The organism is Gimesia aquarii, from assembly GCF_007748175.1.
In the GTDB taxonomy this organism is placed as follows: domain Bacteria; phylum Planctomycetota; class Planctomycetia; order Planctomycetales; family Planctomycetaceae; genus Gimesia; species Gimesia aquarii_A.
This window is the reverse complement of sequence record NZ_CP037422.1, coordinates 3,208,377-3,266,047: the sequence shown is the minus strand read 5'-3', so window position 1 is coordinate 3,266,047 and position 57,671 is coordinate 3,208,377. Positions and strand designations below refer to the sequence as shown.

43 protein-coding genes (2 of these 43 cut by a window edge) are annotated in these 57,671 nt (G+C 44.7%); 13 read left to right on the top strand and 30 right to left on the bottom strand.

The window, feature by feature from the left end; genetic code table 11:
• The 15 genes from V202x_RS12480 to tsaE all read right to left on the bottom strand — a co-directional run.
• Window positions 1-425: the start of a glutamine amidotransferase gene (locus V202x_RS12480; protein WP_145175069.1), read on the bottom strand. The gene continues 1,915 nt to the left of window position 1, outside the view; 425 of the gene's 2,340 nt are visible here — the first part of the coding sequence; the start codon lies at window positions 423-425; its stop codon lies beyond the left edge, outside the window.
• Window positions 422-4,144 (bottom strand): hypothetical protein, encoded by a 3,723-nt coding sequence (locus tag V202x_RS12475; RefSeq protein ID WP_145175066.1) that lies wholly within the window; start codon window positions 4,142-4,144, stop codon window positions 422-424. The genes V202x_RS12480 and V202x_RS12475 overlap by 4 nt, the downstream gene beginning before the upstream one ends.
• The gene (locus V202x_RS12470; RefSeq protein WP_145175063.1) at window positions 4,051-6,153 is read right to left on the bottom strand and encodes a BatA domain-containing protein; all 2,103 of its coding nucleotides are present in this window, start codon (window positions 6,151-6,153) and stop codon (window positions 4,051-4,053) included. The genes V202x_RS12475 and V202x_RS12470 overlap by 94 nt, the downstream gene beginning before the upstream one ends.
• Before the next feature lie 22 nt (window positions 6,154-6,175).
• A complete protein-coding gene (locus tag V202x_RS12465) occupies window positions 6,176-7,105 on the bottom strand; it encodes a DUF58 domain-containing protein (RefSeq protein WP_232098960.1) in 930 nt (309 codons plus the stop codon).
• Window positions 7,106-7,116: 11 nt separating this feature from the next.
• Window positions 7,117-8,142 carry an AAA family ATPase gene (locus V202x_RS12460; RefSeq protein ID WP_197993362.1) on the bottom strand — a complete coding sequence of 342 codons (1,026 nt, stop codon included), beginning with the start codon at window positions 8,140-8,142 and terminating at the stop codon, window positions 7,117-7,119.
• A gap of 42 nt (window positions 8,143-8,184) precedes the next feature.
• Window positions 8,185-8,991 carry a DUF4159 domain-containing protein gene (locus tag V202x_RS12455; RefSeq protein WP_145175056.1) on the bottom strand — a complete coding sequence of 269 codons (807 nt, stop codon included), beginning with the start codon at window positions 8,989-8,991 and terminating at the stop codon, window positions 8,185-8,187.
• A gap of 54 nt (window positions 8,992-9,045) precedes the next feature.
• On the bottom strand, window positions 9,046-11,655 hold the full coding sequence (locus tag V202x_RS12450; protein WP_145175053.1) for a peptidase MA family metallohydrolase: 2,610 nt from the start codon (window positions 11,653-11,655) through the stop codon (window positions 9,046-9,048).
• 372 nt (window positions 11,656-12,027) lie between these two features.
• Window positions 12,028-12,999: a DUF1559 domain-containing protein gene (locus V202x_RS12445; RefSeq protein ID WP_145175050.1), complete on the bottom strand. Its 972-nt coding sequence runs from the start codon at window positions 12,997-12,999 to the stop codon at window positions 12,028-12,030.
• A 321-nt stretch (window positions 13,000-13,320) separates the two neighbouring features.
• On the bottom strand, window positions 13,321-15,474 hold the full coding sequence (locus V202x_RS12440) for a prenyltransferase/squalene oxidase repeat-containing protein (RefSeq protein ID WP_145175047.1): 2,154 nt from the start codon (window positions 15,472-15,474) through the stop codon (window positions 13,321-13,323).
• Window positions 15,475-15,670: 196 nt separating this feature from the next.
• On the bottom strand, window positions 15,671-16,729 hold the full coding sequence (gene bioB, locus V202x_RS12435; protein ID WP_145175044.1) for a biotin synthase BioB: 1,059 nt from the start codon (window positions 16,727-16,729) through the stop codon (window positions 15,671-15,673).
• Window positions 16,730-16,955: 226 nt separating this feature from the next.
• The gene (locus tag V202x_RS12430; RefSeq protein ID WP_145175041.1) at window positions 16,956-17,552 is read right to left on the bottom strand and encodes a hypothetical protein; all 597 of its coding nucleotides are present in this window, start codon (window positions 17,550-17,552) and stop codon (window positions 16,956-16,958) included.
• A 133-nt stretch (window positions 17,553-17,685) separates the two neighbouring features.
• A complete protein-coding gene (gene dnaE / locus V202x_RS12425) occupies window positions 17,686-21,201 on the bottom strand; it encodes a DNA polymerase III subunit alpha (RefSeq protein ID WP_145175038.1) in 3,516 nt (1,171 codons plus the stop codon).
• A 276-nt stretch (window positions 21,202-21,477) separates the two neighbouring features.
• Window positions 21,478-21,768: a hypothetical protein gene (locus V202x_RS12420; RefSeq protein ID WP_145175035.1), complete on the bottom strand. Its 291-nt coding sequence runs from the start codon at window positions 21,766-21,768 to the stop codon at window positions 21,478-21,480.
• 113 nt (window positions 21,769-21,881) lie between these two features.
• Entirely contained in the window at window positions 21,882-22,886 is a 1,005-nt protein-coding gene (locus tag V202x_RS12415; protein WP_145175032.1) for an NAD-dependent epimerase/dehydratase family protein, read from the bottom strand.
• A gap of 29 nt (window positions 22,887-22,915) precedes the next feature.
• Window positions 22,916-23,410 (bottom strand): tRNA (adenosine(37)-N6)-threonylcarbamoyltransferase complex ATPase subunit type 1 TsaE, encoded by a 495-nt coding sequence (gene tsaE, locus V202x_RS12410; RefSeq protein WP_145175028.1) that lies wholly within the window; start codon window positions 23,408-23,410, stop codon window positions 22,916-22,918.
• Window positions 23,411-23,621: 211 nt separating this feature from the next.
• On the opposite strand from tsaE, the gene V202x_RS12405 reads away from it, so the two are divergent.
• From V202x_RS12405 to uvrB, 4 genes are all read left to right on the top strand, one after another.
• On the top strand, window positions 23,622-24,818 hold the full coding sequence (locus tag V202x_RS12405; RefSeq protein WP_145175025.1) for an MFS transporter: 1,197 nt from the start codon (window positions 23,622-23,624) through the stop codon (window positions 24,816-24,818).
• Window positions 24,819-25,775: 957 nt separating this feature from the next.
• Window positions 25,776-26,540, top strand: coding sequence for a gamma-glutamyl-gamma-aminobutyrate hydrolase family protein (locus tag V202x_RS12400; protein WP_232098959.1), 765 nt, complete (start codon window positions 25,776-25,778; stop codon window positions 26,538-26,540).
• A 257-nt stretch (window positions 26,541-26,797) separates the two neighbouring features.
• Entirely contained in the window at window positions 26,798-27,655 is an 858-nt protein-coding gene (locus V202x_RS12395; RefSeq protein ID WP_145175022.1) for a segregation and condensation protein A, read from the top strand.
• A gap of 214 nt (window positions 27,656-27,869) precedes the next feature.
• Window positions 27,870-29,915: an excinuclease ABC subunit UvrB gene (uvrB, locus tag V202x_RS12390; protein WP_145175019.1), complete on the top strand. Its 2,046-nt coding sequence runs from the start codon at window positions 27,870-27,872 to the stop codon at window positions 29,913-29,915.
• A 13-nt stretch (window positions 29,916-29,928) separates the two neighbouring features.
• Here the strand turns inward: uvrB and uvrA are convergent, their stop codons facing one another.
• From uvrA to V202x_RS12360, 6 genes are all read right to left on the bottom strand, one after another.
• A complete protein-coding gene (uvrA, locus tag V202x_RS12385) occupies window positions 29,929-32,547 on the bottom strand; it encodes an excinuclease ABC subunit UvrA (RefSeq protein WP_145175016.1) in 2,619 nt (872 codons plus the stop codon).
• Between the two features lie 99 nt (window positions 32,548-32,646).
• Window positions 32,647-33,198, bottom strand: a complete 552-nt coding sequence (gene rimI, locus V202x_RS12380) for a ribosomal protein S18-alanine N-acetyltransferase (RefSeq protein ID WP_144986241.1) — start codon at window positions 33,196-33,198, stop codon at window positions 32,647-32,649.
• A gap of 335 nt (window positions 33,199-33,533) precedes the next feature.
• On the bottom strand, window positions 33,534-33,851 hold the full coding sequence (locus V202x_RS12375; protein ID WP_145175014.1) for a hypothetical protein: 318 nt from the start codon (window positions 33,849-33,851) through the stop codon (window positions 33,534-33,536).
• Window positions 33,852-34,031: 180 nt separating this feature from the next.
• Window positions 34,032-35,360, bottom strand: a complete 1,329-nt coding sequence (locus tag V202x_RS12370; protein ID WP_197993361.1) for a PhoPQ-activated pathogenicity-related family protein — start codon at window positions 35,358-35,360, stop codon at window positions 34,032-34,034.
• 109 nt (window positions 35,361-35,469) lie between these two features.
• The gene (locus V202x_RS12365) at window positions 35,470-35,907 is read right to left on the bottom strand and encodes a hypothetical protein (protein WP_145175008.1); all 438 of its coding nucleotides are present in this window, start codon (window positions 35,905-35,907) and stop codon (window positions 35,470-35,472) included.
• 111 nt (window positions 35,908-36,018) lie between these two features.
• A complete protein-coding gene (locus V202x_RS12360; RefSeq protein ID WP_145175005.1) occupies window positions 36,019-37,026 on the bottom strand; it encodes a DUF1559 domain-containing protein in 1,008 nt (335 codons plus the stop codon).
• An 838-nt stretch (window positions 37,027-37,864) separates the two neighbouring features.
• Between V202x_RS12360 and V202x_RS12355 the strand changes: the two genes are divergently transcribed.
• The 6 genes from V202x_RS12355 to V202x_RS12330 all read left to right on the top strand — a co-directional run bounded on the left by V202x_RS12355 (window position 37,865) and on the right by V202x_RS12330 (window position 47,210).
• The gene (locus tag V202x_RS12355; RefSeq protein WP_197993360.1) at window positions 37,865-39,283 is read left to right on the top strand and encodes a UDP-N-acetylmuramoyl-L-alanyl-D-glutamate--2,6-diaminopimelate ligase; all 1,419 of its coding nucleotides are present in this window, start codon (window positions 37,865-37,867) and stop codon (window positions 39,281-39,283) included.
• A gap of 54 nt (window positions 39,284-39,337) precedes the next feature.
• Window positions 39,338-40,738 carry a UDP-N-acetylmuramoyl-tripeptide--D-alanyl-D-alanine ligase gene (gene murF / locus V202x_RS12350; RefSeq protein WP_145174999.1) on the top strand — a complete coding sequence of 467 codons (1,401 nt, stop codon included), beginning with the start codon at window positions 39,338-39,340 and terminating at the stop codon, window positions 40,736-40,738.
• 294 nt (window positions 40,739-41,032) lie between these two features.
• Window positions 41,033-42,139 (top strand): phospho-N-acetylmuramoyl-pentapeptide-transferase, encoded by a 1,107-nt coding sequence (gene mraY / locus V202x_RS12345; protein WP_145174996.1) that lies wholly within the window; start codon window positions 41,033-41,035, stop codon window positions 42,137-42,139.
• A gap of 213 nt (window positions 42,140-42,352) precedes the next feature.
• Window positions 42,353-43,909, top strand: a complete 1,557-nt coding sequence (locus V202x_RS12340) for an FtsW/RodA/SpoVE family cell cycle protein (protein ID WP_145174993.1) — start codon at window positions 42,353-42,355, stop codon at window positions 43,907-43,909.
• 89 nt (window positions 43,910-43,998) lie between these two features.
• Window positions 43,999-45,150: an undecaprenyldiphospho-muramoylpentapeptide beta-N-acetylglucosaminyltransferase gene (gene murG, locus V202x_RS12335; protein WP_145174989.1), complete on the top strand. Its 1,152-nt coding sequence runs from the start codon at window positions 43,999-44,001 to the stop codon at window positions 45,148-45,150.
• A 263-nt stretch (window positions 45,151-45,413) separates the two neighbouring features.
• Entirely contained in the window at window positions 45,414-47,210 is a 1,797-nt protein-coding gene (locus V202x_RS12330; protein WP_145174986.1) for an aspartate kinase, read from the top strand.
• A gap of 24 nt (window positions 47,211-47,234) precedes the next feature.
• On the opposite strand, the gene V202x_RS12325 is transcribed toward V202x_RS12330, so the two are convergent.
• From V202x_RS12325 to V202x_RS12305, 5 genes are all read right to left on the bottom strand, one after another.
• On the bottom strand, window positions 47,235-47,618 hold the full coding sequence (locus V202x_RS12325) for a hypothetical protein (protein WP_144986230.1): 384 nt from the start codon (window positions 47,616-47,618) through the stop codon (window positions 47,235-47,237).
• Window positions 47,619-47,635: 17 nt separating this feature from the next.
• Window positions 47,636-48,022: a DUF4440 domain-containing protein gene (locus V202x_RS12320; RefSeq protein WP_145174983.1), complete on the bottom strand. Its 387-nt coding sequence runs from the start codon at window positions 48,020-48,022 to the stop codon at window positions 47,636-47,638.
• A 33-nt stretch (window positions 48,023-48,055) separates the two neighbouring features.
• Window positions 48,056-48,625, bottom strand: coding sequence for an FHA domain-containing protein (locus V202x_RS12315; RefSeq protein ID WP_145174980.1), 570 nt, complete (start codon window positions 48,623-48,625; stop codon window positions 48,056-48,058).
• A gap of 98 nt (window positions 48,626-48,723) precedes the next feature.
• Window positions 48,724-50,007 (bottom strand): ATP-dependent Clp protease ATP-binding subunit ClpX, encoded by a 1,284-nt coding sequence (gene clpX, locus V202x_RS12310; protein ID WP_145174977.1) that lies wholly within the window; start codon window positions 50,005-50,007, stop codon window positions 48,724-48,726.
• 218 nt (window positions 50,008-50,225) lie between these two features.
• Window positions 50,226-50,546 carry a hypothetical protein gene (locus tag V202x_RS12305; protein ID WP_145174974.1) on the bottom strand — a complete coding sequence of 107 codons (321 nt, stop codon included), beginning with the start codon at window positions 50,544-50,546 and terminating at the stop codon, window positions 50,226-50,228.
• A gap of 663 nt (window positions 50,547-51,209) precedes the next feature.
• Here V202x_RS12305 and V202x_RS12300 point away from each other — a divergent pair.
• From V202x_RS12300 to V202x_RS12290, 3 genes are all read left to right on the top strand, one after another.
• Entirely contained in the window at window positions 51,210-51,695 is a 486-nt protein-coding gene (locus tag V202x_RS12300; protein ID WP_144986225.1) for a hypothetical protein, read from the top strand.
• A gap of 49 nt (window positions 51,696-51,744) precedes the next feature.
• A complete protein-coding gene (locus tag V202x_RS12295; protein WP_145174971.1) occupies window positions 51,745-52,392 on the top strand; it encodes a bifunctional 4-hydroxy-2-oxoglutarate aldolase/2-dehydro-3-deoxy-phosphogluconate aldolase in 648 nt (215 codons plus the stop codon).
• A gap of 421 nt (window positions 52,393-52,813) precedes the next feature.
• Window positions 52,814-54,442 carry a hypothetical protein gene (locus V202x_RS12290; protein WP_145174968.1) on the top strand — a complete coding sequence of 543 codons (1,629 nt, stop codon included), beginning with the start codon at window positions 52,814-52,816 and terminating at the stop codon, window positions 54,440-54,442.
• A gap of 39 nt (window positions 54,443-54,481) precedes the next feature.
• Here the strand turns inward: V202x_RS12290 and V202x_RS12285 are convergent, their stop codons facing one another.
• The 4 genes from V202x_RS12285 to V202x_RS12270 form a co-directional block, all read right to left on the bottom strand.
• Entirely contained in the window at window positions 54,482-54,811 is a 330-nt protein-coding gene (locus V202x_RS12285; RefSeq protein ID WP_197993359.1) for a twin-arginine translocase TatA/TatE family subunit, read from the bottom strand.
• A gap of 127 nt (window positions 54,812-54,938) precedes the next feature.
• Window positions 54,939-55,145, bottom strand: coding sequence for a twin-arginine translocase TatA/TatE family subunit (locus tag V202x_RS12280; protein WP_144986222.1), 207 nt, complete (start codon window positions 55,143-55,145; stop codon window positions 54,939-54,941).
• A gap of 434 nt (window positions 55,146-55,579) precedes the next feature.
• Entirely contained in the window at window positions 55,580-56,632 is a 1,053-nt protein-coding gene (locus tag V202x_RS12275; protein ID WP_145174966.1) for a hypothetical protein, read from the bottom strand.
• A 125-nt stretch (window positions 56,633-56,757) separates the two neighbouring features.
• Window positions 56,758-57,671, bottom strand: the 3' end of a protein-coding gene (locus V202x_RS12270; RefSeq protein ID WP_145174963.1) for a PQQ-binding-like beta-propeller repeat protein. The gene runs 2,107 nt beyond the window's last position; the window shows 914 of its 3,021 coding nt (coding positions 2,108-3,021); the start codon falls outside the window, past its right edge — the gene reads right to left on this strand; it ends in the stop codon at window positions 56,758-56,760.

The following is a 57,671-nucleotide window of genomic DNA, read 5'->3' as shown; positions in this document are numbered from 1 at the left end:
GCTTTTGTATGTGCATTGACTGAATATTTTCGAACGGAAAAATTCTGTTCTAGATTGATGAGCCATTCTGGGAGATTATTCTTTTCTGCCGGCTGTGATGAAGTGAGTAATTGTTTGACTTGCTCCAGGCGTGGCTGCTTCGTTTTCGGATCTTTGATTTGCAGACTTTGACTATTGTCGACTACTACGGCAAACAAATTGGTACCGGGTTGGACATGTGTGCCACTCCAGAGTGGTTCGGTCAAGGCAATTGAAAGAATTACGATACCGAAGACTTTCAAGCATATCGCAGCACTCGCCAGAGAGCGTTTTAACGTGAGAGATCGATACGCAAAAATCACGAGAATCAGTCCAGCGATAATCGTGACGACTGCAATTGTAGTCCAATGAGGTGCAGCGAATTGTAATTGGGCCAAACAATTCATTTTCCACTCCCTAATTCTTCATAATAGCGACGGACCAGATCGGAGTATTTTTCCGGTACCGGGTCACCGTCGATTGGTGCCAACGTTGTTTGCGCGCCTCGTTTAATGATTTCGTTGGACAATATTTTTTGAAGTTCAGCCAGCGGTTCCAGGATTTGCGCATTAACCAGGTCTCCCTTCGGTACTTTAGAGTGTCGTTTAAATTCCGCACGCATACTTTGTGCACGTTCTCGAATCTGAGCCACTTTACTGCGGAGATCGGGATCGCCTACCATTTCCTCCACATCCCGCATACGGTCAGACCACTTTCGAAATTGATTACCTGTAATTGGCCCGGTTGTTTGACCTCCAGGACCTCCCTGACTGCCACCCGAGCCACTTTTGGATTTTCCCTTAGCGCTTTTCAGTGTTTTCGGACCTGTCTTTGATGTTGATGATTGTGAAACTCCCGGTTTTGGTCCAGAACCCTGCCCTTTTCCCTTTTGTGCAGAAGCGAGTTGCACAGGAGATTTACCCTGACCGGAAGGCGAGCCAGCCTGCTTTTGCTGTCCCGGCTTTGAGGAAGTTGATTGCTTATCTGTACGAGTTTTTGGGCTACCGGAGGGTGTGGCTTTTGGTGAAGAAGCGGTGCGCTGCTTTTGTGAATTCGGGTTACCAGCCAGCTTTTGTTCGTTCTTCATTTCTGATGAGAGTGCTTTTATTGCCTCTCGCGCCCGTTTAAGAGATTCCAGGTCATTTCCTAAAACGCTTTCAACAGCAACTTCGATTCCCTGTTTCATTGCCTCAATTCCCTCTGCGGCACGTTGTTCCGCCTGCTGTGCACGTTCAGAGGCACCCTCTTTCAGAAAGTTGGCTGCATTTTTTAAGGAATCTGCAGGACGATAAGGTCTGGTTTTCCGAATCGCATCATAAAGATGTTTCGAAAGTAAAGGCTCTGATTTTTCTGATTCCTGAACGATTTTCTTCATTTGCTCGACAAGATTTTTCAGGTCGGATTCCTGTTCGTGTAATTTGTCGGCCATTGCTTGCTGCCCTTTATTTTTGCGCAATGAACGTTTTTTTTCAGGTTGCGTTGATTGCTGTTGTTTGTTGAGTGCCTGGCTGATTTCTTTTTGCTTCTGATTAAGCTGTTCTGCCTGCTTATTCAGGGAACGCATTGCATCTGCAAATTGGTTGGCTGTTTTTTTGCGGAATTCATTTTTGAGTTGATCCAATCGCTGTTGTGCTCTGGTGCCTGAATTGAGTGCGCGGGAGACCTGTCCTTTTTTGAGTGCTTCTGAGCTTTGCTGTAAGTGAGAACGCGTTTGTTCAAGTTCGCGTCTCGATTTTGCGGAAGAGGCTTTTTTCGACTGATCCATTTTTTGGGCCACTTCGTCGGTATTACGGAGCAATTCCCGTTGACGTTCTCTAAGCCGCTTGAGTTGCCGTTCGATTTCTTCTCGTTCCTGGTCATTTTTTGCGAGCCGCTTTTTATCAGATAACGCTTTCAATTGTTCATTCAGGTCTTTTTGACGTTGTGCCAGTTCTCTGAGTCGATTGAGAATTTGTAATGCTTCGCGATCAGGTTGTGCTGCTTGAGCTTGAGACGCCTGATTTTCTGTTTCGTAACGTTGTTTCTTGTTGGTCAACTCAAGTTGTTGCATTTGCTGTTGAGAGCGACTGCTGCCTCCTCCTTTACTGCCTCCACCATTCTTGTTTTTTGAGACACGATGTTCTCTTGCTCTCAGTTTCAACAATAATTGGTAACTTGACTGTTCTGTATTGAGGGCAGCCGTGAGTTGTTCAACATTGCGAGATTGATTGACTGAATCGAGAATCGAGACGGTTTCCTGCATTTTATGGACGACAGAATCGATGATTACTTTTGACTTGTGCGATTTGACCTTTGAAGCCAGTTTTAAAACACTGGTAACTAATGCCTGTTGAGCTTCATGAACCGTTGATACATCTTTGTTGAATTGATCAGAGACTGTGGATTTGATTTCCCGTCGAATAATTTTCCAGGTCGCATTGATGATTTGTTTTTGTTGTTCCGCCAGTTTTTCTACCTGCTTTGCATTCCCTCCAGACTTTTTTGATTGTGATGAGCTACTCGCAGACCGCCCTTCTCTGAAGATTTCCTCAAAGTGGCGAACTTCCATGAAGTACATATCACTGAGTACTTTGCGCGTGTTGCCATCAGGGGCAATATCTTCTGCAAAGAGGTAATACGAAATTAAAGTGTCCGGCTGGACCTGGAGGCGTTCCAGAGAGAGCAGATGTTCTGCGACAAATTCTAAAACAGGCTTTGTTGTTTCACGTAGCGAGAGAGTCTGCGCTGTTTGTCCGGGAATTGTATAGACGAGACCCACTTGTTGCAGACCAAAATCATCACTGACACTACCTTGCACTAACGCTTCTTCCAGTGGAGAGACACGCGTATCACGGGCTGGGAATGTGACCTTGATTTCGGGAGGCAGGTTGGGAACGACCACCAGATCAATATAAGGCGGCGTTCGATTTTCGCGTGAATGAGAATCGATCAAACGCAGATTCCAGGACTGGTTATTCTCTGCGATGATTCTGATTCGGGCTGACATGCCATCTGAGCTGACTTTCAGCGGAAGCGGTTGCTGATTTTCTGATTCGAGTAACGCGGTTTGCACTGGTTTGTTAAAACGAGCCTGTAACTCAATTGACGAACCGACGATCGCACTCATTTGTAACGCGTCTTCCATTTTTTGCGTGGGTCGTCCTGTATAGTCAGGAGCGTTAATCACCGTATCCAGTTGAAGCAGTTCAGGCAGAACAAAGACTTTGACCTGATAGGTTTCTGATTCCCAGGAATCTGCCTGGACGATATAGGAAAGATCATGGGCAATCTTAGGTAATCGGACCGCAAATATAGGATCGTCCAGATGCTTGTCTAATGGGATGGTTTGGGGTTCATCGGAAGCTGAGGTAATTCGCAAGGTTGCTGTTTCAGGAGTTTCTCCTGTAAAACGGGCGGTGATCAACAAAGGATGATTTTTTTCAAGCTCTATCGTTCCCGGTTTGATTTCGACCAGATACTGTTTGCTATCTGAGGTAGTAGCGAGTGGGATTTCTTTTGGTAGTGGTGCTGCTTTCAGGTAGGACCAGCAACTGAGACAACCAACAAACCAGGCTGTGAAACAGACTACATGAGCGGTACTTTGCAGAAATAACTTGCGGTTGGAGATGGTTTGCCTCCAATCGTGTTGTGTTCCGTGTTCAATGACTTGTTGAACCAGGCGGTTTTGTAGAAATGTTGGATGAATTTCATTCGTTGCGTTTTCCAATTCCAACGTAGCCAGCAGACTGGTATCCAAATCCGGATAAGTTCGTTCTATTAATGTTGCAACTTTATGTCTGTTGGCGGGCGAAAGGAGTTTGTGAACCCGAGAGAAAAGTGTTCCTATCGCAGCTAAAAACGGAATCCCAAGCAGTACAGCCAATAAAAAGAGTTGATCTTGCTGCGAGGAAATCGGTTTGAGAAAAAGACATGCGAGTATCGTCAGGCCGCCGGCAGCCAGCCAAATCAGTGTCAGTCGTTTCAATTTTCGACTGGCCTCATAACGAAACACGACTTGATTAAGTTGTTGTATGAGATCGGGAAGGCCCATATTTACGCCTTTCGTGTCGCTGAAGTAGGACTGGCGATCCATTTCGCCAGCAGGGTTTCCAGACAAAGCATTGCGAGAGCGACAATGATCAGCCAACGCCAGATTTTTTGTTTTTGTTCCAGTTCTTGAATGAGTACCTGACGTCGAACATCGAAAGACTTTGACTCTGCTTCGGTGGTTTCACCAGGTTTAAGGAGCTTGACTCCCAATGCTTCCAGCTTTTCCACTGCTAGTGGGGCGGTTTTGCTTTCGTCAATTGCCAGATTGACTGCAAACGTTTGTGCTGGCATGTTTTCTTCTTCGACCATAACCTCATAGAGACCCGGTTGAATGTTTTCTTCAAGGTCGGCTTTGCCGATAGCTAACTTAATGGGGGATGAGTTGAGGTTAGCGATTTTTGTGAGTTGTTTGATGTTCGGCAATTTGATTTTTTCGTCGACTGTGAATTGTGAAGGAACTTCGATCAACCTTGCATTTTGAGCCAGAATCACGTTCATCATCGGTACAAATTTGGTAGAAAGTGCGAACTGACTTTCCTGGGGAGTCCAACCAAATGTCATGACGATCAACTGCCCTTCTCCACTTGGAATATTCAGAATCGCAGGATGCACATGATCGAAGCGCGCGAGAACCTGATGTGGGACGCTGTCTGGCAAGCTCAGTCGTTGATACTTCCAGAACTTCAGTTTTGTAAAGTCTGAGAATTCAGGAGCCTGAAACATTTGAAAGGTCGGATGATCAAAGTTGATGTTCGTGAGTAGTGCGTAGCCATTTACTTCAGCGGGAGCAACGGTCAATTTTCTGGCTATTTTTTGTGGGAAAGGGAGTAATGATTTTAAGGTTTGACTGGCTCTCTCATTATGTAAAGAACAGAGCACGATTCCACCTTGTTGCAGATATTGTTTCACCAGACTGGTTTCAGACTGTGATAGTGGGCGGCTGAGTATCATCAGATGAATCTTGGTCGAAGCAATCAAAATTTTGGGTGAATCAGGGCCGACTGTCAGATAATGAACTTCTCGCGATTTGGTGGAAGGAAATGCCCGTTTGGCAAAAAAGTCAGGAGATTGAGTGGCGCTGGTTTCGGGTGTGGCGTAATGCACGATATTTAATTTTGTTTTTGTAATTGGCTGAAGATAAAGCGTATTGTCAAAATCATGCGCATCGCCACTGAGAACGATTTGTTTGACATGCTGCATATCTTCTTGTGTCGGTATTTGGACCACGCGCGATTGACCCCGGGGAACATAAACTTGTTTCGATGTACTCTCTTTCCCCTGGCAGGTGAGTGTAAATTGCTCCTGTTTGGAATCGGCGGCATTAACGATGCGCACAGTCGCCTCGGATGACTCATTCAATGCCAGCAATTGTAAACCGGCATTACTTGTTTTTTTGACTGGCAGTTGATGTAAACGAACTTTGAGTTCCTCTGGCCATGAGAAATTATTAAGTGCATTAAGTTGAGAACCTGCCTGAAAATCAGTGATCAGTTCAATCGTGCTGTTTTGCAGAGGAGTTTTTGCTGGATCGGAAGCGGCCTGCTGCTGTAACAGCGCAGCAATTTCAGTCAAAGCCTTACCAAGATTTGTAGAATTCCATCCAGGGGTTAACTTTGTGAGTCGTTCCTGATCGAATTTATGGGACTGATGAGTTTTTAGCTGTTTTGTTTCATTAAGACCTTTAACAGGAGTCAGCTTCGAATCAAAGGTGTAAATTGCGATTTGATTCTTCCTCGCTTGTTGAATGATGTTTTTGGCTTTTTCTAGAGCTGCGTTCCAAAGTGTTTCCCGCCGCATGCTGGAACTCGTGTCGATCAACAAAATGGTTTGCTGAGTTGTGGAATTCTTAGCCAGTTCAAGATCCTTGCTTTTGAAAAAGGGACGTGCAAAAGCGGCGACCAGTAACATCACGGCGACAGCCCGAAGTAGTAATAGTAACCAGTGTTCAATTTTGTTTTTGCGGTTCGTCTGAGGGGGCTTGTGTTCCAGGAAGCGGAGCGTACTGAATTGAAAGACATTTTTAGGTTGATGTCTGACCAGATGCAGTAAGATCGGTAAGCCGACGGCTATGATTCCAAATAAATAGAGTGGGGTCAAAAAACTCAACGGTACTTCCTCTATTATTAAATTACTTCCATGCGGCGCGATCGGTTAGAAAACTGGATAAGCCCGACTCCAGCGGCGTATCCGTCGTCAGTTTGTGGTAATGCACTCCTTGCTGTCGACAAATCGTTTGAATTTCTTCCAAATGTTGGTCCATTTGCTGCTGATAATTGGCCTGAGCTGCTTTCGGATTCAGGGCCATATGGTCTCCTGATTCCAGATCTTCAAAAATCGCGGTTTCACTGAAGTCAAAATGAAGCTCAGCCGGGTCAAGGATTTGAAACAAAGCAACCTCATGGCCTTTGGCACGCAGATATCCCAGGTGTGTACTTAACTCCTCAGTGGGAGAAAGCAGGTCGGAGACTAACACGACCAACCCCCGTTTCTTGATGGTTTCTACTGCATGTTTTAACGGAGAGATGAAATTGGTATGGGACCCCTGTGGAGGTCGTTCCAGTTCAATCAGGATTCTTCTAAGCTGACCGCGGGTAAAACGCGCAGGCACAACTGATTCGACCTGTTCATCAAAGATAATCAGACCACTCGCATCACGTTGAGTTGAAAGAAAATAGGCAAACGTCGCGACCAGGGTTTTGGCATAATCTGCTTTGGAATAACCCAGGCTGTGGAATTGCATGGACGAACTTAAATCGAGCAGCATATGACAGCAGAGATTCGTTTCTTCTTCGTAGCGTTTGATAAAGTGCTGATTCGATCGGGCTGCCAGTTTCCAGTCGATGTGGCGGGGATCATCACCAGGTGAGTACTCTCGGTATTCAGTGAATTCTACCGAAAACCCGTGGTAAGGACTGCGATGTAAACCATTCCAGGATCCTTCCACAACCGATTTGGCCCTTAGTTCCAAAGATTTGATGCGCATTAAACAGGCTGGGTCAATGCGCTGGGATGCGAATCGCTGATTCTGTTTCGTTTTGTGAGGGGAATTTTGTTTCATTGAAAATGAACTCATGCTGCAACGGGCCTTTTCGTAGATTCAATCAATTGCTGGACAATCTGTTCGACGGTAATGCCTTCCGCTTCAGCACGATAATTGATCAGGATGCGGTGTCTGAGGACAGGCGCCAATAATGCCTGAATGTCTTCCATTGTGACGTGCACTCGCCCCCACAGAACCGCGCGTGCTTTGGCTCCGAGAATCAAGCTTTGTGCAGCTCGCAGTCCAGCACCCCAGTTGACCCATTCATTCACAAAGTCAGGAGTGCCCGGCTGATGAGGACGAGAAGCGGCGCAGAGTTGAACTGCATAACGCACAATCTCTTCAGCAACCGGAACGTCGCGGACAAATTGATGAAACTGTTGAATGTCATGGCCCGTGAAGAGAGGGACAATCGGTTCAGAATCGCGGGCCGTGGTTTGAGTGACCACGGCGACTTCGTCATCCTCCGAAAGATAGTCGATGACCAGATTAAACATGAAACGGTCCAGCTGCGCTTCGGGGAGCGGGTAGGTGCCCTCCATTTCGATTGGGTTTTGAGTCGCCAGTACAAAAAAGGGTTTGTCCAGTTCGTATTTGACGCCGGTAACCGTAACTTGTTTTTCCTGCATCGCTTCTAATAAAGCTGCTTGAGTTTTAGGAGGTGTCCGGTTGATTTCATCGGCTAAAAGGATATTGGTAAAGACAGGTCCTTTGACGAATTTCAATCCTTGTTCGTCTTGAGAATCTGCAGCTAAAATTTCTGTGCCCGTGATGTCTGCAGGCATCAGGTCTGGTGTGAACTGAATGCGTTGTGATTTCAATTTGAATACCTGGGCCAGTGAATTCACCAGTAATGTTTTGGCGAGTCCGGGGGCTCCTGTAATAAGACAGTGCCCTCCTGCAAATAATGCAATTAGAAGTTGATCAATGATTTCTTTTTGTCCGATGACCGCTTTGGAAATTTCGGAGTCTATCTGTTGACGACTATTCTGCAGCATTTCGAAAATGCGTTCTTCTTCACTGCGGCCCTCAGGGGTGACAAGTTTCAAGTTCACGATTCAGCTCCTGAAAAAACGATAAAATGACGTGCGCTGCATTCAATGTGTCATTGCATAAAAGACGATATTAATTCCCAGGGGGTAGGCTTTCTTTTCCGAAAACTCTTGAAAATACCATTTGTCCTCCCCTTCTCTTTCCCAGCCATCACCCAGGTCAGTATTGTGACAAACAACGGTCATCAGACGACCTTGGTCGTCGAATAAGCCGCGATAATGAACTTCTTTTGCGTCTTCCCGTTCCCAGGTGATTCCCTCGGAACGTCCCCACTGTGCGACACCAATACTGGGAACTTGTGGCTTTTCTTTAAGATCATAGACGCAGTGAAAAATCGGATGCTCCAGCGGAATATCTACCAGTTCTCGTTCTGGAAAAACACGTTTCATTTCCAAAGCGAAGTTATCCCATTCCGCTTCACCCCAGAAGTCGTCGACCATCATGAATCCGCCGTTGGTTAAATAGCGTCTGAGGGCGGTCACTTCTTCTTCCGTGAATTCCAGAGAGCCGGGCTCAATCATATAGATGAAAGGGTAATCAAATAGTTCTTCATCGCTCAGTTCCAGAATGCGTCCTTGCGGATCGACTTTCATGGAAGTGAGTTGCTGCAAACGATAAGAGAAATTGAGATCACTATCGGGGTAATCGGTGGCCCAGCGTCGCCAGCCTTGATGTGAGTTGTATCTGATTCGGACAAATGTGAAGACATCATGTTTGAATTCCGAGTCATTTTTCCAGTCCGGAACTCCACCTCGGTCCGAGGGAATCGACGGACTGTATTGCCCAATGCTGATCGTAACCACGATCAATGACACGCAGATCACTGCTGATGAAATCAAACTCGTTCTCATGGTCGGCTCCTCCTTGAGCCTGATTAGTCCATATCAAAACCTGTTTTCATGGTTTTAAGGTTTGTTTGTTGTCAGTTCGAGTAATAGTTGATGCGCCTCTCGGAAACGAGGCGCCTCTTCGAGCGCAATGAGTGTGTGTCGTTTTGCCAGTTGGAAATCATTTTGTTTCAGTAAACGGGCAAGTTGATAATGAGCTTCTGCTTTATTGTGCGGATTCAGCACCAAAATGGCGCGATAAGCGTTGATTGCTTCCTGCTGTCGTTTCAGTTCGATACAGGCTTTAGCAAGTGCCTGTTGAGTTTCTTGGTAGAGTGGGTTAATTGCGTGTGCCTGTTGGGCCGTTTTGTAAACTGCGGGCCAGTTTTGTGACTTCTGATAGAGTTCAGTGAGTCGATGAAAGACATTCAGGGCATTGGGATCAATTTCCGCGTATTGCTCAAGTATTTTCTGTTCCTGATCAAAACGCTTTTGTTGTCTAAAGAGGTTTGCTAATTTCTCACTGGCATTATCTGATCCTGTATAGTGAGGATAGAGTTGAATCAGTTTCTTCAATACCACTTCAAGTTCTTTGAGCCGGTTCTCTTCTTCAAGAACCTGAGCATATGCCATGAGGCCTTTGAAGTGATGGGGGTGTTCTCGAATCCATTCCTCAAATCGCTGTGTATCATCACTCATCAGAGCGGTCAAATTCTGTTCTGACCAATCGATAGAAGGCCCAAAATTCCGGGCCTTCTCGTTTATGTAGATCGCGAATTCCTGTTCCAGCTCTCCCAGAGTCTTTGTACGTCGTTCAATGGCGACATTAATGGGAATTCCAACACGTAGATCATTTAAAATTTGTTTTAAAGCTTCAAACCCGAACTGTTCGATCAGATATTCAACGACAATCGAAGATTGATAATATGCGAATTGAATGTGCATGCCGCTTTTGGGATTAAGAAACGCACTGCTTAATTCACTAATCGGTGTGGCTTCCCCTTTCAGAATCATCTCCCGGTATTCAGGAATCATAGTCTCACCCCAACGGGGATTTTTTTGCCGTTCTTCATAAACAGAAATGCCTTCACTGATCCAACGTGGCATTTTGTTTTTTGTAAGTTCTAATGTAACAACGTGACAGAATTCATGCCATAAGACAGACTGCCAGTTGGTGGGGTTCTCTGATTGAGACGCAGGGCTGTTCGCCGTGATCACTTTTCCGAAGCAGACACCCAGATAGCCGGAGACGGCAGGCATTCCAAATGTACGTACGGCAAAATCGTCGGGATCGGGAAAGATTTCGACAGTGATTTTATCTTTGAGTTTGAAATCATATTTTTGGCAGAGTACTTCTCGCGCTTCGTGTAAGAGTTTGATGACCTCCTGGCCGTAGACGTCTGCTTCTTTCGATTCCATACGGATGACAAAATAATCATCTTCCAGCGTTTTGAATTTTGCCAATTGGTCTTTCAGTTCCAGCAGGTTGAACGTCGTTGTATCGTACCCATCTTGATGATGGGCTTGCAGTGCGTGCTCCCAGCCGCTGACTTCGCGTCCCAAACGAAGTTCATCCTGTGCTAATTGAATCCGAGCGGGAAGGAAATTCGAATCCTTCTCTAGAGCCTGCTGTTGATATGCGGCTCCTTCTTGAAACCGATAGTGTTCAGATAGCTTTTTTCCAATGAGATAGTCGACTTCGGGATTTTGATCGTGATGACTTAATGCCTGCCAGTAATAAGCGGTTTCAGCATCAGGTTGATTTTCCAGATGAGCGATGACTGCCAGGTAGGACCAGGCCTCTGCCAGATGTCGGTTGATTAACAAAATTTGATCCAGTTGCTTTTTAGCGTCATCGTATTGTTCGGAGTGAATCAACTGGGAAACTTGATGTAGCTGTGTGGGGATATGCTTGGGGTTTGAGTTGAGTACCTGAATGAGTAGTTTTTGTGAACGTTCCGGATTCGAACGTTGCATTGACATCGCCAGACCAAATAGAAGGTCGGCATCATTGGGAATGTGTTTCAATGCCGTTTGAAATGTTTCTTGTGCCAAAACAAAGTCGTTCTTAGCTAATGCCAGGCTCCCAATGGCCAGATACGCATTTCGATGAGTCGGATATTCTTTGATCGCACGATCGTAAAATGATTCAAGCACTTCTCCCGGATCAAAATGTTTTAATAATGAAGCTTGTCCCAATGCGACCAGGCTATCGGCGTCGGTATAACGCCAGGCAGAACGGTTGGCGAGTTCATGAATGCTGTTTAAGAACACGAAGGCTTCATCGCGTTGATTATTCAACAGATAGATTTTATAAGCCAACAATCTGAGTGGCAGGCTCCAGGAATAGCGTTTGAGGCCGGCACCGATTGTTTGTCTGGCTTCAACGTATTGTCCAACGGCTAGCTCAGCTTGTGCTTTGAGTGCAGGCCATTCGGAGCCGTATGTTTTTTGATTGATGGCAGTTTCGGCGGTTGCGATGCATTTTTCATATTGGCCGGAAAGTAATAATTGTTCGCAACTCTCAATCTCTGAGGCGTATGATGATTCAGGGATTGTAGTGTAAGTGACGATCAAACAAAGCGATAACAGAAGCTGACAGAGGGAGCGGAGTTTGTAAGTAGAAAGCTGGTGCAGAAGTGGAATGGTGTAATCAATCCAGAATCGTAAACTCTGCACTCTTTGCATATGCGCCCTTCCATGGGAACGTTCAATCGGCGAAATTCATTCGCGTACATTGAAATCAGTATTCTTCAGTGTAAGGATAGTAATCAAATCTAATCCAAAGGCACTGAAGAATTCATTTTGACTCAATTTTAAGGACGCTTGCTGTAGATCATGAGTGTGAGCCAACAGGGAACCATATCTGATATCCTTGATGTGTGCAAGAAGAGTTTTATCGGGAGGGATTTGGATTACACTGACAGCTTGTATTTCACGCTAAGATCAAAACAAAACAGGCAGAAATCTCAACGGGTTGCGTGTTGAGATTCTGCCTGTTTGTGATTTTTGTTCAGATACTAAATATTAGCAGGAACAAAGTTCAAGTAAGGTACTTAATTAGAATTCACCTAGAGTTTGACCATCATTAACAATGGCTAGTCTCTGATAGGTTCCTAGGGAAATCGCTCCTACTGCTGTGTCAAAGTCACTAGCGTCAATATTTTCACTTATGAAGCGAACAGTACCGTCTCCCAATAGGAAGTGACAACCACCAACGTGCTGGCTACCAAAACCACGATGAGCAGCAGCATTTTGTTGGTTGATGCGTGTAGAGTCTGAGACATCACCAGTTGCATCCTCTTTTAGGTCACTTAAAGGGGAAATGATCCCACTAGGACCAATTCGATTATAACGACCTCCTGCCCAGATGGCAGCGGCAGGTTGTTGAGTTGCTGGTGCACTATTTCGAAATGCACGTTCACCGACCAGCATAGTATTCGAAGCACCATCTGTGAAATCACGGAAACGAAGAGCACTACGTTGGTAGAATGTTCCTTTGTTTGTATAAGTTGTGTTAGGAGCAATGCTTGAAGTATGGCCGGAAACTCCAGGATAATTTGTTGTACCATAGCCAGCGGGTACATTGTCTGTTCTTTCCGTATTGATCGCAGGTGCGACAGACGAAGGGCAACGATATACTGGAATTGACGTCTGTAATGCGTTGACTACTCCACCTAAAGTGTCAGTCGCTAGTGGCAGTTGAGCTTGGCCATTTGGTGAGATCGCGTTGTACAATGATGCCTGATCCATGAATGGTAAGAGAAAGGTAGACCAAGCCCAGCTAAAATCTTCAGTAGCAGAAGCGTTTCTTACATAACCCAAAGGAAATACACGATGCGTTTCGGCATAGTTGTGAATTGCCAGTCCGATTTGTTTCAAATTGTTTTTACAGGTAGAACGGCGGGCTGCTTCTCTAGCCTGCTGCACTGCCGGGAGAAGTAATGCAATCAGAATCGCAATGATTGCAATCACAACAAGTAGTTCGATTAGCGTGAACCCGCGCTTAGAGGTTCCAGTACATCTCTTCATTTAAGACTCCAGTGAAACTATGGGTTTAGAGGGTGCCTGCGAAAAAGTTTACAGCTACTCTTTAGAATCAAGAGTAAGTTTGAGCAGGCCAGAAATTACACCTGTCATGAAGAGGAAACAAGAACGGAATAAACTTAGTTTAAAAAAAACTAAAAATATTTTTTTCGTAGTGCGGTTGTGTGTAGTAAGTTGCCTTTTAACCCTTTTTTATAGGGTGTTTTTTTATTAAAAATTTGTGAATGTTTCGTTTTTTAAACGAACGTGACGTTCTGTGCATAAGAAAAAACACTACTAAAAAAAGGCAGAGACTGTAGAGAGAAATCAGCGTCGTAAACGCTCGAATCGAGCCAGCGCCATCAAAGGAAAGTAAGTACGGTAGAGGTGATACTTGAGATAGAACACTTTGGGAAAACCGGTTCCAGTAAATGGTTCTTCGTCCCAGTTTCCATCTTCATTTTGCGCTTCGATTAAAAAGTGGATACCACGTCTTACCGCCGCGGAATCAATTTCACCGGCTGCCATTAATCCCATTAAAGCCCAGGCAGTCTGTGAAGGTGTGACAGTTCCCTGCCCGCGTAAGGAAGGATCTGCATAGCTGTCTGCTGTTTCACCCCAGCCACCCGATGGTTGCTGTTTTGATTTGATCCATCCCGCGGCACGGACGATGCGAGGATCATCTTCAGGAATTCCTATTTGAGTTAATCCTGTAATGGCTTGCCAGGTTCCATATAAATAATTGACACCCCAGCGGCCATACCAGCAATGGTCCTCTTCCTGTTCGCTCCATACATATTCAACTGCACTTTGGGAAGCAGGGTGTCCGCTAGGTAGTTGGACATCAGCAAAGGCTTCCAGAACACGCGCCGTTAGATCGGCGGTACTGGGATCGACCATTGCATTATGGTCAGCGAAAGGAACCTGTGTGAACAATTCCCGATTATTATCGCGATCAAAAGCACCCCAGCCTCCATCTTTATTTTGCATGCCTAAAATCCAGTGAATCCCACGTTGGATGGCGCCGATCATCGGTTGTAATAGATCCAGATCAGCGTAGGCTTGCTCCCGGGATTCACTTCGCCCGGTAATGATGGCTTCGGTGTTCAGATTTTCGTCGTAGGGATTCCATTCCGGTGTTACCAGAAAGTCGGTCAGCCAACGATCATTCTTTAAAGTTTTAGGCATACAACGGCGGAGTGCCATGATGACCATGGCTGTATCATCCACATCGGGGTAAAACTCATTATTAAATTCAAAATACCAACCACCGGGAGTTTTTGATTGGCTGGAGTTAATCCAGTCTCCCGGTTGTTTTGCTTCCTGGGAAAGCAACCATGTAACACATTTTCGAATTGCTGGATGTCGATTAGAAACTCCCGCTTCCCGCAAAGCGATGGTACTCAGAGCAGTATCCCAGACGGGAGACTTGCAGGGTTGCAGGCGGATGCGATCTCCCTCGCGAATCTGTAGTTTTTTCAACTCCCGTAATGCGCGCTGGATATCAGGACTGGTCTCTTCTTCTCCCAGGCATTTCAACGCAATCACAGTCCAGATGATAGGCGGAAAAATCGCGCCCAGTCCATCGCTCAATTCGAAGCGGGCCTTCATCCATTGATGGGCTTTGTTGACGGCTTTGTTGCGAAGCGGTTTGATTCCCCATTTTTCTATAACTTTGATTCCCTGATCGACGAACTGGAATACCCGATGCCAGTTGATCCAGGTTTTTTTTTTGAGCGAATCGAGGGCTTCCGATTTCGGCATGAACTTGGGGTACGCTGCAGGATCGCCTGTAAACAACTCGGAAATCCCCTGCTCTGGTGGGAGTGAAATCGAAGGACGATAAGCCCATAGAATACTAAGCGGGACCAGAATCGTGCGTGACCAGGCCGACATCTCAAAAATATTAAAAGGCATCCAACGTGGAATCAGCATCAGTTCTGGTGGGACTGCCGGGCATGCTGCATAGGGAATCACTCCCAGCAAAGCGAGATAATAGCGGGTAAAACTATTGACGGCTTCGACTCCTCCTGCTGCAAGAATCGCGCTGCAGGCACGTTGCATATAATCTGCTTCTGGCGAATGTCCCGTCAGCTTGAGTGCAAAATAAGCTTTGACCGAAGCACTGATTTCGATGGGACCTTCCGGATACATGTTCCAACCGCCTTCAGGCATTTGTGTATCCAACAAATGGTTTGCCGCTTGTATTGCATCCTCAGAGTTTTGTTTTCCCAGAAACGCCAAGAGTAGAATGTATTCCGATTCCAGGATCGAGTCACCTTCCAATTCTCCGACCCAATATCCATCGTCATGTTGTAGTGAAAGGAGATAGTCGCGAGATCGCGCAATACCTTTCAGCAGGTTCTCTGGGTGGTCGAACGGAGCGGCTTCCGTACTGGGAAAAATTTTGAAGGTGGGCGTTTGGTGGCCGTCCGCCGTGCTACCGGTAAGGTCGCTGGCTCTTAGTCTGCCTGAATTCATTTCAGGTGCTCCCTGACTTGATTTACAAAGGATTCCATTCCCTGAATTTGGGGTGTTTTTCAGCAAGAGCTGAGAGTCTGTGCGCACCCCATTTCGAAACCAGGATCTTAGAGATGTATTGGTTTTCGTACAACCTCAATCCTCATAAGGGGTTTGAGAATAGAGAGAAACGGGAACTTTACCTGGACCTGTTAAGTTAACAGGATTCGCTTTGGGCAGCCAGTTTGGGAGGTTCGCTACCGGCTTCCACCTCATGGCCAGAAATGATGACTTCGAAACCGAGGTCGGCAATCATTTCATAGTCCGCATCTGCAGACTGGCCTTTCGTTGTAAGATAATCGCTCACAAACATCGAGTTTGCTGCATATAAGCCCATGGCCTGCATAGAACGCAGATTGACTTCTCTACCACCGGCGATTCGAATTTCTGAGGCCGGGTTGGCCATTCTGAAGAGACAGAGCGCCTTCAGGCAATAGCGAGGATCAAGTTCATCGACTGCTTCGAGTGAAGTACCTTCAATCGAGTTCAGGAAATTCACCGGAATTGACTTAGGCTCCAGATTACGCAGTTCGAATGTCGTGTCGACGATATCTTCGGGAGTTTCGCCCATTCCCACAATGAGTCCACTACAGAGTTCCATACCTGCATCACGGGCGACTTTCAGTGTTTGTATACGGTCTTCATAGGTATGTGTCGAACAGATTTTGTCATAATAGTCGCGGCTGGTGTTGAGATTATGATTGATGCGATTCACGCCTGCCTGCTGAAGACGTTGAGCCTGATCTTCGTTTAACAGCCCCAGACAGCAGCAAATACGCAAGTCATAAGTGGACTTGATTTTCTCAACGACGGAAGCTACGTGTTCTACTTCTTTGTCAGTCGGGCCGCGTCCACTGGCAACAATGCAATAAGTTCCCGCTTTGGCTTCATCAGCGGCTTTGGCTCCATCCATTAACTTTTCTTCGTTCAGCATTCGGTACTTGGGTATCTCTGCTTGTGAGCCACGCGCCTGTGAACAATAACCACAATCTTCGGGGCAGAGACCACTTTTGGCGTTTTTAAGGTAATAGAGCTGTACCTGTTTCCCAAAATATTGCTTTCGAATCCGAAAAGTTGCTGCCAGCATTTCCAATAATTCGTCATCAGACGCATTTAATATTTCTAAACCTTCGGAGCGGGTAATCTGGTAACCGGACAAAACCTGGTCAGCCAGAGTCTGCCAGCGGGAAAGAGATGAATTAGCCTGAACGTTCATCGAAGCCATCTTTCGAAGTAGGAGAAGCAATTTATTATCAGCCGTGTGGTTCCACACGATTTTCAGTGATACGAAGTTGAATCCATATTAACATATCCAGTGGGTACATCAGAATGCATACTGTGTTTAGGACACGTATTGCCACTATGATAGGCGAAATGGGAGAGAGTACAAGTGAGTCGGGCGGCTGGAATTGGAGCGGTGTACGGGAATTGTCTATATTGGCTCAGTATGAAGTTCTGACCCATTTCTGGCTGACATCACCTTCGTCATCTCGAAGAGTGAACATTTTATCTTCAATCGAATGAATTTTCCGGGTAAATTTATCTCCCCAGACTTGATTGATATATTCCAGCTTGTTTTCCGGTTTTCCGCCGACAGTGCGTAACGTCAGTGTGCCCTCGTTGAGGCTCCATTCGATATCAATGGTAATTTGATTCCCCAGGATTGTTTTCCAGATTCCCTGGGGTTGAATCACCATTGTCGCAGCCCCATTTTCTTTGATTGTGAGAATCCGCTTACTATTGCTCTTTGTTTGTTCCCATTGACCGACGAGTTTGGCAAGGATTTCGTCTGTTGATAAACCTTGAAAAGAAGCAGATGGAACTGTCTCATCTAAAGCAGATGATGTATCAGTTTTGGTTGATGTGACTGGGCGAGCCACTGATGGACGGGATTTGATGCGTGCGGGAATCTGTTGCAATGTGAGCTGAGCAGCACGCAAGCTTTTCTTAGACCGGTTCTGATCAGAATTCCGCGTTTTTGACAGGAACAACATGGAGATTCCCATCAAAATTACGAATATGATACCAGTTTTTCTCATTCCAAACGTCCTGTTAGGTTCTGTTCACCAAACAACAATATAACTATATCTTATATTCGGCTTGTAAGAACAGTTGGATTCCGCAAAAAATCAGGGATCTGGCAGTTTATTTAAGAATGTCGCTGCAAAAGAGCTACCGGCCAATACTTCCATTCATGCTTTTTTTCTTGTTTGTTGTATGAAAGTGAATGTGGCTCTCTCCAATCACGGCTGAGAGCTGCGATTCAAACTCCTGACTACAGGAAACACGTAGATTTCCGGGAGGATTTAAGACGTAGCGTAACTGTGTGTCTGATTTTTCCTGATCGACGGAGTCTACGACCAGAATGACTTCGGTCTGGCCAGGAAATTGGGATAAAATGTCGTGTACATTGACCATATCCTGGCGGTTATGGACGCCTCGTTTGAAGTTAATCGCCAAGCGGTCTGTAAACTGTTTTCGGGCATCATTCAAAGTAAAGAGCTGATCCACAACCACATTGGGCTCTCTGCCCCGTTTATCAATTTTCCCTTTGATGATTACCATCTCTTCCAGTTTGACCTTTTCACCCACGCGGGCAAATTGCTCTGGCCACATGATGCAACGTACCAAACCATGGGGGTCTTCCAAGTCAAAGTTGACATAACGTGTATGACCGTTCTTGCTGGCTTTTTTGGTGGCCGCATTTTTAATTGAAGAAATCATACCTGCTAAGATGACTTCTTCGCGATCTTCCATTTCAGACAGTTCATTGGTTTTATGTTGTGCATATTTGGTAAGCGTGTCTCCCACCTCAGCCAATGGATGTGATGTCAGGTAAAAACCGAAGACTTCTTTTTCTGCGGCCAGTTTCTGGGCTCGCGGCCACTCTTCCGCTTCTGGTAGTAATGCGTTATCACTGGATTCAACTTCATCATCGACTGGGTCATCATCAAACAGACTCTTTTGTCCGCGGGCCCGGTCACGGTGTATATTGATCGCTGATTGCACAGCGCGTTCGACCGTGAGCATCAACTGAGCCTGATGGCCTCCCAGACTGTCGAGCGCGCCCGCTTTGATCAGGATTTCAATCATACTTTTATTTAGTGTTTTAGGATCAACACGTTCACAGAGATTAAAAATACTTGTGAAGGGTCCGTTTTCTTCTCTTTCTTTAACAACCTCTTCCAGAGCTTGTTCGCCAACGCCTTTGATCGCACCCATGCCAAAGCGAATTTTTTCACCATCCACACTAAATTCGACATCAGATCGATTAATATCAGGCGGCAATACTTCAAGTTTCATGCGACGGCAATCATCGACATGTTCGTTAATCCGTTCATGGCTCTCCATACCACATGAAAGCAATGCAGCCATGAATTCTTTCGGATAATGCGCTTTGAGGTAAGCCGTGGCATAGGCCACACCTCCGTAAGCGGTCGAATGTGATTTGTTAAATCCATAGCCAGCAAATTTTTCGATCATGTCAAACAGATCGACCGCCAGTTGTTCATCGACTCCTCGTTCTTTGGCGCCGCTAATGTACTGGTCTTTGAACTCGGCGATGGTTTTTAGTTTTTTCTTGCTAATCGCTTTAATACAACGATACGCAGCAGAAAGTTCGATTCCCCCGACTCGGTTCAGGATCCGCATGACCTGTTCCTGATAAACCATCACACCGTAGGTTTCATTGAGGATTTCATCTACAACAGGATGCACTTTCGGAATCGGAATGCGGTCGTTTTTAACATCCACATATTGCATCACCATGCCCCCTTCCAGAGGGCCGGGGCGATACAAGGCAGAAGTAGCAATAATGTCTTCGAACTTGTCCGGCTTCATTTTTGTCAGCAAGTCGCGCATGCCGCCACTTTCCAACTGGAAGATCCCTTTGGTTTCTCCCCGCTGTAATAACGCGAATGTTTTTTTATCATCCAGCGGTAGCTTGTGTGGATCAATGTCGATGTTGCAATGTTTTTTGACGTTTTGAACGGCTTTGTCCAGAATCGTCAGGTTACGCAAACCCAGGAAGTCCATTTTGAGCAGGCCCACCGATTCTACGGTGGGGCCATCCCATTGAGTAATGATGTCAGTCTTCCCGGTGATCATTTGGAGTGGAACTACTTCGGACAGAGGTAAATCGGCGACTACGACTCCCGCGGCGTGTGTACCGGCACTGCGGCTCAACCCCTCAAGTTGCATAGCCAGATCCAGCAGCTGTTTAATGTCTGGATCCTGGTCATAGGCGGCTTGCAGATCAGGACTTTCCTTCAGTGCATCCTTGAGTTTGATTCCCAGTGTTTCCGGAATCATTTTTGCAATTTCATTGACCCGCGCCAGTGGAACTCCCAGCGCGCGGCCTACATCTCGAATGGCGGCTTTTGCTTTGAGCGTACCAAATGTTCCAATTTGCGCTACACTGTGTTCGCCGTATTTCTGCTTCGTATAATCGATAACCAACTGGCGTCGGTCACGGCAGAAATCGATGTCGATATCTGGCGGTTCACTTCGACTGGGGTCAAGGAATCGTTCAAACAACAAGTCATATTTCAGAGGGCAGACTTGTGACATACCCAGCAGGTATGCCACAATCGCACCACAGGCTGAACCACGCGCAGTACAAGGGATTTTTTCACTTTCTGCAAATTGCACGAAATCCCATACAATCAGAAAGTAACTGTCGTAGCCCATTTGTTCGATCACGCCTAATTCGAGGTCGAGGCGATCCCAATGTTCCTGCGTCAGCTCATCACCATACTTTACAGGCAAGCGTTCTTCACACAGTTTTCGCAGGTATTGTGTATCAGTCATTCCATCGGGAGGTTGAAAGACTGGATAGTACTTTTTGTCAGACATCTGAATGTCGACTCGATCAGCCAGTTCTTGCGTGCGTGCGACCGCGTGTTCCAAACCTGGAAATGCGTCATACATTTCATCCTGAGTACGGACGAAAAATTGATCGCCAGTCATTTTCATTCGTTTTTCATCGCTGACGACAGAACGCGTGCTGACACACAAGAGCACATCTTGCGCGAAAGCATCTTTTTGATCGACATAATGGGCATCGTTAGAAGCGACTAACGGCAGGCCCATTTTATTGGCCAGATCGACGGTTCCTTCCAGGCACTGTCTTTGAATTTCCAGGCCCGCATTCTGGATTTCCATATAAACGCGGTCGCCAAATACTTTCTCATACCAGGCGCATAGCTTTTCCGCCTCTTCCCAATCTTCACCAAGAATATGGTGCGATAGTTCACCGGCTGCACACCCCGTAAGCAGAATCAGACCTTCGCTATGTGCTTCCAGGATTTCCTTGTCGATGCGGGGTTTATAATAAAAACCTTCGAGATAGGAGGTGGAAGAGAGCTTAATCAGGTTTTCGAATCCCTTGCGGTTTTGTGCCAGCAATGTCAGATGAAAGCTGGCTTCCTTCATCCGTGAGGCGCCTTTTTCAAACCGACTGCGCGGTGCAATGTAAGCTTCCAATCCTAAGATGGGATTGATTTCCTGGCTACGGCATTGCTGATAAAAGTCCATGGCTCCGTATAAATTGCCATGATCTGTGATCGCAAGCGAATTCATACCGGCTTCTTTGACTTTACTTACCATTTCCGGTATGCGGCTGGCGCCGTCCAGCATGCTAAAGTGTGTATGACAATGTAAATGAGCAAAAGGGCGTGGGTCGCTCATAATATTCCGTGCTCCCGTCTATTTGGATGCCATCCAGGCAATAATCAGCTTGAGCTGTGAGAGATTTTGATATTGGAAGCTGGAGAGAATTCTTCATCAGCTTCCCTACTCATGAGTGTATTGGGATGATCTGATTTGTCAATCAATCTGGTCGCTTTGAGATTTTTGTTTTTGATATGTGTAATGATTGATGTCGTATCAGGGATGAAACTCTTTCAATGCGAGCTTGAATCCAAAAAAGCCGTTTTGGTTACGGTGGGGGCGAAGCGTCTGGAATTAACCAATCCAGAGATTGATATACCAGTTTACCCCATCAGAAATCGGGGGCACATACTCACAGACAAATAAAAGGGGCATATAGAATGCAGCGAAGAAAGGAGAACCCATCGAGTTATATGAAGCGAACCATTGCCAGAAGAAAGGCCCGATGGAAAGCACATACAGTGTTAACAAGATCGTTACTTGAATCAGTGAACTGATCAGATAACGCCGCCATGACCGCTTTGGGGGCGCTGCCTGCTGTTCCAATTGAGTTCGCGCTTGTTGTGGAGTAGTTTCACTTTCCATATCTGGTATTGTATCCACCACAAGTGATCGGGGTCAAATGCCTTTTAGGCTTCCGTTTTGATGGGATCGTTAATTCATATAGAATTCATCAGACTTCATCATATTCAAGTCGATTAGGGGATTTTTTGATTTTGGTGAAACCAGTCAATCGTCTCTTTCATTGCTTCCTGAAAGGTTTTATTGGGATGATAGTTCAGTTCGGATTGTGCTTTTTGTGTGCTGAAATCGAGGTTCAGACCCAAGAATTTAATCCGAGCTTGAGAGAGAATCGGTGCCTGTTTTTTGCCTAAGAATCTCCAGAGACGTTCCAAAATCCGAGCCAGATTGCGTGCAACCGGGAGTGGAACGACTTTGTTCGGCTCTTTATATTCAGCCAGTCTTGCAATGGTGGAGATAAATTCTCGTTTGCTGGCCAGTGTTACATCTGTGATGTTATATGTCTGACCTATCGCATCTTCGTTTGAGAATGCCAGAAAAACAGCATCTACCAGATGTTCTACGTATGTATTGTTCATTAATTGCTCGGGTGAACCGAGATAAGCAAACTGCCCTGATTTCAAACGCTCTAAGATGCGAGGTAATACAGTACGATCACGCGGGCCATAGATAAAGCCGGGCCGTAATATCGTGAACGGGATGGATTGTTGTTTTAGAAGTTCTTCTGATTCGATCTTGCTGAGAGTGTAGGCATCGATGCCAGATGCATGCGGAGGTTCTGTCTCATCTGTGCCGTAATGATCCCGCGCCTCGTAAACTCCCAGCGAGCTGATATGAATCAAATGTTTGATGAGACTTTGTTCTTGAAGTGCAGACAATAAATGCCCGAATCCGACCACATTTGTTTTGCGGTATTCATCAATACTGCCCCAGTCACCAACTTTAGCAGCAGTATGGACGACAATCGTCACACCACGAAGTATATCGTCCAGCGATTTTTTGTCAGTGAGATCCGCTTCAATCACTTCTGCACCTACCTCTTTAAGATATGAAGCTTTTGATGCGGAACGAACGAGTGCGACAGTTGTAATACCTGCAGTACGAGCGCGTTGAATGACACTACTGCCAACAAGCCCTGTGCCCCCGGTGACTAACAGTTTTTCTTCAGATTCTACAATCATAACTGGCATCTTGCCTCAGATTAGAATATTTACTCGGGTGGGGAATCGTTCTTTTGTTGCAATGCGGTTACGATTTTGACTGAACGCGGCCCCTGCCCTTGGAAATGAAACGTTCGCGCTGTTTCCGATGTGTGTTCAATGTTGATTTGAACAAGATCACGGGGCAAGACCTCAGCGACTTTATCAGCCCATTCGATCAGACAAACTCCATCTGCATACAAAAGATCATCGGCTCCCAATTCCAGAAATTCATCGGTATCTTTCAAACGATACGTATCGAAGTGGTAGAGCGGCAGCTCCCCTTGATATTCCTGAATCAGCACAAATGTGGGGCTGTTCACTTCATTGGGATCAACTCCCAGAGCTGTAGCAATCGCTTGGACCAGGCGTGTTTTGCCTGCGCCCAGGTTGCCATTTAAGGCGATCACCGCACCCGGTTCTAGTTGCTTTGCGAGCATGACTCCCAGACGTTGGGTCTCAGATTCGCTTGCTGATTTAAAGATCCACTCTGCAGTTGTGTTCAATAAAAAGTCTTTCGTGAATTGATTGAGGTTCAAATCATATGAGAGTGCAGATATAGCTTTTTCAGGGAGAAATCACAATACAAGTCAAAATCTGAAAATGTGTCAAAAAGAATCAGAGAGTTCCATGAACCTGATTCCCATTTTACTGTCTCGTCCTGTAGAATGAAGCCTCATCTGTTTCTGAATTCCCGCCTTGAAAATATCTCTGAAAATGTCTCACGCCTATCGTTGTCTGATTTGTCTCACACTCACGCATATCATTGTTGACGCATCAGCAATCGTCGTGGGACCTTTGTGGGGTGAGCTGGAACGGGTGCATTCCTTAACAGAAAATTCATTGTTCATTGTACTCACAATTCATGCATTAGCCTCCTCTTTGGCGCAACCTGTATTTGGATACATTCGTGATCGTTATCCCATTAAATCCATCTTGTGGATCGGGCCTGTTTTGGGTGCTGTGATGATGCCTATGGTGGGGCCAGCGAACAGTGTGTTTGTGTTATGTGTCGCACTTTTGCTGGGAGGAATTGGAATCGGTTCCTTTCATCCTGAAGCAGCGGTTGTAGCAGGTTCATTAATTCCAGAACGTCGTACCCGCAGTCTCTCACTGTTTATGTTTGGGGGGGCGATGGGGCTGGCGCTAGGACCCATTATCTGTGGCGCTATTGTTTCGATATGGGGGCTAACCAGTGTCTGGATACTCGCGCCACTATATTCTGGTCTGATACTATTCCTGTATCAATTGGGAAAGCCGCCGGCGGAACTTTTCGAGCGTGATCGCAAAGCACCCGCACAGTCTCTCTCCCAGATGCTGGAGGGGAGAGTTTTGTTAGCACTGTTTTTGTTCATGGTTTGTTCTTTACGCCTGGTACCGAATATGGCGATGGATAAGTTGATTTCATTCATACTCAAAAATCATGATGCGTCGGCATTCGAGATCGGCATGGTCCAATCAGTGTTCCTGTTTTCTGCCAGCGCAGGAATGCTGTTAATGGCGTTTCGTTTCAAGTCGGGGCATGAAAAAGCCTTCATGATAGGATGTCCGCTGTTGGGGATTCCCTTGATGTTTGTACTTGGCTGGGAAGGTTGTCCTACCTGGTTGATGACCCTGCTATTAATTCCCAGTGGTCTGATTTTATGGGGGACCAGTCCGGCGATGGTTTCCTATTCCCATCAACTGTTTCCCAAAGGAGGCGGTGTGGCATCAGCAATTACAATGGGAATGGCCTGGGGGGGAGGCGGCATGATTCAAGCAAAGATTACGAGTCATTTTGTGGCGTTGGGGATTCCCCATAAAGCGTTTCATGCCATTATCCCTTGTCTCATCCTGGCGACCATTGGTGCGGTGTTATTACCTTCTCTGACCTCAAAAGCAGAATCAAAAACCGAAGCCATCGAGACGGCTTGATTGATTTATGTCTCAATATGATTCCATGATCAGAATTATTTTTACAGGGTCAATTTTTCATCTCTCTTATTGAGGTGATATCTACTAGAATTTAATTTTGTTCTTGAATGACTCATTTCTTTTATTATGGAAGACATTTATGTGTGGATAGTAACTTCAAGGACGATATGTTGTGAACGTGATTCGAAAGCCAGTTCATCTGTTGTCAAATACCTTTCAGACAGGAATGATAACGTTTGATAGCAGCTGAATATTGAGCATCAATGACGGCTAAATCGTATGATTCCCTTCAAATTTTCAAATTCCAGGCTGATTTTGTAGTGATAAGAAAGACAGGACAGATTTATGCACTACCCAGAAATGTGTTCCGCGCGCGACGCAGATTGCGCAGTTTAAGTTACGTCGCCATGAGGTCAAGCTAAACATAAATGCCTCATTTTTTAGGATTAATTCGCACAAAACGATATTTCCCACGAAGTCAATATCTGATCAATTCCATATTATTTTCTGCGATTTCTGACTACTCATCGAAACCGTTATCAAGAATTTTTTTGATGAATCACTAAAATGAAATTCATCCAGGTTAACCTGACACAAGATATGGTGGTCGAAATCAACTATGGGAAAATATTCGCTCAAAATAATCGATTCGCTGGACAGCCTGATTTGAGGTTACTAAGATTCGCTCACTCAAATGATTTGAAATGATTGAATCAACAAACATTTGAGGTTACTGGGATGATTCAGTAACAATCGGACCGAAGGAACGGACCGCTAGAAGAGAGAATGGATTCTATTTTTCTATTCGTTCGATGGGGGGATTTTCATCCGCTCGAACGCACTTCTTTGCGATTCTACGTCATTCGCTTCCTCCGGTTTTTTTGAATGGAGGCTTTCCGTTGTCTCCATGGAAATATTTACCGCACAGGATGTGCATAGAAGTGAAGGATGGAACCAATGTCTAAAAAACCTTTAATCGGAATCACGGGAGACTTTCGCCCCGAACAAAAAGAAGCCCAGGCAATCAGCTGGTTTTACACCGGCTATTATGATTCGATCACAAATGCCGGCGGAATCCCCATGATGATTCCGCCTTTGTCTGACGATGATGATTTAAAACAATTCTTGAACCAGCTTGATGGTCTGGTTCTTTCTGGCTGTGCTTTAGATCTGGACCCGATTCGACTGGGGTTTGAAAAGCACCCTGCTTCACGTGCTATGCCGCTTCGTCGTGAAGATTTCGATCGCAGAATTTGTACCATCGCTATGGAAATGAAATTGCCTCTGTTGGCAATCGGTTCGGGAATGCAATTGATGAACGTGCTCTGTGGGGGGACATTGCATCAACATGTGACAGAGGATGTCCCTGGTGCTATGTATCACCGAGATGGTGTTGAAGCAAACTTAAGACATATTATTGATATTGTCCCAGGCACGCGTGTTGATAAAATGTATGGACCTGGTGAAATTCGAGTAAACAGTCAGCATCATATGGCTGTCAATTACATTTCAAAGATGTTTATTGTTTCAGCGACGGCCCCGGACGGAGTAATTGAAGCAATTGAAATTCCAGATGAAGATTGGTTCTGCGTGGGCGTGCAATGGCATCCACAAAATCATTCTTCTTCTGCATTGGATATGCAGGTCTTTGAGAACTTCCTGGCCGCCTGTGAAGAGCCGGAACCACAGATTCTCCAGATGCCTGTCCGCAGAGCTGCTTAGCTTTGTGTGATCTGGAGTTGTTGCGTTTGAAATCGGCAAGTCATATCGACTTGCCGATTTTTTATTTCTGAATCTCACAGGGGGAATCTTTGAATTTGTGACAGTTAATCTGACGATAACGATAATGTCGGATTGAAGATAGTGACTCCTGACGATTCACTATGTTACGTTTTCAATTCGATGTAACTTAATGATTGAAAACGGTTTATCGATAAGCCGTAGAAACTGCGACAGCTAACAGAGCCTGAAATTTCGCTATGACGACTGCTCAATACCGGGTCGATCTCAATATATACAGTGGTCCATTGGATCTGCTGTTATATTTGATTCGCCGCAATGAACTCGACATTCTTGATTTCCCGATTGCTTCCATCACGGCATCATTTAATGAGTTTCTTGATGTCTTGGAATTAATTGATTTGGATTTGGTCGGCGATTTTATCGTAATGGCCAGCACGTTAACTGAGATTAAAAGTCGGATGATTCTGCCCCGTGCGGAAGAAGAAGAAATCGCAGAAGTCATCGATGATCCACGTAGTGATTTGATCCAGCAGTTACTTGAGTATAAAAAATTCAAAGATGCCGCTACGGCTTTGGAAGAACATGCCGCTGAATGGCAGGAGCATTATCCGCGGTTATCCGATGAACGCCCCAAAACGGGTAAAGATCCTTCCGAAGATTTGATTAAAGAAGTTGAATTATGGGATCTGGTAAGTGCCTTAGCTCGGGTTGTGAAGCGTAAGGAAGTCGAAGAAGAATCCAGTATCACCTATGATGATACACCGATTTCAACGTATGTTGAACGGATCGGCGAAAAAGTGCGTGAACAAGGTCGCCTTGCTTTTAGTGATTTCTTTGAAGGTGAGAAACTTCGCAGTCGCATCATTGGTATCTTTCTCGCCATTCTGGAGTTGCTGCGGCATCATCAGTTTCGAGCTGAACAGCCAATAGAATATGGCGAAATCTGGATTATGCCTCCTCTGCCTGAAGAGGATGATACGGAAGAAGGCCTGAATTCTTCAGAACCAGAAACACGCACTGAAGAAGCAGATCAGCCAGGCGAGGTTACGTCCACAGAGGAAAATTCATTGGATGAACCTGCTGCGGAAGACTGAATCATATTGAGTGATCAGGTGCCAAAACAGGACACGTGTTGCATCAAGCGATTCCGATCTTTTCATCTCTGAAGTTGGTTAGCTGTTTCCCCTGCTACTTTGGTCCCTTTCCTTAAGGGGCGTCTATTCTTTACAATAGCTGCTTACATCCCTGTACTACCTCCGCGCCAGAGAGCGCCTTCTGCTATTTGCAGGGCCAAAGGATTTAGTGACCATGTCTGTGTTTCAGCTTCAAAGTGACTTTCAACCTTCTGGCGATCAGCCCCGTGCCATTGAAGGTCTGGTTAAAGGTATTCAGCAGGGAAAAGCAGAACAAGTTCTACTGGGCGTCACTGGATCGGGGAAAACATTCACAATGGCGAATGTGATCGCAGAGTTGGGGCGGCCCGCTTTGATTCTCTCTCATAACAAAACTCTAGCGGCTCAGTTGTATTCAGAGTTCAAGGAGTTCTTTCCGAATAACGCTGTCACGTATTTTGTGAGTTACTACGATTACTATCAACCGGAAGCGTATATTCCTCAGCGGGATATTTATATCGAGAAAGATGCATCGATCAATGACGAAATAGACCGCCTGCGCTTACTGGCGACCAGTGCACTGGTGAGTCGTCGGGATGTCATTGTGGTTGCCAGTGTGAGTTGCATATATGGGTTAGGATCTCCCAAAGACTATCTGGAAATGATGATCCCACTCCGAGTCGGTGTTGAGATCGACCGTGATGAAATGCTGCGTAAGCTGATTGATATTCAGTACGACCGAAACAATGTTGAACTTTCACGGGCAAAGTTTCGTGTTCGTGGAGACGTCGTCGAATGTTGGCCCGCTTATGAAGAATTTGCATATCGGGTCGAGTTCTGGGGAGACGAAATCGAAAATTTAGCTGTCATTGACCCTTTGACGGGGGAAGTACTCAGAACAGTCAATGAAGCATATATTTATCCAGCCAAGCATTTTGTTTTGCCACAAGAGCGAATTGAGTCGGCGCTCAATGAGATTCAGAACGAATTGGATGAACGCCTCAAGGTATTGCAGAATGAAGGCAAACTGCTGGAGTCACAACGGCTCAGTGCACGAACGCGCTACGATATGGAGTTGTTGGAGGAAGTTGGCTTTTGTCCTGGGATTGAAAATTACAGCCGTGCATTGGCAGGCAGGAAACCAGGATCACCGCCGGATACATTACTGGACTTTTTTCCCGAAGACTTCCTTTTGTTTGTAGATGAATCGCATGTGACCGTTTCTCAAGTTCGCGCCATGTTTGCGGGCGACCGTTCGCGAAAGACTAATCTTGTGGAGCATGGTTTTCGTCTGCCGATGGCACTGGATAACCGTCCCCTGACGTTCGATGAGTGGAATGCACGCCGCAAGCAGACAATCTTTGTTTCAGCGACACCCGGTGATTGGGAGTTAGAACGTGTTGAAGGTGAAGTGATACAACAGGTGATTCGTCCCACAGGATTGATTGATCCTGCAATAAGAATCGTTCCGGCACGCGGTCAGGTACCTCATTTGAAAGAGGAGATTCTTAAACGCGTCGCAGTACAGGAACGAGTCTTGGTAACCACGCTCACAAAGCGGCTTGCTGAAGATCTTTCTTCGTATTTTCAGGAAGAAGGAATTCGTTGTGCCTGGTTGCATTCCGAATTGGATGCGTTCGAACGTGTCGAAATTTTGAGAGGCCTACGAGAAAAACAATATGATGTCGTTGTAGGTATCAATCTCTTACGGGAAGGATTAGATATTCCCGAAGTTTCTCTGGTTGCCATACTCGATGCAGATAAGGAAGGTTTTTTACGTAGTGAAACCAGTCTGGTTCAAACCATTGGTCGCTCTGCCAGGCATGTTAATGCAGAAGTGATTTTGTATGCTGATCGAATGACAAACAGCATGCAGAATGCCATTGACGAAACAGAACGACGACGCAAAATTCAGCAAGAGTATAATCAAGAGCACGGGATTACACCGGAGACCATTAAAAAGGCGATCAAACGGGGAATTGAAGAAGAAGTAGAAGCGCGGCAGTTCGTTCGTGAGTCTGTGGGTTTTTCAGATGAGTCAGAGTACATCACGCAAGAATTTTTGGGTGAATTGGAAAAAGAAATGTTGGAAGCTGCAGATCAACTGGAATTTGAACGAGCTGCGTTGTTACGCGATCGGATAGACGATCTTAAGAATCAAGGTGGATCATCGGGGAGACCTAAAAAAGGGAAAGCATCGCGCGGCGGAAAAAAAAGAAAACGGCAGCGACGTAGAAAATAACATGAATCGTGTTTCAATTCGCAGTCGTCAGATGTTTGAGCGCTATTCCAGTATAAGATGTCGGGTGTAACGCAACTTCACTAGGCGTTCCTGTAACGACAATACTCCCTCCCTGCTCTCCGGCTCCTGGTCCAAGGTCAATGATATGGTCAGCATTTGAGACGACCTGCAGATTATGTTCAATGACAATGAAGGAGTGTCCTGCCGACAGTAAATGTTCAAAGCAGTTCAAAACATGTTTCACATCTAGGGGGTGCAAGCCACACGTGGGTTCATTCATCAGAAACAGTGTTTTGTTGCGGCTCGTTGTGGTTAAATAGGCCGCCAGTTTTAAGCGTTGGCATTCACCACCCGAGAGCGAAGATACCGGTTGCCCTAACGGGAGATAGCCCAGGCCCACATCTTTCAGTTGTTTCAGCTTCTTCTGTAACGCCGCTTGGCCTCTGAAAAAAGGGAAGGCTTCATCAACAGTTAATGCTAACACCTCGGCGATATTAAGTTTACGATATTTGATCTCCAGCAATTCACGTTGATAACGCTTACCATGACATTCCTGGCAGACCATTGTGAGGTCACCCAGAAATTGTAAATCGATGTCTATCAATCCAGTTCCTTTGCATTCGTGGCAGCGGCCACCGTTTTTGCTATTAAAACTGAAGTGTTTTGGGGAGAGGTTACGTAATTTCGCGTCGGCTGTTTGGGCAAAAACAGCTCTGATGTCATCGAACAGATTGAGATATGTCGCCGGTATGCTACGTGATGTCTGACCGACGAGAGCTTGATCAAGTAAAATCACCTCATCAATTTGTTCAACACCCGTAGTTGATTCGCAGAATGAAAATGTCTCAGCAGTTGTGGTTTCGGTCATTAAGTCAGAGAGCACAGGAAACAATGTTTGCTCAATCAAACTGCTTTTTCCGCTACCGCTGATACCTGTGACTACGGATAATTGTCCCAATGGGAATGAAACGGTCAGGTTTTTGAGATTATTTTGAGTAACATCATGGAGTGTGAGCCATTGAGACGCTTCATTTCTGGGAGCCGATTTCAAAGTTTTGATTGAGGGGGCATTCAGAAAATTACTTGTAGGTGTAGCTGTTGTTGCGATTAACTTCTTATATCTCCCTTCAAAAACAACTTTCCCCCCTGCTTTGCCCGCAGCAGGACCCAATTCCACAATGTGATCAGCAGTTCTTATGAATTCTGCATCATGCTCCACTACAACGACGGTATTTTTTAAGTCACGTAGTTTGTGAAGCACAGAAATCACGCGATCATTATCAGCAGGATGGAGCCCGGACGAAGGTTCGTCTAGTACATAAAGTGTATTTACAAGGCTCGAAGATAAAACAGAGGCTAATGTGATTCGTTGACTCTCTCCGCCAGAGAGGGTTCGGACCGATCTGTTTAAGGTGAGATAGCTGACTCCCAATTCGTTTAACAGGGCTAAACGGTCCTTGATCTCACGGAAAATGGGTGAAAGGCGCTGTTGAATGGGAGCACTTGTGCCCTGACTCAGATTTTGAAACCAGTCAACAAGTTCTAGAATCGGGCGTTGGCAGAGTTGATCGAGATGGTAATTTTGTACGTGTACTGCAAGTGCTGATTCATTCAACCGACTCCCATTGCAGGCTGAACAGATCTTAGTTGTTTTGGGATTAGCTTGGGGATCTGAAACAACCCCCGATCCCTGACAAAGCGGACAGGCTCCTGCCGGGCTGTAGAAATTGAAAAGCTGTGGCTCGGGAAAAATAAACTGTTTACGGCATTGAGGGCAGATTAATTCCGTCGAGAAGTCAAATCGAAACCATGTTTTCTGATCGATAATAAAGGGGAGCCCAATATCGGACTGCACTAGTTCCGTTTGTTCAACTAGTATCGTCGCGAGCCCAGAAGATTCCTGAAAGGCGATTTCCAGGCTGTCTAGAACACGTTGCTCGTCGAGGTTTTTGGTATTCAGGCGGTCAAGAACGACCAAAAAATCATCCCATTCCTCATCGACATGAGTGAAGCTGTCTGACAAGTTCACAGTTTCGTGATTGATAATGACACGAGTAAGCCCCTCGCGAGTTAAATCTTCAATAACTTCAGCTGTCGATCGTTCCTCTGTCTTGGTAATGGGGAAGCTAATTTGATATCGGGTATTAGCTGGAAGAGTTTTTATGAATGCAAAGACGGATTCAGGAGATTGGGGGGTTACGGGCAGTTGGCAATCGGGACAACTGATTTCACCCAGCGATGTATAAAGTAAGCGCAGGTAGTGATGAATGCCTGACTCGGTTGCGACAGTCGGTTCAATACCTTTAGCCGTAGAATGCTTCCGTGTATTTTGTTTGAGCGCGATGGCAGGTGGGATGTGATCGATGTGATCAGCATCGGGTTTAGGGAGCTGATTGAGGTGCTGCCTGGCTGAAGTGGAGAGAGTTTCTATGTAACGCCTTTGACCTTCAGCGTAAAGCGTATCAAAAGCAAGGCTGGTTTTGCCTGAGCCACTGACTCCACAGATGACAGTCAGCTGATTTAGAGGAAGATCCAGGTCGATACTTTTCAGGTTATGAACCCGAATGCCACGCAATTGAATCATTGATGTTGGTTGATCGGGAGAAGATTCGCGTGGTGACTGTTTTGCCATTAGCCCGAATTCGGGGAAAACGTCTTTTTTTAGAGTTTAATGCCAATGAATGGAGCAAATATCGCTATGGATTTTTTGAACTTGCTTTTGTTAATCAATTCAAGCGGCATCTGAAGCGTCGAGATAATTACTGATTCGATTCTTGGGAGAGAGCCCCGGGGCGAAGTCCTGTTCTGAACGTTCTAAGCGATATTGCAAAACGTAGGCGTCTTCTTCTGCATCTTCAAAGTAATTTCGTAATACAGAGACAGCACGAAAATCCATCTTACGAAAAAATAGTTGCGCTTCAAGGTTGGTTTCACGGACTTCGAGTGTAATTTCTCGGCGACGTTGTTGAGAAAGTTTATCAATCACCCGTTGGACCATTTGGCGACCGATACCCTGTTGCCTGTATTCAGGTGCAACAGCAAAATTCAATACCTGAATCATCGACTTATGAAGTTCATAAATCATGAATCCTACAATCTGATGATTATATTCTGCCACCATCCCAATACAGTTTCTTTGTCTCAAGCAGCTGAGAAAATACTCTTCGGTCCAGGTATACTCAAAACTTTCTTGCTCGATTTGAAGAACCTCTGGCATATCCCTCCGGATCAGCCAGCGAATTTGAACCATGAGATCCTGGTTAGAATGTTTATTGAGACTCATAGTGGCCTTCCTTGCTACTGATAAGTGCTTCAATTTGTACCTTTAACAGTTGCCGAATTCTTCATGAATTATTGCAATGGTCAGGTATAGAAGTAAAAAAATTTAATTTGGGTGTCCGAAAAGGATGTTACGGTTGAGGATGTGTTTCAAAGTATTGGAGACACCTAAAACAGCGAAGTAGATTCGCGGAACTTATCAGATGTGAGAATCGGCGCACAGAGGAATTTTCAATTTTTGTCAAAATAACAATTGATTAACAGCTCTCAAGGTACTGAGGAGACTCACGCAAGACTCAACTGGGTTATAGAACCACAGTTGAGATTTCAACGATGAGTTTACCCTTTGGGAGGGAGAGGCATACGCTTTTTAACCAGTAAATGATTAATAACCTCTTCAACTCCTGTGAGGGCTTGAACTCTCTTGCAGATATCTGGACATTCATCATCAAATTCCAGAACTCCTTCGAGGCAGACGCCATTTTTAGTGCGGCGGACAACTAGAGAATTCAGACAAACATCGGAATCCAGTGCCAGAGCATGTTGGATCTCACATTCCAGAGAATGAGGATCACTTAGTTGTAGTGCGGAGGTCCGATCCGCAACGGTTTTGGGGGGCATGACTTTTGAAGAGGGGGCGAGGGATTTCTTCTTCATGTGGTTGTTCCTTTCACCACTAAAATACGTTCCTTCTATCAGTTTCTCCGAGAGGCTAACAACCTCTACACATAATCTTAACATTCAAAAACAAAACTGATAGATCGAAAAAGAAATCTTCTCTGATTATTTTTAAAAAGAGCCTCCATTAATGGAAATAAAGAATTGGGGAAGAGTGGGTTATTTAGATGTTGTGATTGTACATAATGAAAAAGGGATTTGACCTATTGAGTATACTGCTTCCATGTAATAGGCGACATGACCTTTTTCAGGTTTGCTTATTTTAGCTAGATATACATTGTCTTCTGGGCTCACTTCTTTTGAGGTCCATTCTGCGTCGCGGAAATCTTTGTCTTCTGAGTAGGCGCTCCAGACTCGGACCTGTGCTGGTTTATTGATACATGTTAGTTTTAATTCATATTCGTTGGTGTTATCCCATTTGATAGCAGGAAGTTCTTTTCCTGTTGCAGCATGAATGAAAAACGCGCCGATTGTTTGCAGGGCATACTCGACTCCATCCCCCAGGCCATGACCTGCATTGGGAACCTGGAGGATATATTTGGGCCCGACCAGATCTGACCAGTAAAAACGCATGGCATCAACCACCCAGTAAGGGTCATTGGTGCCATTCACGAGCAATTTGGGAATTTTGATCTGTTGTCGATAGGTGTAAGGGTCCATCATCAGGCGGAGATGTTTTTCTCGGGCATTTTCTTCGCCTTCGACGATCAGTCCTTTACTTGTGTAATCGATGATTTGTTCGCTGTATTTGCCCCAGGTCGCAATTTGATGCTTCATCTGCTTGCGGAAATTGAGTGTGTCAATGACGATTGGCGCAGTAGCGATGATTCGCTTGTCTACAACCGGGGTTAGCCAGCTTGTCCATCCCCGTTTGGACGCCCCTGTAATGACAAAACCGTCGATTGCAAGGTTTCGTTTCTCTAAGGCGATTTCCTGAATCGCATCCATGGCTTTCACTGCGCTTTTAGCCATCGGGAACAGCAGTGGCCAGTTTTCGTCGCCGGTTTTGAGGTAACGCAACCAGGTTTCTGTAATCAGATCGTCTTCCTTTTTGCCATCGAATAGAGGCTGATTGGGAACCTGTGTGAGTAAAGCGATTCGGGCTCCAGTGGCTTTTGCCAGCAAAAATGCGGGCTTGAGTCGTTTTTCATTCGGACGAGATCCATTACTGCCACCTGTTACGAACAATAAAACCTTGCTGTTGATGCGAACGTTATCCGGTTCAAAGATGTAGAGCCAATGTTTCCAGGTGATTCCCTGCCAGGTTTGAGATGTCAATTCGACGGGATAAGCGGTAACGCCCTCATGTGAAAATGAATCGTGAATTTCCCACTTATACTCTGGTTCTTCTCGTTCGATATATTTGAAAAATGCTTCTGGGATTTCCTTCGCATCTCTCAATGACGCGGGAATATTGGAACTCTCTGCCGAAATAAATGATGTGCAGAGTGTGATTACCAACAGGCTTGTAACGACTCGTAAGAACATAGTAATCATCTCAATCTAGAAGTTGTATTAGTGATTTTTTTTAGGACCGTTTGAATCCTAATAACTGGTTGTTTTTCTTCTCAGGTTAACTATTAGAGAAGGAGTCTCGTTATTTTGTGGTTAATTCAATGACCCCGAGATCGGTTGGCTTTCCTTCGACGACAGAAAACTTAATATCCGATTTTTCAGGTTCGTCGTAGCGCTTATTGAGTTTATCGGGGCCGGTATAACTACGCGACATTACATCAAATTTCTTCCAGACGAATGTTAAAACATAATCACCTGGAGGGATTCCATCACCGGTCGTATAAGTTGAAAGTTCGAATGTACCACCTCGCTTGGAGATACTTCCAGAGGCAGTGGGATGTTCCGTGTCGATTTCGCCAGTATTGTGGCAGGTGATCTGAAGGGGGAAGTCAGGTTCCTTTCCATCAACCATGATTTTCCCTTTAACAGGATAGGTCTTTTTTGTGAAAGGTTCTTCAGGGCTTTTGCAGGAAAGGAGTAAGAATGTAGTCAAAACCAGAGATAAGGTCAGTCGTATCATCGTCACGCACTCTCAGAATCGTATAGAGTGTTTGAAAGAGGGGATTAAAAGCCGGCAGTATCTCTGTGGTGTACTGCCGGCAAACGATTAACTTAAGAAAGGCTTCGAGAATTAAAATTCTCCAACCACTTCGCCACCGGCCCGGGTGGTAAGTGATGCAAATGTGTAAGCATCCACATTTTGGCTAATGAAACGGACTGCACCATCTCCTAGCAGAAAATGTGCACCGCCTACATGGAAGCTTAAGAAACCAGTGCTTCTTGCATTACTGCAATTGATGGCACAAGGTCCTCCGCTGCCACCGTCAGTCCCATCTCGCAAGGATCCTTGATACCAATGTTCGCCGTTCAGGAAATCTCCCCAGGCACCACCGTTACTTGGGCCCAAGGCTACTGATAAAGTGGGGCTAATTGTTTGGCCGCTGTAGATATTCGTTCCTCCTACTCTCTCTCCGAGTAAAACAGTATTAGAGGAGCCATCGACGATATCGCGAATTCTAGTAATAGAGTCTCCAGGTGAGCCGGATGTATCTAGTCCCACAAAATTCAGCATTCCGCTACGGCTCGCAGCTGCCGGATGCCCTGTGTAGGCAAGAGAAGAATAAGTACCACGGACACCAGATGCAGGGCAATAGTCAGAACGAGCGGCAGTCCAGCTGAAAGGAAAAGCTGGGGCCAGGGTGTAGTCATGCACTGACGCTTCTGGTGTGGACGGACACATAAATACGGGGAGTGGTGTAGCAATTACTGATAAATTTTGTTGGACTTCTGGAATGGCTGCGAATTCGTTAATTGCAGGGTACGAGGAGTTCCACTGATTGTAGAGGGGGGCCTGATCTATAAGCGGAAGTAGCATGACACCGTAACCACCTGCCTTAATATTAGCCGGGTTCGTAGGGTCTAAAAACCAGGCGAAAGGGAAGCAGCGGTGAGTGTCATGGTAATTATGAAACGCCAGACCAAGCTGTTTCAAATTGTTTTTACAGGTAGACCTTCTGGCTGCTTCTCTGGCCTGTTGGACTGCCGGTAACAAAAGGGCAATTAAAATAGCGATAATTGCGATGACAACAAGTAGTTCAATCAGAGTGAAGCCTTTTTTCAATCGTGAGTGCCTTTGCATCTTCTCTATCCTTTAACAGATTGAAATGAGATCATTGAGAAAGGGGAAAGTTGGTGTACGAAGACTTTCTCCACACAGTTTTCCTATGTATCTAAATGTATCGCAAACCGAATGCCAGACTTGGCAGGATTTGCTAACGAGAACTCGCATTTTGAAACAATAAGCCTAAATGGCCTGAGAATCAGATACTTTTTGGAGAAGGGACATAAAGTAGCTGATAAGAAATAGCATATCGAGGTGCAGCTCTGTTATCTATAGTATTATTTATTAAATAGGTAAAAATACTAATATTAATTCTTATGTATAATCGCGTGAAATAGTAGAGATTCAGTGATAAGGCCTTGATTATTCATACCTGTAGTGTTCTTAGTTCGGGTCTGAAAATGAGGATATTTACTGTATAGAACCGTAAGGTTTTACTTGGTTTTGCAGGGACATTGAATCTAGTTGTGTTCGCAATTTTCCCAGTCGAGTGACTCCTGTTCGTTTCTGTAATAATTACAAGGAAGATTTGAAAACCACATTTTTTGGATATCCAGGGTTGACGATATTCAAGTAATTAAGAGAATGCCCTTCGTTTTCAGAAAGCAGCATTCTGATCACATCTAAGTTTGTTCTCTCCCATGCCGATTCCGGCTTTTATTTTTTTATAATCAATTTAGTCAACGAAGTTTCTTTCAGCCATCTCGCCTTTTAATTAATTGGTTTCCCTGAAATGCATGGTTCTTACCTCACTTCCATGCCGTCTTCATCGCTCAGCTTATCCTCAGGATCAGTGGTTGTTAGTTTAAGAGCCCTGCTTCCTTCAGCTAGTTTTGTAGATTGTGCAGATATTTGTGTGACTTCAATTCAATCTGATAGTCGTCTCTGTAAACCGGGTGATATCTTTGCTGTCATTTCAGGCACAAGGCAGCATGCAGAGAAATTTATTCCTGAAGCGCTAAAGAATGGTGCTAAAGCTGTACTCACAGGGCGTCCTTTGACTGGACTCCAGGCCCCGCAGTGTATTGTTAATGATGTGCGCAAAGCTTATGCACTTGTCTGTTCTGAATTAGCAGGCTCACCTTCGCAGCAATTGCAGACTGTGGGAGTGACTGGAACAAACGGCAAAACAACCGTCTCCTGGTTGGTCAGAGCAATTTTGCAAAGTGCGCAACGAAAGACCGGTTTGCTGGGAACGGTAGAGTATCATGATAGTGTTTCAGCACGCCCTGCACCTTTAACGACTCCGGATGCGCAAGAGCTATCTCAACTCTTCTCAGAGATGGTTAAGAACAATGCAACACATGCAGTGATGGAAGTTTCCAGCCATGCTTTGGATCAAAGCCGGCTCGCAGGTACAGAGCTTTCGGTTGGTGTGATAACCAACGTGACGCAGGATCACTTTGATTATCATCAAAATATGGATAATTATGCTGCATGCAAGTCAAAAATCATTCAGCATGTCAAACGGGATGGAACGGTTGTCTTAAATTTAGATGATCCTGTCTGCCATTCATTCATACCGAACGTGAATGAATCAAAAACATTGTTGACCTATGCCATTGAAAATGTCGCGGATGTAACCGCATCTCAACTTCAGGAATCAGATAAGCAGTCCAAGTTTGAAATTTTGTATAACGGGTCTCGAGTTCCTGTCATTACGAATTTGATAGGAACTCATAATATTTCTAATTGTTTGGCAGCGGCAGCTGTCTGTCTGGTATTAGGTTTATCTTTAGCCGAAATTGCAGAGGGTATTAGCGACCTTGGATCTGTTCCTGGACGGATGGAGCAGGTCAATTGTGGCCAGCCATTTTCAGTTCTGATTGATTATGCACATACCGATGATGCTTTAAGGCACGCCATTCGTTCGGCAAAGCAAGTTTGTGACCGACGCGTTATCTGTGTATTTGGAGCTGGTGGAGATCGTGACATCTCAAAACGTGGCTTATTGGGCTTGGCTGGAAGCGAAGCAGATTTGGCAATCATTACGAGTGATAATCCGCGAAGTGAAGATCCAGAACAAATTATGCAGGCGATTGCTACAGGCTTTAGCGAGACAGGAGTAACACCAGAATTGATTGTGGACCGAAAAGAGGCCATATATCGGGCTCTGGAAATTGCCTGTGAGAGAGATTTGGTATTGATTGCCGGTAAAGGGCATGAATGTGAACAGATTATCGGAGATTGCAAGATACCATTCAGTGACCGTTTAGTTGTAGAGAATTATTTTGGAAATTTACACTCCAGGAAATCAGATAAGATTCCTGCTTAAAGCCTTCTTCAGAACTACCATTTATTAATTGTTTTAAAACCGAGAAAAAATAGCATGGATCGTGTGTCACTCAGCAAAATTAGTCAGGTTATACAGGGGAAGTTTATACGTCCCGATCTGATGATGTCCGATGTTGAGGGGCTTTCAATCGACTCGCGAAGAATTAAGAGAGGAGATTTATTCTTTGCGATCCAAGGCAAACGTCAGGATGGTCATCAATTTGTTTCAAACGCATTAGAGCAAGGTGCTCGAGCTTGCGTCGTAAAACAGGGACGTGAACCAGAAAAACTACAACAGCCACTCATTTATGTTGATGATGTTAACCGGGCTTTTGAGCAGTTCGCGAGTTGGTATCGGAGTCAACAACAATTAACCGTAATCGGAGTGACGGGAAGCGTTGGGAAAACGACAACACGTACTATGATTCATACGGCTTTGTCACCTTTCTTGAAAGGTATTCAAAGTCCTGCGAATTATAATAATGAATTTGGCGTACCTTTGAGTATTGCACAAATTAAATCTGATCACGCATATGCGGTTCTGGAGTTGGGGGCTTCGCATCAGGGGGAAATCCGAGCTTTAGCCAAACTTTCCAGACCAGAAATAGGAGTAATCACTGGGATTGGCCCTTCCCATCTGGAGCATTTTGGCAGTCTGGAACGAACGGCGGATGCAAAAGGAGAGCTCTTCGAACAGTTACCTGAAAATGGCTTGGCGATTTTAAATGGGGACGATCCTTTTGCTTCCTGTTTAATTTCTAAGGCTTCAGCGCGTACGTTGAAGATTGGGCTCGACGAGTCGAATGATTTCCGTGCGGCATCCCTCCGACAAACAAGTGAGGGAGTTTCGTTTAAGGTAGAAGGAATTGAGTTCTTCATGCCGGTACTTGGCAAACATTTTGTCTACCCTGCTCTGTTTGCCATTGCTGTCGCGAAAGAGTTTGGATTATCAAACCAAGATCTAGTTGAAGGTATTCGACAATTTACTACAGTGCAGGGCCGTTGTCATATCGAACAAATCGGCCCCTGGACGATCATCGATGATTCTTATAACTCAAGTCCGGTATCGATGAAAGCAGCTTGTCAGGTGATTCAGGGTTGGACTGGTACGGGTAAGCGAATCGTTGTAATGGGCGACATGCTTGAATTGGGGGCCGAGTCAAGCAGGTATCATCAGGAAATAGGTGAGTTGATCGCCTCATCAGGAATTGATTTACTTTTCGTTTGTGGAAAACAGGCAGAAGCAGTAGCAAAAGGGGCAATTTCTGGAATTCTCTCTCAAGATCAAGTGTTACAAGCGGCAGATGTCAGTGAAATACAAAAGGAATTTTACTCTCGGTTAGAGCCGGGAGATGTTGTTTTAATAAAAGGCTCTCGTAGCATGCGAATGGAACGACTCATTGAAAGTCTCAAACAGCAGGCTGCATTGAGGGAAGAAAAAATATCATGTGTCTAACGTTGTGATTTCATCATGTACTTTGGGTTTGCGGGAATCCTAAGTGCGTTCGTTTCGGCGGACAAATCAGCAAAGGAAATATGTGATTCATTGGGTCGATCACTCCACTGCTGTAGCATGATGAAATCATTTCCGGACGTCGAGATATGGGGTCTCGGCGTCCGGTCTCTCTTTTTTTGAGAAGTTACGACAATAAGGGGTAGTGAGTCCGTGCCGGATTAATTAGACTGCTAAGTTTGAAATCGACCCTTAGATCTTTTCCTGTGAACTAGTAGGCGGCGAGAAAATTACTTCATGATAATCTGGTTGTTGAAGACATTTTCTCCTTTGTTAGAACAACTTGAAGTGGTTTCAACGGGTGATTCGCGCGTCTTTCTTACTGCGCGGATTGCATTAGCCAGCATCTCTTCTTTTTTAATTGCCATATTGCTAGGCCCTATCGCAATTCGATGGCTGGAAAAACGCTTTCGCGAACGGGTCGATAGTGCTTCTGCCAGACTTAATGAAATCCATGCCTCTAAAAATGCGACTCCGACAATGGGGGGGATTTTTATTGTTGGATCCATCCTAATCTCGGCATTGCTTTGGGCGGATCTTTCAAATCGATACGTACAGTTGGGGATCTTTACAGCTACTGGTTTCGCATTATTGGGGGCTTATGATGATTGGATCAAACTTAGTACTAACCGGAATGGATTAACACCACGGCAGAAGTTGGTTGTTCAAATTGTGCTTGCCTGCCTCATAGGGACAGGAATCTGGTTTAGCAATTCCAGTTTAACTTCTGGTTTAGACTTGATTATGCCTGTGACTCGGATCACTTGTTACCTGGGTATGTTCTTTGTGCCCTGGTCGGTGTTAGTGTTGGTGGGAAGTTCCAATGCTGTGAATCTCACTGATGGCTTGGACGGGCTGGCCAGTGGTTGTATGGTTTTTGCTGGTTCTGCATTTGCCGGATTAACCTACCTGGCCGGTCATAAAGTGATGGCTGAATATGTACAAGTGCCTTACATTCCTGGTGCTGGGGAAATGAGCATTATTTTAGGAGCCGCTGTCGGTGCGGTTCTTGGTTTCCTATGGTTCAATTGCTATCCGGCTCAGGTTTTCATGGGAGATACCGGTTCGCTGCCTCTGGGAGCGTTATTGGGATTTGCGGCGCTCGTCATTCGCCAAGAGGCCTTGTTAGTGATTGCTGGTGGGGTATTTGTTGCTGAAACATTAAGCGTCATCATGCAGGTGTTCTGGTTTCGGAGAACAGGCAACCGCATACTTGCCTGTAGTCCTTTGCATAATCATTATCTGTTTAAAGGGCAGCATGAAATGAAAATCGTGGTTCGTTTCTGGATTTGTTCAGCATTACTGGCCATTATCGCGATTGCCAGCCTGAAGATTGCAACGTAAACCTGAAGTAGTTTGTTGATAATACGGTTTCTACCAGTCAGGAAATTCGACATGATTGGGAAAAGGCCTGTTATCACGATTCTGTCAGCTAATTCATCTGGCCGCTGAATGTTTCTCAATCGTGAATTACCAAAGGGCTTACGGCTGCGGCTAAATCAGATTGAAAGTCGATTTTATTGATATCCATCCGCAAAGAGCAATGAGATATTCAACATGAAGTCGGCTTCGCTTTTATCAAATCCAGAACATGATCGCAGTCTTTTTATCTCAATGGCATGTGCGTTGTTGGGGTTGGGTGTGCTCATGGTGCACAGCGCCAGTATTACGTCCTGGCCGACTGAATTTGAGCAGGTTTACTTATCAAAGCATTTAACGTTTCTGACGATTGCCGCCATTGTTGCTTCGGTTGCTTCTTATCTGCCCGCTCGTTTCTGGTATGATCGGGCTCCCCTTCTCTTTTGGGTCACGGTTGTTTTGTTAGCACTCGTGCTTGTGCCGGGAATTGGGACGCGCGTGAATGGTGCACAACGCTGGCTGAGATTTGGACCGATCTCACTGCAACCTTCTGAACTTGCTAAAATTGCGCTGCCCCTTCTGACAGTACGCCTTATGGTTCAACGCAGAACAGTTCTAAAGCATTGGATTAAAGGCACGGTCTTTTTACTGGTTCCTCTTGCAATTGTTATACCGCTTGTGTTGAAACAACCCGATTTGGGAACTTCACTTTTCCTGGTTGGTGGCGTCACAATCGCGTTATTTTTGGGAGGGTGGCCTCTGCGCAACTTTGTCGTGGGAGGGCTGTGTGCGATTCCCGTATTGGGAGTCTTAGTCGCATTGCGTCCCTATCAGTTAAAGCGTATCAGTGGATTTCTTGATACCTGGACCAATTGGCAATCGGCTCCCTATCAAGTCAAACAGTCTCTCATGGCTTTAGGAACCGGTGGAGTGACTGGATCTGGTTTAGGGAAAGGTGCTCAAAAATTGAGCTTCCTACCAGAAGCCAACACCGATTTTGTGTTTTCGGTAGCAGGTGAAGAGCTTGGTTTGATTGGAACACTTGGGATTGTCGGACTTTGGTTAGGATTGTTTCTTGCTGGTTACAATATTTTGCGGTCACAAAATCAGAAATCATTTGCTTATGTTGTGGGATTCACACTGTTACTGCAGTTAGTTTTGCAGGCGATTATCAATGTTTCGGTTGTGACAGCCATGGTACCTCCAAAAGGAATATCGCATCCTTTGATTAGTTATGGCGGAACGAATTTGATGGTGAGCCTGCTCTCTTTGGGTATTATTGTCAGCTTGACACGATCAGCTGGGGAAGATGAGTTACTCATCGATACCGACAGTGAAGATGAAGACAGGTCATTGTCAGAAGAGGCAGCGATCTCAGAACTCGCCACGATATCGCCAATCTATGAGGCTGAAGAGTCCGAAGACGAAGAGTCCGAAGATGAAGAGTCCGAAGATGAAGAGTCCGAAGATGAAGAGTCCGAAGATGAAGAGTCCGAAGATGAAGAGTCCGAAGATGAAGAGTCCGAAGATGAAGAGTCCGAAGATGAAGAGCACGAAGATGAAGAGTACGAAGATGAAGAGTACGAAGATGAAGAGTCCGAAGACGAAGAGTTCGAAGACGAAGAGTTCGAAGATGAAGAGTCCGAAGATGAAGAGTACGAAGATGAAGAGTACGAAGATGAAGAGTACGAAGATGAAGAATCCGGAGATGAAGAGTACGAAGATGAAGAGTACGAAGATGAAGAGGAGGCTTGACTGGGAAACTAAGTGGAATTCCTCTATGCTGTCACTTTCGATCAGTCTTTGAACTTTAATAGTATCTTCAGCAGTGATTCCTCAGTACTATGACCGAAACCATTTCAGATACGAAATTGATCGTTTTTGCAGGTGGCGGAACAGGCGGTCATTTGCTTCCGGGAATTGCTGTCGCTGAGCAGTTGGTTGCTCTCAGCCAATGTCGAATTACGTTTGTTGGTTCCAATCGATCAGTCGAGCAACAAATCATTAAAAGTTCTGGATACCAGCATCTCCCCCTACCTTCTTCCTCAACGAGTGATTTAAAACGAGCTCCCTTTCGTTTTCTGTGGAATAATAGCCGTGCGTTCTTTCGGACGCGTCGTTTCTTAATACGAGAAAAGCCGGCAGTCGTGATTGGTTTGGGAGGTTTTGCTAGTGTACCAGTTGTATTGGCAGCATCGCGTCTCAAGATTCCCATTGTCTTACTGGAGCAGAATACCGTACCAGGAAGAGCCAATCGATTTTTATTTCCACTTTCAAACCTGGTTTGTACCTCTTTTGCAGAGACGCCATTTGAAATCAAAATGACTCGAAAAACTGTGATTCCTGAGATTGTATTTACTGGAAATCCAATCAGAAAGGAAATTGTTCAAGCAGTTTCACAGAAAGAAAAAAGTACAACACCATCTGATAAAACTTCGATTCTGGTCTTAGGAGGCAGTCAGGGAGCCACTGCGGTCAATGCTGCTGTAATTTCAATGTTGGAAGAGTATTTGGACAAGATAAGCGGTCCACTTCATATGGTTCATCAAACAGGCATGCTTGATTTTTCAAATATTGAGCAAAAATATGAGCTGTTGCGAGAGAGGCATCCAAATCTCAAAGTCACGGTTCAGCCCTTCTTTAATGACCTTAAAAACTGGTATCTGCAATCTGACCTGGTAATCTCCCGAGCAGGAGCAACCACACTTGCAGAATTGGCAAGTGTGGGGTGTGCGACGGTCCTTATTCCCTTTCCGGGTTCTATTAGGGATCATCAGCTCAAAAACGCTCGATTTTATGCAGACCGGGGTGCAGCGACTATCGTATTGCAGTCTAAGGAATCTGATCTCACTGTCAGATTGCTGGGAGAGACGATAACTGCTTTACTGGAGGAGGATGAACGTAGAAGACAAATGAGGCAGTCGATGCAGGAACTCTCAATTCCAGGTGCTGCACGGCATGTTGCGGACGAGGTGGTAAAATTGATCGCCAAGTAATGTGTTTGTTTGTTCATTTTTTTGTGCTGTGAAAGAACTAAGACTAAATCAACGTGTCTCCTAACAGAGAAAACCGAACTTTCGATGGGGTTTTCGATGTTTTATGGAATCTGAAAACGCTAATGATTCACGAAGACGAGGCCATTTGTTACCTTTCTAGGTTCGTTAACTTAGTCGAGTGAGCTTTATGTAAATTGTTATCAGGGACACTCTGGTTGTCCCGCTATTAAAACGAGTTTTTAAAAAAGAAACGGAGAAGAAACGTGTCACTGATTGTCCAGAAATTTGGTGGAACAAGTGTAGCCGATACTAGCAAGATTCAAGCTGCGGCTCAGCGTGCCACTGACATGCATCAGGCAGGACATCAGGTAGTCATGGTCGTGAGCGCACGCGGAAAGAAGACCGACGAGCTTGTCAGGCTAGCCGCTGAAATTACAGATGACCCTACTCCGCGTGAAATGGACATGCTACTTTCGACTGGCGAACAGGAATCTGTCGCATTAATGGCTATGGCGATTCACAAGCTCGGAGGAGAAGCAATTAGTCTGACTGGTTCACAAATTGGCGTCGTTACTGATTCCTCTCATACGAAAGCACGAATTATTTCGATTTCGACAGATAGAATGCGAACAGCACTCAACGAAGGAAAGATTGTCATTGCCGCCGGTTTTCAGGGAAGAGATAAAGATTGGAATATTACCACGCTCGGGCGAGGTGGAAGTGATACAACGGCAACAGCGTTAGCCGCTGTTCTGGATGCTGATATGTGTGAGATCTATACTGATGTTGAAGGAGTTTTCACAACAGACCCGCGCATTGTCCCTGAAGCTCACAAAGTGGACAGCATTTCGTATGACGAAATGCTCGAACTGGCAAGTTTGGGAGCCGGGGTGATGCATTCACGGTCTATCGAATTTGCAAAAAAATATAAAGTACCATTGAGGGTACGCCCCTCTTTCTCAGATGGCGAGGGAACTTTGATCGCTATCCAACCACTCACTGAAGCACCAGTAGTCACAGGAATTGCTTTTGTTCGAGATGAAGTCAGAGTCAGTCTGACTGACATTCCTGATGAGCCTGGTGTCATGAGCGGTATTTTTACCCGCATGGCAGAACGGAAGATTAGTTTGGATATGATCGTTCAGGATGTGGGAACTGGAGGGGTGGCTCGTGTTTCTTTTACCGTTCCTCAGTCAGACCTGGCAGAAACCCTGACTGCTGCCAGCGAAGCGATTGATGTAATCGGTGCAGGAAAGATTCAACATGGGACAAATCTTTCTAAGGTTTCGATTGTTGGTAGCGGAATGCGAAATCATTATGGTGTGGCTAGTCGTATGTTCTCAATCCTGGCCGATGCCGACATTAATGTTGGCATGATTACCACCAGCGAAATTAAAGTGACGGTTCTCGTAGATCGAAACCAGTGTGAAGAAGCAGTACAAGTCATTCATAACGGCTTTGAGCTTAATCGCCTCCCAAGTTATGAATTTGCTACTAACGAGAAACAATCAGATGATTCTGATACTGAAATACAAGTACAAAAAATGTCGCAGTTAGAGCAGGAAATCATCGATCAGCTAGCCAATATGGAAGATATCGTCGTCAGCGAGGTATTACTTGATCAAAGTCAGTCTCGCGTGACGGTCAGAAATTTACCAGATAGTCCTGGGATCTGCTCAAGACTGTTTTCTGTTGTGGCTGAGGGAGGCGTGTCTGTCGATATGATCGTGCAGAATATGGGTGAGGAAGAGCAGGCACACTTGTCATTTACAGTTCCGAGAACCTCTTTGGAAAAAAGCCTGGAATTGGTAGAGCCTCTACTTTCTGAATGGGGTGAGGCAGAAGTCAGTCATGAAGCGGAAATTGCGAAGCTTTCCGTTGTCGGAATTGGGCTTCGCAGTCATACGGGTGTGGGGCAATCCATGTTTCATGCACTGGCAGAATCCAATATCAATATTCAGATGATAAATACCAGCGAAACCCGCATCAGTGCAGTTGTCGATCTTAAGCATGGTAAAAAGGCTTATGAAGGACTACTAAAGAAATTCCAATTGACATAATTCCCTGCTGCTTAAACAGTGATGCTAGTCTGTTTCTACTGAAAGTGCTGTTTGCAAGAGCTGAGGAAGCTGTGCAGAAAATTGACTGCGTGGCAATACTTGAGTACACCCTGCTGCTTTAGCTTTTTCAAGACCCTCCGTATCCACATGTGGTCCGAACGCAATGCTGACCACATTTGAATAACGATCATGAATTGATGCAAGTTGTTGCCAGTTCAGGTCAGGCTGGTTGAGATCTACCAGTAGTAGTTGTCTTGTTCCTTCAATAATCGATTCTGAAGCCCTTTTAGCACTGAGGACAGTACAAAACGAGAGATCCAGATGTTTCGCAACTCCTGTGATCTTGCTTAGAAAAAGCATGTCTGAGCAAAGAATGACAATTTGAGGTGTTTGCGTGGGTTCATTCATTATTTAACGTGAAATCTTTATACGATTGATCGGTGAAAATGAACATGCTGCCATTCATCGTTCTGTTTTTGCCAAATACGTGTTTCTTCAAAGGCAGAACTTGAATCATGACCATGTTCATCAATGGTCTGGACGATTCGAACGAAGGTTACGAGTGCAACGTCACCCATAATGGAAACCATGGGGGAACTGATTGTGGATTGCCTCGGTCTCCCCGTTGGGTTCATCTCAAAGTAAAAACGGTGAAAATCCATTCCGGAAATTAAGTGCCCTTCTGATTCTGGCTCAAACGATGTCAATTCTTCATCACAAAGGGCGGTATAAGTATTCCAGTCTTTGTGATCAATGGCATCAAGTAATTGTTTATTTAATTTCAAGAGCTGTTGAACATCATTATCTGACATAAATGAATCCCGTCTAAGAAAGTTTAAGTTGTGTCAATCTTCTTCCATATTGTCGGTCAGGTCAATTTCGGGAAATTGAATTGTCTTTTTGTTTTCATCTGTCTGATCATCGGGAGAATATTCTTCAATCGTAACAGTGTCCTTCGGTTTCTTCTGATCTGGATGCTTGTGATTTTCAGGGAGTGAAATTTCCGCAGGTGAATCGATGGGAACAACGTCATCAGAAACTGAAACGAGTGGATTATCTGAAGTAAGTTCATCAAGACTATTTAAATGAATTGTTGATCCTACTTCAAGGAATTCCTGGGAATCATACTCAATCCGAAAACTTACATCGGCGATTGAAAGTAGACTGCCCGAAGACAATTTAGTGTCACGTTTGGGGGTGAGTTTTTTTCCGTCTATAAAGGTACCATTTGAACTGCCCAGGTCATGCAGTAAAGCAACTGAATCAGTCAGAAAAATTTTACAGTGATAACGACTGACTAGATCGGAGTTTAGCTTCAAATCACAATCAGATGCTCTCCCAATAAGCGTGTTTTTTGTGAGTGTGATTGGTTTGGATTTTTTTGAGGGATTTTGGACGTTCAGTCGAATTTTCATGACTCAGCCACAAGTAAGAAAACCCGCCGAAGATAAAGACTTCGGCGGGAAATGTGATCATTTCTCGAATTAATTATAGGGACTGGGTGGCTGGAAGTCTATGCGGCTGCTGAATCATCCGTGGGGAATAATTGTTCTGTTCCCTGGATGACTTCAGGTGTGACCACATATTTTTTGCCCTCTTCTTGTTCGGGAAGCTCAAACATAATATCAAACATTGCCTGTTCGATAACACTGCGTAAGCCTCGAGCCCCTGTATTTTTCTTTTGTGCAATACATGCGATTTCATGAAGAGCCGCATCAGTGAATTCGAGTTTTGCATTTTCCATTTCAAAGAATTTATGGAACTGCTTCACGAGTGAGTTTTTAGGCTCAGTTAATACCTTAACCAGATCATCCTCGCCGAGTTGGGCCAATGATGATAGTACGGGAAGACGTCCAAGAAGCTCTGGTATCAGCCCGAATTCTAAGACATCATCGACTGAAGCGTGAGCAAGTAATTCGTTTTTCGTCTTTTCCTGCTCTTTCTGTTGGCCAGACTGACCAAAGCCGATCGTTTTTCGACCAAGACGTTTACCTACAATATCTTCCAGGCCTACAAACGTTCCGCCACAGATAAAGAGAATATTGGTCGTGTCTAACTGAATATATTGTTGCTCAGGGTGTTTACGACCTCCCTGTGGAGGAACGTTGGCAACAGTTCCTTCCAGCATCTTAAGTAAAGCCTGCTGGACCCCTTCGCCTGAAACATCACGTGTAATTGAGACATTCTGACTCGTTTTTCCGATCTTATCAATCTCGTCAATAAACAGAATTCCTCTTTGTGCTGCTTCAACATCAAAGTCAGCAGCATGCAATAATTTCAATAAAAGGTTTTCGACATCTTCACCAACATAGCCAGCTTCCGTAAGGGTTGTCGCATCTCCGATTGCAAAGGGAACTTGGAGATAACGCGCCAAGCTTTTTGCCAGCAATGTCTTCCCGGATCCTGTTGGTCCAATCAGGAGGATATTGGATTTATCAAGTTCGACTTCCGAACTATCATCTTCGGCATGCATGAGTCTCTTATAATGGTTGTGCACAGCAACAGCCATGATTTTTTTGGCTCGTTCCTGACCAATGACGTAATCATTCAAGTGAGTTACAATTTCGCGAGGTGTAGGAACATTCTTAAAGAGTTTCTTTGTAGTTCCTCTACGTCGATGCTCTTGTTCCAGTATTGATTGACATACTTCAATACATTCTCCGCAGATGTACGCGTTGTCTGGACCCTCTACTAAGGGGCCAACTTCGCGATAACTTTTTCTACAAAAAGAACAGTTTGCATTTTTCTTCCCAGAAGAATTACGTTTTCCAGAGGTGATATCTCGTCCGGTGGGCATAGCTTCCCTTCAACGGTGTCAACTAAATAATGGCGTTCAACGTCCAGTGAGTTTTGATTCTGCCTCCGTGCAAATCACTTGATATGTAAAAAACTTGCGACATGAATCTAAAGGTTGAATCTACTTTAACTTAACAAGAGGCAATTGAGTAAATTTACGATCATTTGATAATCAATTAAGAATAATAAGATTCTAACAGTCCAAATTTTCTAATCGGACTATTCTATTTGATCAGTAGCTTCATTTTCTTTGAGACCTTTATCGGGCAGGTCAGTAAGCCGTTTTTTGATGGATCGGAATTCATCGTCGGTGAGGTCACCTTCTCGGCGCATTTCTGAGAATTGTAGAAGTAATTCAGATGTATCAACATGACGATCCTCATTTTCCCGAAAACGCCCTACGATCCTTACGGTCAACCAAATCAAAAAACTGATAATGAAAGCCGCTAAAATCCACCCAAGAACCTGACCTTCAAAGAGTTCCTTGAATAGCTTTTGTTTTCCTGATAAATTTCCTAGAGTTAAATTAAGTTGAATCACTTTAAAGTAAGCAGAAAGTATTTTCTCCCTGCCTTTCCTAATACGAATCCCTAAATTGTTTCGCTACGAAAACAATCCTCTTTTGAACTTACCTCACTGCTGATCCCAATCTCGTTTCTGGCATATCGTTTATTATTGGGTACAGTCAAGTTTGAGGCAAGTCCTCCTGAGTATTAAAGACTTGTATTAGTATACGGGAATATTTAGCATATCTCGCGCCAAAAATTTGTAAAATATGATGGAATACAAAGATTGCCAGCGTCTGATTTGGTGTTGACATAATAGATTATTTTTGCATGGGATACGGTAAAAACAACTGGATTCCGTTGAAAATCACTTAAATCAAGTTCGTTGATGAGTGATCATCTCACAGAAAATAGAAAAAATGTGAATTGGTTTCATATTAGCGAGAAATGTACTTTCGGACCCTGAAAAAAGTAAAGCTTACATTGTTGATGTTACCGAAGCACAAAATCGGACTATTAATTTAATTGGCTGATTCATAACAGACTGACAGAATTGACATGCGAGTAGTAGCATACCTTGCATCCCCGACTGCTCATTTTTATGATCGATTCTTAAACTACCATGATTCATACCTTCTGAGTAGAGTTTGTGACAATCGAACCAGCAGCATACGCTCAATTTTACTGAGGATTTTGGATGGACTTTAATAAACGTCTTCAGCATGCCATCAATAAAGGGCGTGCAGCCAAAGATGAAGAATTACAACAGGAAGTCGGCAAGAAGATGACGGAAGAAGAATTTCGGAATCTGCATTTGAAATACCGACTGGAACTAACAGACCACATTGATGATTGTCTGAAGAAACTAACCGATCATTTTCCTGGATTCCAATTTAAAACACTAATGGAAGAAGATGGCTGGGGATCAAGAATCACTCGTGATGATGTCAGCATCGGATCGAAGCAAAGGGCGCAAAGTCTTTATAGCCGTTTGGAAATGGTAGTCAGACCATTTACGGATACTCATATCATTGAATTGGTTGCTAAGGCCACAATCCGAAATAAAGAGACTTATAATCGTTCTCATTATCAATTCATCGCTGAAGTTGATATGCAGTCATTTCAGGACTTGGTGGACTTATGGATTTTAGAATTTGCTGAACAATTTTCGTTTCAAACATAACTGATGAATATCGACGCTGTCGTTAATAATAGAAAAAGGTAATCTTCTTATGAGTCGACACACGGCTTTCTCTCAGGTTATTGATCGTGGTGCCGTTGCCATAATTCGTGCAAAATCAGGTGAGTTACTGGTTGATGTCTCAAAAGCAGTCTATGCTGGTGGTTTGGATGTGATCGAAGTGACTTTTACAGTTCCGGGAGTTCTCGACATCCTGTCTCAGGTGAAGCAGGAATTAGGAGACCGGATTCTCTTAGGTGCAGGGACTGTGCTTGATTCAGAGACTGCTCGTGCTGCAATTCTTGCCGGAGCGGAGTTTATTGTAACTCCTACGGTTAACACCGATGTCATTGAGTTATGTAATCGTTACGACAAACTGATTATGACGGGGGCTTTGACTCCGACAGAAGCGCTTACAGCCTGGGAAGCGGGTGCTGACATTATTAAAGTGTTTCCTGCGTTTGTGGGGGGGCCTGAATATCTCAAAGCATTACATGGTCCTCTGCCTCAAATTCCGCTGATGCCTACTGGAGGAGTCGATTTAGAAACAATACCGGCCTATCTCCAGGCAGGAGCATGTGCAGTTGGTTTAGGAAGTTCCCTTGTCACAAAACAGATGGTTGAAGCAGGAGACCTGGAGGGAATTCAGAATTTAACTACTGAATACATGAATAAGATCAAAGAGATACGCAAAAACTAGTCATTAAGTATTCTCTCTAGGGTGATACGTGCATTTATCTGGTTGTATATTTCTTCGTAAATGTATTTATAGATTGTATTTATTGTTCTAAGTATTAGGCATTCAGTAGAGACTGCTAAAGCACCCTTATTCAGCTGAATCGTTTGCATCATATTGATCTTGCTGTTACTCAATACAGGGAAGATTTCCTTCAACTACCCTACTGTTTTAACCAGAAAGATCCTCTCAAGTCATACGAACTCATTTGACGATATGCCTAGATAGTCGATATTCCGTTTACTCGCCCGAGTTCCGGCTTATGGGAGTGCAGGCTCTCTTATCCGTTCGCATTGGCTATTGACTGATTTCCAACTTCTCAGGAGGGGCTCCAAGCCTGGATCATTTTATTATTTATGTTGTCCAGGTAGGGAGGTGTTTTGGCATGAGACGAGTGACATTACTGGTGGTCAGTTGCTGGGTCTATGGATTTTTTCCTTTTATAACCCAGGCAGCAGCAGTTTCTTCCGCGCCCGTGTATACCAGTAAGACTCAGTTTCGAATTCCCTACCACTATGATCAAGCTGAGATTGAACGCTTGGGGGCTCGAGAAATCCGGCTCTATGTTTCTACCGATCGAGGGGTGACTTGGAATCATATGAAATCCGTTGCGCCTACCGCTCGAAAGTTTCCATTCGAGGCGAATCAGGATGGAGAATACTGGTTTTCAGTCAGAACTCTGGATTCCAATAATCAGCTTCATCCTTCAGGGAGAGTTTTTGAACCAGGATTACGTGTTGTAATCGATACCACGCCTCCCCAGTTAGATTTGGATTTGAGGCAGGTTTCTCCCGGAAAAGTACAACTCGTTTGGAACGCAACCGATAAATATCTTGATCCAACAAAATTGGTTCTCGAATATGCTCAAAATGGTAGTCAGAACTGGCAACGTGTGATAGTGGCTCCACATAGTAAAGGTCAAACAACCTGGTCTATTTCCCAAGGTGGTGTGGTCGCGGTGAGGGGATCAATCAAAGACAGGGCTGCAAATGTAGGGACCAGTCAAAAACAGATCCGTGTAGTAGCTGCTGCGAGCCGTACAGTACCAAAACCTAAACAAGATGTACCTGATTTTAATCAACCAATTGCCCAGGGTAGTTCAGGATTTTCGAAACCAGAAGCGTTGACTCCCTATTCTGATGTGCCCCAGCCATTACAGACGAGTCAGCCGGATTCGTTTGAGAATCAAACGCCACTTGCAAATCAACAACTTCCCAATGTCTTTCCTAAAAATGATGGATCGACTGAACCATCACTTGGAGGGCAGTCAATTCCTGACCAGATCAAAGGACAATATGTCGCCGATGATCCGGAGAAACGTCCGCTGTATGCTAAAAATCGATATCCCGTAAAGGAGAAGAAATGGTCTTCTGAACGAAAGCAGATAGTGAACGCTACAAATTTTCAGATCGGTTTTCAAATTGATGAAGTAGGACCATCAGGCGTTGGTGCAGTTGAACTTTATATTACAGAAGATAATGGTCAAAAGTGGTATAAGTATGGAGAAGATCCTGACAAGAAGAGCCCATTTCTTGTGGAGGTTCCTCATGACGGAGTTTATGGATTTGCGTTGCGTGTTCGCAGTGGTGTCGGATTGGCAGATGCCCTACCCAAGTCCGGTGAAAAGCCTGATGTTGTGGTTGCCGTTGATCGAACTGCCCCCACAATCAAATTAAATCCAGTAAAACAGGGACTGGGTGGGGAAGGAAACAAAGTAACCATTTCCTGGACAGTAAACGAATTGAATCCAGCCGAAAAACCGATCTCTATCAATTTTTCTACTCAACCGCAGGGACCATGGGAGCCCATTGTAGAATGGCAGGAAGATTTAGGACGGTTTACCTGGTCTGTTAAGCAAGGTAATCCATCCAAGTTTTATCTACAGGTCGTTGCACGCGATGCAGCCGGAAATCTCTCCGAAGTGGTTACACCTCAACCCATCATTGTTGACTTAACGAAGCCCTCAGGACGAATTGTTGATGTCGAAGTGATGAGCAGTAAAGCCCCCTATTAATTCAGACTGATTTGGTTTAGCATTAAAAGCTGGTAATGCTTATGACTGCTGTTCGGAATTCTTCTCAGTAGTTGGTTCTGATGTGGGCACTTCAAATTTCGGCGCTGTAAATTCCTCAGAATGTTCCTCAGGTGTAGGTCGAGGGGTTTCTGTCTGTGATTGTGAGTAAGAGGCTTGATTTACCTCATCTTCAATTCCGCTGACGCCTTTCTTAAATTCCACAATCCCCTTCCCCAGGCTACGTGCCACTTCCGGTAAGCGTTTACCGAATAAGAGAAGCGCAATAATTCCGACGATGATCATCTCATATCCACCGGGCATTCCAAAAATCGCAGGAACGGCAGTTATGTGTGTGATAGTTTGAAACATTGTTTCACCTCTTTTTATAATAAGGTTTCAGGGATTTCTTTACCAAAAAGAGCGAGCCCTTTGAGCCTTGTTTCTTTTCCAATGCGATTAATAAGAGTTCAGTGTCATTATCATTCAGTTTGATATTTTAGCTTGATTGATTGTCCTGTTCAGAGTCTGGGGCCTCCATTTTAGAAGGTTTTTCATCTTCTTCTGAAACTTCCCGTGCACCTTTTTTGAACTCTACGATACTTTTTCCAAGAGAATTCATAGCTCCAGGTAAACGCTTACCAAAGAGGAGCAAGATAATTCCTAAAATGATCGTAATTTCAATCCAGCCAGGAAAGCCAAACATACTAATTATCCCATTAACTATGGTGAAATCATCGAGTATTGACATCTACTCGAGCAACCAGGTTTTTTCAGTGAAATGGTAATTGACAAAGACGTCACCGATAAAATGAATACCAGATAAATGGGATATTCCTGAAAAGGTATGCTCTGCCGATGCTGAGGAATAGATCAAAAGGAATGTTGTCATTCCTGTCTGATAGTCCCTGCGAAAATATATCTCGAAGGAAATCCCATGGATGGATATCCACTCGGTTTGCCCGCAGGAGTCGCAGGAGGATTGAGCGGTAAGTACATAAATCATAACCGCGCAAACGTGGCTGTCAACAGAATTTAGCTATGCAATTCCTGTGATTTGTCATTATGAACAGCAATGATTGAAAAAACGGAAGTATTTCCGCATTAAGACTCTCAAAATATCTGATTTCTCGCTTGAACTTAACCTGTTGTGGCATCTAGGGATGTTTTCTGTAGCAGGAGTTGCATTTCGATCCATTGAATATTTTGAGCCAAGTCGTTCAGTTCCGAATTCTGATTTGATTCACATTCAGCACAACAATCAACAAAGGAATTGAGAGACCAGTGTTCACTTTGCAATAACTGGTTTTTCCAGTTAGCAACAACCGGGCTATGGAACTGATCAAACAGAGGCTCTACAGTTTCAGGTAAGACCGCATGTAAGGGGTGATGACCCACAGCCCTGCTCCAATATTTAGCATTGGAGTAATCTGGTTCACGACGGTGCATTATGTGATGCCAATAATCTCCCGAGCGGTGTGGACCCTCGTGCTCAACTGATTGTGAGAGCTGATGACTTTCCTCAAGATAGTCGTGGATGCAGAGTAATCCCGCTTTCAGAGCGATCGCGTCCGCTTGAGAAGAAACCGACGGCAAGTCCTGAGCAGGTTGATAATCGCGTATCAAATGAAGCAACCAGTCGCGATCATATCCAGGATAATCTGGAGCTAACTGAGGTAAAGGAAATGGTAATTTTCTACCTACATCGAGAGCTGGGGCAGCAATTAGCTGATTTTTAATTCCTGCTTGCGCCATGAGAATCAATGAATGCCAAAGTAGGTCTTTAGAGTTGGGAATTTCTTTCAAGCTTAAAAATGTCGATTTATGCATCAGCACGATTGCGTGCCGAAAAGGATTCATGGCAAGAAGCACTGCTAGTGGAGAGAGAATTTCATATGATTGTGTAAATAGTTCTGCAGAACTGAAAGGAAGAAAGCAGGCTCCTGTCTGATCTCTTTTTAACTCAAAGTTTTTGATCTGATTGAGTTGGGCCTGATCAATTAACTCTGGTTGTTCTATAAATCCGACATATTCTGAAGAAGATTCTTCAAAGAGGGAAACGATCTCATCCGGTTGAAGGTTTTCGAGAGTTTGATTTTCGAGTTTAGTACAATTGTAATCAGAGAGTTTATTCAAGCTATCAGACAGATGGCTGTGATTTCCGAGCAGATAAAATTGGGTACGGGCTGTCATTGGTATCAAACTTCAGTGAATCAAAAATTGAGGCTTTATGAGGACGCGATCATTTTGTCTTTTCTAAAGTACCTGATTTTCATTTCAGCAGAAAGTCATTTTTAAACATTGATACCAAATAGGAATCATTCTTTGTGAAAACAACAGAGTTGCCCATTTTCCAATGAGACAATCATTCTTCCTTCTGAATCGATGGCAGTTCCCCCCTTCACTGCCAAAGCTGGTAGCTTGTGGGTCCAGAGATCTGTACCTTCATTAATATTGATGGCTGTCAGGAAAGGTGACTCTGGTTTTGAATCTGGATGACCGGCTACCAGGAGTGTTTCAGGAGAGACGATAAAACTGGTAAAACGGCGTTGTTTCTGATCTTCCCAGAGATTTTTACGTTTGTAAGCTTGCCCTGTTCGTCGAGCACGCATACTTAACCAGCGAGCTGCTTCTTTTTTCGCTTTAGGGGCACCAGGGGGAAGCGCTTCTTTTAAAGTAAGATTGGTAAAAACGCTTCCTTCATAACTGGCGTCATGGACCAGTTCCCGTCGGTCATTTAGCATGTGTTCAATCGATAGATATTTACCGTAACCAGGATAGTAGGGATAAAATGCAGTTCGATACTGTGATCGAACTTCAGTACTGGGAGAATTAAGACACTTTAATGTTTTCAGGTCATAACGGGCTGTTTCATAGACGCCCCCTGCCAGGAACCTGAGCTCATCTTCCTCGATGTATAAGCTTCCCTGCAGACTGATCCCACTATTTACTTCTTGTGATAATGCACCTGAGGAATTATTTTCCTGTTTCAATTCACCAGTAATTGAATTTAAAGCAACGACATGCGTGCCATCAAAGTGCGCAATTCCTGCTACAGCGTAAACCGTATCGTCTTGAACGACGACGCCACCAGCGACAGGCCAGGTTGAAATCAATTTACCATAAACAGGAATCAGACGTTGATGCGGTGCCACTCGAAAAGACCAGAGAGGTTTTCCTGTTTTTGCTTCATATGCATAAACTCGCCCATCAGCTGAACCAACAAAAAGGC

Excerpts from the sequence above, each read along its gene's own strand:
- V202x_RS12450 (WP_145175053.1), bottom strand. The coding sequence starts at position 11,655 with ATGCAAAGAGTGCAGAGTTTACGATTCTGGATTGATTACACCATTCCA.
- V202x_RS12295 (WP_145174971.1), top strand. The coding sequence starts at position 51,745 with ATGAGTCGACACACGGCTTTCTCTCAGGTTATTGATCGTGGTGCCGTT.
- V202x_RS12375 (WP_145175014.1), bottom strand. The coding sequence starts at position 33,851 with ATGAAGAAGAAATCCCTCGCCCCCTCTTCAAAAGTCATGCCCCCCAAA.
- V202x_RS12300 (WP_144986225.1), top strand. The coding sequence starts at position 51,210 with ATGGACTTTAATAAACGTCTTCAGCATGCCATCAATAAAGGGCGTGCA.
- V202x_RS12430 (WP_145175041.1), bottom strand. The coding sequence starts at position 17,552 with ATGAGAAAAACTGGTATCATATTCGTAATTTTGATGGGAATCTCCATG.
- V202x_RS12395 (WP_145175022.1), top strand. The coding sequence starts at position 26,798 with ATGACGACTGCTCAATACCGGGTCGATCTCAATATATACAGTGGTCCA.
- V202x_RS12405 (WP_145175025.1), top strand. The coding sequence starts at position 23,622 with ATGTCTCACGCCTATCGTTGTCTGATTTGTCTCACACTCACGCATATC.
- V202x_RS12320 (WP_145174983.1), bottom strand. The coding sequence starts at position 48,022 with ATGTCAGATAATGATGTTCAACAGCTCTTGAAATTAAATAAACAATTA.
- V202x_RS12275 (WP_145174966.1), bottom strand. The coding sequence starts at position 56,632 with ATGACAGCCCGTACCCAATTTTATCTGCTCGGAAATCACAGCCATCTG.
- murG (WP_145174989.1), top strand. The coding sequence starts at position 43,999 with ATGACCGAAACCATTTCAGATACGAAATTGATCGTTTTTGCAGGTGGC.
- V202x_RS12325 (WP_144986230.1), bottom strand. The coding sequence starts at position 47,618 with ATGAATGAACCCACGCAAACACCTCAAATTGTCATTCTTTGCTCAGAC.
- V202x_RS12400 (WP_232098959.1), top strand. The coding sequence starts at position 25,776 with ATGTCTAAAAAACCTTTAATCGGAATCACGGGAGACTTTCGCCCCGAA.
- V202x_RS12440 (WP_145175047.1), bottom strand. The coding sequence starts at position 15,474 with ATGAATTCAGGCAGACTAAGAGCCAGCGACCTTACCGGTAGCACGGCG.
- V202x_RS12315 (WP_145174980.1), bottom strand. The coding sequence starts at position 48,625 with ATGAAAATTCGACTGAACGTCCAAAATCCCTCAAAAAAATCCAAACCA.
- V202x_RS12290 (WP_145174968.1), top strand. The coding sequence starts at position 52,814 with ATGAGACGAGTGACATTACTGGTGGTCAGTTGCTGGGTCTATGGATTT.
- V202x_RS12370 (WP_197993361.1), bottom strand. The coding sequence starts at position 35,360 with ATGTTCTTACGAGTCGTTACAAGCCTGTTGGTAATCACACTCTGCACA.
- murF (WP_145174999.1), top strand. The coding sequence starts at position 39,338 with ATGGATCGTGTGTCACTCAGCAAAATTAGTCAGGTTATACAGGGGAAG.
- V202x_RS12420 (WP_145175035.1), bottom strand. The coding sequence starts at position 21,768 with ATGGAAAGTGAAACTACTCCACAACAAGCGCGAACTCAATTGGAACAG.
- bioB (WP_145175044.1), bottom strand. The coding sequence starts at position 16,729 with ATGAACGTTCAGGCTAATTCATCTCTTTCCCGCTGGCAGACTCTGGCT.
- dnaE (WP_145175038.1), bottom strand. The coding sequence starts at position 21,201 with ATGAGCGACCCACGCCCTTTTGCTCATTTACATTGTCATACACACTTT.
- V202x_RS12365 (WP_145175008.1), bottom strand. The coding sequence starts at position 35,907 with ATGATACGACTGACCTTATCTCTGGTTTTGACTACATTCTTACTCCTT.
- mraY (WP_145174996.1), top strand. The coding sequence starts at position 41,033 with ATGATAATCTGGTTGTTGAAGACATTTTCTCCTTTGTTAGAACAACTT.
- rimI (WP_144986241.1), bottom strand. The coding sequence starts at position 33,198 with ATGAGTCTCAATAAACATTCTAACCAGGATCTCATGGTTCAAATTCGC.
- V202x_RS12415 (WP_145175032.1), bottom strand. The coding sequence starts at position 22,886 with ATGATTGTAGAATCTGAAGAAAAACTGTTAGTCACCGGGGGCACAGGG.
- V202x_RS12465 (WP_232098960.1), bottom strand. The coding sequence starts at position 7,105 with ATGAAACAAAATTCCCCTCACAAAACGAAACAGAATCAGCGATTCGCA.
- uvrB (WP_145175019.1), top strand. The coding sequence starts at position 27,870 with ATGTCTGTGTTTCAGCTTCAAAGTGACTTTCAACCTTCTGGCGATCAG.
- V202x_RS12445 (WP_145175050.1), bottom strand. The coding sequence starts at position 12,999 with ATGAAGAGATGTACTGGAACCTCTAAGCGCGGGTTCACGCTAATCGAA.
- clpX (WP_145174977.1), bottom strand. The coding sequence starts at position 50,007 with ATGCCCACCGGACGAGATATCACCTCTGGAAAACGTAATTCTTCTGGG.
- V202x_RS12340 (WP_145174993.1), top strand. The coding sequence starts at position 42,353 with ATGAAGTCGGCTTCGCTTTTATCAAATCCAGAACATGATCGCAGTCTT.
- V202x_RS12280 (WP_144986222.1), bottom strand. The coding sequence starts at position 55,145 with ATGTTTGGCTTTCCTGGCTGGATTGAAATTACGATCATTTTAGGAATT.
- V202x_RS12285 (WP_197993359.1), bottom strand. The coding sequence starts at position 54,811 with ATGTTTCAAACTATCACACACATAACTGCCGTTCCTGCGATTTTTGGA.
- V202x_RS12455 (WP_145175056.1), bottom strand. The coding sequence starts at position 8,991 with ATGAGAACGAGTTTGATTTCATCAGCAGTGATCTGCGTGTCATTGATC.
- uvrA (WP_145175016.1), bottom strand. The coding sequence starts at position 32,547 with ATGGCAAAACAGTCACCACGCGAATCTTCTCCCGATCAACCAACATCA.
- V202x_RS12360 (WP_145175005.1), bottom strand. The coding sequence starts at position 37,026 with ATGCAAAGGCACTCACGATTGAAAAAAGGCTTCACTCTGATTGAACTA.